59 protein-coding genes and 2 tRNA genes (2 of these 61 cut by a window edge) are annotated in these 57,671 nt (G+C 43.6%); 30 read left to right on the top strand and 31 right to left on the bottom strand.

Annotation, left to right across the window (positions count from 1 at the left end):
- The 5 genes in view from BGP76_RS17765 to rpmH are tightly spaced (at most 33 nt apart) and all read right to left on the bottom strand, a layout consistent with a single transcriptional unit that may run on beyond the window.
- Nucleotides 1–420 carry the 5' portion of a DUF2480 family protein gene (locus BGP76_RS17765; RefSeq protein ID WP_073125087.1) on the bottom strand. It extends 99 nt beyond the left edge of the window, so only the first 420 of its 519 coding nucleotides appear in the window; the start codon lies at nt 418–420; the stop codon falls past the left edge of the window.
- Entirely contained in the window at nt 420–1,106 is a 687-nt protein-coding gene (gene tsaB / locus BGP76_RS17760; protein ID WP_119845678.1) for a tRNA (adenosine(37)-N6)-threonylcarbamoyltransferase complex dimerization subunit type 1 TsaB, read from the bottom strand. The genes BGP76_RS17765 and tsaB overlap by 1 nt, the downstream gene beginning before the upstream one ends.
- A 12-nt stretch (nt 1,107–1,118) precedes the next feature.
- Nucleotides 1,119–2,762, bottom strand: coding sequence for a S41 family peptidase (locus tag BGP76_RS17755; protein ID WP_119845677.1), 1,644 nt, complete (start codon nt 2,760–2,762; stop codon nt 1,119–1,121).
- Complete coding sequence (rnpA, locus tag BGP76_RS17750; RefSeq protein WP_073125092.1) at nt 2,763–3,164, bottom strand: ribonuclease P protein component; 402 nt, start codon at nt 3,162–3,164, stop codon at nt 2,763–2,765.
- Between the two features lie 33 nt (nt 3,165–3,197).
- Nucleotides 3,198–3,356 carry a 50S ribosomal protein L34 gene (rpmH, locus tag BGP76_RS17745; protein ID WP_073125094.1) on the bottom strand — a complete coding sequence of 53 codons (159 nt, stop codon included), beginning with the start codon at nt 3,354–3,356 and terminating at the stop codon, nt 3,198–3,200.
- Nucleotides 3,357–3,607: 251 nt separating this feature from the next.
- Between rpmH and BGP76_RS17740 the strand changes: the two genes are divergently transcribed.
- From BGP76_RS17740 to BGP76_RS17725, 4 genes are all read left to right on the top strand, one after another.
- A complete protein-coding gene (locus BGP76_RS17740; RefSeq protein ID WP_119845676.1) occupies nt 3,608–5,293 on the top strand; it encodes a M61 family metallopeptidase in 1,686 nt (561 codons plus the stop codon).
- A 96-nt stretch (nt 5,294–5,389) separates the two neighbouring features.
- A complete protein-coding gene (locus tag BGP76_RS17735; protein WP_073125097.1) occupies nt 5,390–7,165 on the top strand; it encodes a chloride channel protein in 1,776 nt (591 codons plus the stop codon).
- A 267-nt stretch (nt 7,166–7,432) separates the two neighbouring features.
- Complete coding sequence (locus tag BGP76_RS17730; protein ID WP_119845675.1) at nt 7,433–7,948, top strand: TlpA disulfide reductase family protein; 516 nt, start codon at nt 7,433–7,435, stop codon at nt 7,946–7,948.
- A gap of 12 nt (nt 7,949–7,960) precedes the next feature.
- Nucleotides 7,961–8,596 (top strand): thioredoxin family protein, encoded by a 636-nt coding sequence (locus tag BGP76_RS17725; protein WP_073125100.1) that lies wholly within the window; start codon nt 7,961–7,963, stop codon nt 8,594–8,596.
- On the opposite strand, the gene BGP76_RS17720 is transcribed toward BGP76_RS17725, so the two are convergent.
- Nucleotides 8,593–9,885 (bottom strand): pitrilysin family protein, encoded by a 1,293-nt coding sequence (locus BGP76_RS17720; protein WP_119845674.1) that lies wholly within the window; start codon nt 9,883–9,885, stop codon nt 8,593–8,595. The genes BGP76_RS17725 and BGP76_RS17720 overlap by 4 nt on opposite strands.
- Before the next feature lie 223 nt (nt 9,886–10,108).
- On the opposite strand from BGP76_RS17720, the gene BGP76_RS17715 reads away from it, so the two are divergent.
- The 3 genes from BGP76_RS17715 to ytxJ all read left to right on the top strand — a co-directional run bounded on the left by BGP76_RS17715 (nt 10,109) and on the right by ytxJ (nt 14,088).
- Nucleotides 10,109–12,088, top strand: coding sequence for a thiamine pyrophosphate-dependent enzyme (locus BGP76_RS17715; RefSeq protein WP_119845673.1), 1,980 nt, complete (start codon nt 10,109–10,111; stop codon nt 12,086–12,088).
- Nucleotides 12,089–12,223: 135 nt separating this feature from the next.
- Nucleotides 12,224–13,732 carry a hypothetical protein gene (locus BGP76_RS17710; protein ID WP_158584325.1) on the top strand — a complete coding sequence of 503 codons (1,509 nt, stop codon included), beginning with the start codon at nt 12,224–12,226 and terminating at the stop codon, nt 13,730–13,732.
- A gap of 2 nt (nt 13,733–13,734) precedes the next feature.
- Nucleotides 13,735–14,088, top strand: coding sequence for a bacillithiol system redox-active protein YtxJ (ytxJ, locus tag BGP76_RS17705; RefSeq protein ID WP_119845671.1), 354 nt, complete (start codon nt 13,735–13,737; stop codon nt 14,086–14,088).
- Here the strand turns inward: ytxJ and BGP76_RS17700 are convergent.
- The 3 genes from BGP76_RS17700 to BGP76_RS17690 form a co-directional block, all read right to left on the bottom strand.
- Nucleotides 14,085–14,690, bottom strand: a complete 606-nt coding sequence (locus BGP76_RS17700; RefSeq protein WP_073125109.1) for a hypothetical protein — start codon at nt 14,688–14,690, stop codon at nt 14,085–14,087. The two genes, ytxJ and BGP76_RS17700, sit on opposite strands and share 4 nt — an antisense overlap.
- Nucleotides 14,671–15,156, bottom strand: coding sequence for an RNA polymerase sigma factor (locus BGP76_RS17695; RefSeq protein WP_119845670.1), 486 nt, complete (start codon nt 15,154–15,156; stop codon nt 14,671–14,673). Before BGP76_RS17695 ends, BGP76_RS17700 begins: the two co-directional genes overlap by 20 nt.
- Before the next feature lie 62 nt (nt 15,157–15,218).
- Nucleotides 15,219–16,382: a hypothetical protein gene (locus BGP76_RS17690; protein ID WP_119845669.1), complete on the bottom strand. Its 1,164-nt coding sequence runs from the start codon at nt 16,380–16,382 to the stop codon at nt 15,219–15,221.
- Between the two features lie 117 nt (nt 16,383–16,499).
- On the opposite strand from BGP76_RS17690, the gene BGP76_RS17685 reads away from it, so the two are divergent.
- Together BGP76_RS17685 and BGP76_RS17680 are read left to right on the top strand one after the other, a co-directional pair.
- Nucleotides 16,500–16,571 (top strand) — tRNA-Glu (locus BGP76_RS17685).
- Between the two features lie 42 nt (nt 16,572–16,613).
- A tRNA-Glu gene (locus tag BGP76_RS17680) sits at nt 16,614–16,685 on the top strand.
- A gap of 385 nt (nt 16,686–17,070) precedes the next feature.
- Here the strand turns inward: BGP76_RS17680 and BGP76_RS17675 are convergent.
- Genes BGP76_RS17675 through BGP76_RS17660 form a run of 4 tightly spaced genes read right to left on the bottom strand, consistent with a single transcriptional unit; the run spans nt 17,071 to nt 21,889 of the window.
- Entirely contained in the window at nt 17,071–17,448 is a 378-nt protein-coding gene (locus BGP76_RS17675) for a CoA-binding protein (protein ID WP_119845706.1), read from the bottom strand.
- A 40-nt stretch (nt 17,449–17,488) separates the two neighbouring features.
- Entirely contained in the window at nt 17,489–19,057 is a 1,569-nt protein-coding gene (locus BGP76_RS17670) for an NAD(P)/FAD-dependent oxidoreductase (protein ID WP_119845668.1), read from the bottom strand.
- A gap of 6 nt (nt 19,058–19,063) precedes the next feature.
- Nucleotides 19,064–20,914 carry a toxin-antitoxin system YwqK family antitoxin gene (locus BGP76_RS17665; protein WP_147407512.1) on the bottom strand — a complete coding sequence of 617 codons (1,851 nt, stop codon included), beginning with the start codon at nt 20,912–20,914 and terminating at the stop codon, nt 19,064–19,066.
- 9 nt (nt 20,915–20,923) lie between these two features.
- Nucleotides 20,924–21,889: a tryptophan 2,3-dioxygenase family protein gene (locus BGP76_RS17660; RefSeq protein ID WP_119845666.1), complete on the bottom strand. Its 966-nt coding sequence runs from the start codon at nt 21,887–21,889 to the stop codon at nt 20,924–20,926.
- A 162-nt stretch (nt 21,890–22,051) separates the two neighbouring features.
- On the opposite strand from BGP76_RS17660, the gene BGP76_RS17655 reads away from it, so the two are divergent.
- The 3 genes from BGP76_RS17655 to BGP76_RS17645 all read left to right on the top strand — a co-directional run bounded on the left by BGP76_RS17655 (nt 22,052) and on the right by BGP76_RS17645 (nt 24,608).
- On the top strand, nt 22,052–23,239 hold the full coding sequence (locus BGP76_RS17655) for an acyl-CoA dehydrogenase family protein (RefSeq protein WP_119845705.1): 1,188 nt from the start codon (nt 22,052–22,054) through the stop codon (nt 23,237–23,239).
- A gap of 150 nt (nt 23,240–23,389) precedes the next feature.
- Nucleotides 23,390–24,166 (top strand): DUF3800 domain-containing protein, encoded by a 777-nt coding sequence (locus tag BGP76_RS17650; RefSeq protein WP_119845665.1) that lies wholly within the window; start codon nt 23,390–23,392, stop codon nt 24,164–24,166.
- A gap of 154 nt (nt 24,167–24,320) precedes the next feature.
- Complete coding sequence (locus tag BGP76_RS17645; protein WP_073125118.1) at nt 24,321–24,608, top strand: YciI family protein; 288 nt, start codon at nt 24,321–24,323, stop codon at nt 24,606–24,608.
- Between the two features lie 27 nt (nt 24,609–24,635).
- Here BGP76_RS17645 and BGP76_RS17640 read toward each other — a convergent pair whose 3' ends face one another.
- The 3 genes from BGP76_RS17640 to BGP76_RS17630 all read right to left on the bottom strand — a co-directional run bounded on the left by BGP76_RS17640 (nt 24,636) and on the right by BGP76_RS17630 (nt 26,272).
- Nucleotides 24,636–24,938 carry a type II toxin-antitoxin system RelE/ParE family toxin gene (locus BGP76_RS17640; RefSeq protein WP_073125121.1) on the bottom strand — a complete coding sequence of 101 codons (303 nt, stop codon included), beginning with the start codon at nt 24,936–24,938 and terminating at the stop codon, nt 24,636–24,638.
- Nucleotides 24,932–25,147, bottom strand: coding sequence for a hypothetical protein (locus BGP76_RS17635; protein ID WP_073125122.1), 216 nt, complete (start codon nt 25,145–25,147; stop codon nt 24,932–24,934). The genes BGP76_RS17640 and BGP76_RS17635 overlap by 7 nt, the downstream gene beginning before the upstream one ends.
- Nucleotides 25,148–25,741: 594 nt before the next feature.
- Entirely contained in the window at nt 25,742–26,272 is a 531-nt protein-coding gene (locus BGP76_RS17630; protein WP_073125123.1) for a DUF2911 domain-containing protein, read from the bottom strand.
- A gap of 200 nt (nt 26,273–26,472) precedes the next feature.
- On the opposite strand from BGP76_RS17630, the gene BGP76_RS17625 reads away from it, so the two are divergent.
- Genes BGP76_RS17625 through BGP76_RS17610 form a run of 4 tightly spaced genes read left to right on the top strand, consistent with a single transcriptional unit; the run spans nt 26,473 to nt 30,536 of the window.
- On the top strand, nt 26,473–27,156 hold the full coding sequence (locus BGP76_RS17625; RefSeq protein WP_073125125.1) for a DUF4290 domain-containing protein: 684 nt from the start codon (nt 26,473–26,475) through the stop codon (nt 27,154–27,156).
- A complete protein-coding gene (gene murA / locus BGP76_RS17620; RefSeq protein WP_073125127.1) occupies nt 27,156–28,460 on the top strand; it encodes a UDP-N-acetylglucosamine 1-carboxyvinyltransferase in 1,305 nt (434 codons plus the stop codon). Before BGP76_RS17625 ends, murA begins: the two co-directional genes overlap by 1 nt.
- 11 nt (nt 28,461–28,471) lie before the next feature.
- Nucleotides 28,472–29,365 (top strand): SdiA-regulated domain-containing protein, encoded by an 894-nt coding sequence (locus BGP76_RS17615; RefSeq protein WP_084190668.1) that lies wholly within the window; start codon nt 28,472–28,474, stop codon nt 29,363–29,365.
- Nucleotides 29,366–29,381: 16 nt separating this feature from the next.
- Nucleotides 29,382–30,536: an SAM-dependent methyltransferase gene (locus BGP76_RS17610; protein WP_119845664.1), complete on the top strand. Its 1,155-nt coding sequence runs from the start codon at nt 29,382–29,384 to the stop codon at nt 30,534–30,536.
- Here the strand turns inward: BGP76_RS17610 and BGP76_RS17605 are convergent.
- Together BGP76_RS17605 and BGP76_RS17600 are read right to left on the bottom strand one after the other, a co-directional pair.
- A complete protein-coding gene (locus BGP76_RS17605) occupies nt 30,513–31,097 on the bottom strand; it encodes a DinB family protein (RefSeq protein ID WP_073125132.1) in 585 nt (194 codons plus the stop codon). The two genes, BGP76_RS17610 and BGP76_RS17605, sit on opposite strands and share 24 nt — an antisense overlap.
- A gap of 62 nt (nt 31,098–31,159) precedes the next feature.
- Nucleotides 31,160–31,759, bottom strand: a complete 600-nt coding sequence (locus BGP76_RS17600; RefSeq protein ID WP_073125134.1) for a Crp/Fnr family transcriptional regulator — start codon at nt 31,757–31,759, stop codon at nt 31,160–31,162.
- A gap of 112 nt (nt 31,760–31,871) precedes the next feature.
- On the opposite strand from BGP76_RS17600, the gene BGP76_RS17595 reads away from it, so the two are divergent.
- Nucleotides 31,872–33,548, top strand: a complete 1,677-nt coding sequence (locus BGP76_RS17595; protein ID WP_119845663.1) for a sodium:alanine symporter family protein — start codon at nt 31,872–31,874, stop codon at nt 33,546–33,548.
- A 58-nt stretch (nt 33,549–33,606) separates the two neighbouring features.
- Here the strand turns inward: BGP76_RS17595 and BGP76_RS17590 are convergent, their stop codons facing one another.
- From BGP76_RS17590 to BGP76_RS17580, 3 genes are all read right to left on the bottom strand, one after another.
- A complete protein-coding gene (locus BGP76_RS17590; RefSeq protein ID WP_158584324.1) occupies nt 33,607–34,137 on the bottom strand; it encodes a DUF4251 domain-containing protein in 531 nt (176 codons plus the stop codon).
- 49 nt (nt 34,138–34,186) lie between these two features.
- Nucleotides 34,187–35,887: a SulP family inorganic anion transporter gene (locus tag BGP76_RS17585; RefSeq protein ID WP_119845661.1), complete on the bottom strand. Its 1,701-nt coding sequence runs from the start codon at nt 35,885–35,887 to the stop codon at nt 34,187–34,189.
- A gap of 61 nt (nt 35,888–35,948) precedes the next feature.
- Nucleotides 35,949–36,572 (bottom strand): Crp/Fnr family transcriptional regulator, encoded by a 624-nt coding sequence (locus BGP76_RS17580; protein ID WP_119845704.1) that lies wholly within the window; start codon nt 36,570–36,572, stop codon nt 35,949–35,951.
- Nucleotides 36,573–36,680: 108 nt separating this feature from the next.
- Between BGP76_RS17580 and BGP76_RS17575 the strand changes: the two genes are divergently transcribed.
- The 9 genes from BGP76_RS17575 to BGP76_RS17540 all read left to right on the top strand — a co-directional run bounded on the left by BGP76_RS17575 (nt 36,681) and on the right by BGP76_RS17540 (nt 43,599).
- Nucleotides 36,681–37,232, top strand: coding sequence for a DUF177 domain-containing protein (locus BGP76_RS17575; RefSeq protein ID WP_073125140.1), 552 nt, complete (start codon nt 36,681–36,683; stop codon nt 37,230–37,232).
- A 12-nt stretch (nt 37,233–37,244) separates the two neighbouring features.
- Complete coding sequence (gene rpmF / locus BGP76_RS17570; RefSeq protein ID WP_073125142.1) at nt 37,245–37,436, top strand: 50S ribosomal protein L32; 192 nt, start codon at nt 37,245–37,247, stop codon at nt 37,434–37,436.
- A gap of 206 nt (nt 37,437–37,642) precedes the next feature.
- Nucleotides 37,643–38,641 carry a beta-ketoacyl-ACP synthase III gene (locus BGP76_RS17565; protein ID WP_073125144.1) on the top strand — a complete coding sequence of 333 codons (999 nt, stop codon included), beginning with the start codon at nt 37,643–37,645 and terminating at the stop codon, nt 38,639–38,641.
- 27 nt (nt 38,642–38,668) lie between these two features.
- Nucleotides 38,669–39,235 (top strand): elongation factor P, encoded by a 567-nt coding sequence (gene efp, locus BGP76_RS17560; RefSeq protein ID WP_073125145.1) that lies wholly within the window; start codon nt 38,669–38,671, stop codon nt 39,233–39,235.
- Nucleotides 39,236–39,358: 123 nt separating this feature from the next.
- Nucleotides 39,359–39,838, top strand: coding sequence for an acetyl-CoA carboxylase biotin carboxyl carrier protein (gene accB, locus BGP76_RS17555; protein WP_119845660.1), 480 nt, complete (start codon nt 39,359–39,361; stop codon nt 39,836–39,838).
- A gap of 28 nt (nt 39,839–39,866) precedes the next feature.
- Nucleotides 39,867–41,216: an acetyl-CoA carboxylase biotin carboxylase subunit gene (gene accC / locus BGP76_RS17550; protein WP_073125149.1), complete on the top strand. Its 1,350-nt coding sequence runs from the start codon at nt 39,867–39,869 to the stop codon at nt 41,214–41,216.
- Between the two features lie 46 nt (nt 41,217–41,262).
- Nucleotides 41,263–41,979, top strand: coding sequence for a DUF6089 family protein (locus tag BGP76_RS20355; RefSeq protein ID WP_158584323.1), 717 nt, complete (start codon nt 41,263–41,265; stop codon nt 41,977–41,979).
- Nucleotides 41,966–42,670 carry an outer membrane beta-barrel protein gene (locus BGP76_RS17545; protein ID WP_158584322.1) on the top strand — a complete coding sequence of 235 codons (705 nt, stop codon included), beginning with the start codon at nt 41,966–41,968 and terminating at the stop codon, nt 42,668–42,670. The genes BGP76_RS20355 and BGP76_RS17545 overlap by 14 nt, the downstream gene beginning before the upstream one ends.
- Nucleotides 42,667–43,599: a hypothetical protein gene (locus BGP76_RS17540; RefSeq protein WP_119845658.1), complete on the top strand. Its 933-nt coding sequence runs from the start codon at nt 42,667–42,669 to the stop codon at nt 43,597–43,599. The genes BGP76_RS17545 and BGP76_RS17540 overlap by 4 nt, the downstream gene beginning before the upstream one ends.
- A gap of 7 nt (nt 43,600–43,606) precedes the next feature.
- Here the strand turns inward: BGP76_RS17540 and BGP76_RS17535 are convergent, their stop codons facing one another.
- Complete coding sequence (locus BGP76_RS17535; protein ID WP_119845657.1) at nt 43,607–44,590, bottom strand: aldo/keto reductase; 984 nt, start codon at nt 44,588–44,590, stop codon at nt 43,607–43,609.
- A gap of 129 nt (nt 44,591–44,719) precedes the next feature.
- Between BGP76_RS17535 and BGP76_RS17530 the strand changes: the two genes are divergently transcribed.
- A complete protein-coding gene (locus tag BGP76_RS17530) occupies nt 44,720–45,037 on the top strand; it encodes a VF530 family protein (protein WP_353935905.1) in 318 nt (105 codons plus the stop codon).
- A 23-nt stretch (nt 45,038–45,060) separates the two neighbouring features.
- Here BGP76_RS17530 and BGP76_RS17525 read toward each other — a convergent pair whose 3' ends face one another.
- The 6 genes from BGP76_RS17525 to BGP76_RS17500 form a co-directional block, all read right to left on the bottom strand.
- On the bottom strand, nt 45,061–45,813 hold the full coding sequence (locus tag BGP76_RS17525) for an MBL fold metallo-hydrolase (RefSeq protein ID WP_119845656.1): 753 nt from the start codon (nt 45,811–45,813) through the stop codon (nt 45,061–45,063).
- A gap of 37 nt (nt 45,814–45,850) precedes the next feature.
- Nucleotides 45,851–46,915, bottom strand: coding sequence for a PA0069 family radical SAM protein (locus BGP76_RS17520; RefSeq protein ID WP_073125160.1), 1,065 nt, complete (start codon nt 46,913–46,915; stop codon nt 45,851–45,853).
- Nucleotides 46,916–46,978: 63 nt separating this feature from the next.
- Nucleotides 46,979–48,313 (bottom strand): DNA recombination protein RmuC, encoded by a 1,335-nt coding sequence (locus BGP76_RS17515; protein ID WP_119845655.1) that lies wholly within the window; start codon nt 48,311–48,313, stop codon nt 46,979–46,981.
- Between the two features lie 83 nt (nt 48,314–48,396).
- Nucleotides 48,397–48,729: a hypothetical protein gene (locus BGP76_RS17510; protein WP_073125164.1), complete on the bottom strand. Its 333-nt coding sequence runs from the start codon at nt 48,727–48,729 to the stop codon at nt 48,397–48,399.
- Between the two features lie 202 nt (nt 48,730–48,931).
- Complete coding sequence (locus BGP76_RS17505) at nt 48,932–49,885, bottom strand: CPBP family intramembrane metalloprotease (protein WP_119845654.1); 954 nt, start codon at nt 49,883–49,885, stop codon at nt 48,932–48,934.
- A gap of 63 nt (nt 49,886–49,948) precedes the next feature.
- A complete protein-coding gene (locus BGP76_RS17500; RefSeq protein ID WP_119845653.1) occupies nt 49,949–50,437 on the bottom strand; it encodes a hypothetical protein in 489 nt (162 codons plus the stop codon).
- A 108-nt stretch (nt 50,438–50,545) separates the two neighbouring features.
- Here BGP76_RS17500 and BGP76_RS17495 point away from each other — a divergent pair, with 108 nt between their 5' ends.
- The 3 genes from BGP76_RS17495 (at nt 50,546) to BGP76_RS17485 (ending at nt 54,222) form a co-directional block, all read left to right on the top strand.
- Nucleotides 50,546–53,032 (top strand): hybrid sensor histidine kinase/response regulator, encoded by a 2,487-nt coding sequence (locus tag BGP76_RS17495; protein WP_119845652.1) that lies wholly within the window; start codon nt 50,546–50,548, stop codon nt 53,030–53,032.
- 76 nt (nt 53,033–53,108) lie between these two features.
- Nucleotides 53,109–53,993, top strand: coding sequence for an aldose 1-epimerase family protein (locus BGP76_RS17490; RefSeq protein WP_073125172.1), 885 nt, complete (start codon nt 53,109–53,111; stop codon nt 53,991–53,993).
- Between the two features lie 7 nt (nt 53,994–54,000).
- The gene (locus BGP76_RS17485) at nt 54,001–54,222 is read left to right on the top strand and encodes a hypothetical protein (protein ID WP_073125174.1); all 222 of its coding nucleotides are present in this window, start codon (nt 54,001–54,003) and stop codon (nt 54,220–54,222) included.
- Between the two features lie 9 nt (nt 54,223–54,231).
- Here BGP76_RS17485 and BGP76_RS17480 read toward each other — a convergent pair whose 3' ends face one another.
- The 3 genes in view from BGP76_RS17480 to BGP76_RS17470 are tightly spaced (at most 22 nt apart) and all read right to left on the bottom strand, a layout consistent with a single transcriptional unit that may run on beyond the window.
- Nucleotides 54,232–54,738, bottom strand: a complete 507-nt coding sequence (locus BGP76_RS17480) for a metallophosphoesterase (RefSeq protein ID WP_073125176.1) — start codon at nt 54,736–54,738, stop codon at nt 54,232–54,234.
- Between the two features lie 22 nt (nt 54,739–54,760).
- Nucleotides 54,761–56,983 carry an amino acid permease gene (locus BGP76_RS17475; protein ID WP_119845651.1) on the bottom strand — a complete coding sequence of 741 codons (2,223 nt, stop codon included), beginning with the start codon at nt 56,981–56,983 and terminating at the stop codon, nt 54,761–54,763.
- A 2-nt stretch (nt 56,984–56,985) separates the two neighbouring features.
- Nucleotides 56,986–57,671: the 3' portion of a hypothetical protein gene (locus BGP76_RS17470; RefSeq protein ID WP_147407511.1), read on the bottom strand. 2,047 nt of this gene lie beyond the right edge of the window; only the last 686 of its 2,733 coding nucleotides appear in the window; its start codon lies off the right edge, out of view; its stop codon occupies nt 56,986–56,988.

Raw genomic sequence — 57,671 nt, 5'->3', positions numbered from 1 at the left:
CACGTATGCAAACTCTGGCACAGGGTATCGCCCACAGCCTTTGATGATCACCTTTTGATCTCTAAACTCCTCCAAATCCACCTGTCCCAATGCTGTTTGAAACAGTGAATTCTCCAAATGACTCAAATCACCGAAAACGACACTCTTGGCGACAGGCTCGATGACAGACGTCAAAAGCATATACGCCCATGTCGGTACGATCGCATCCACACTACAATATATCGCGACATGCTTACTATCATACTGCGCCCAATCGTGACTAGAAACAAACGCACGAAACTCCTTCTCACGAAGCACTAGCCCGTTGTACAGATTATCCTTGATATCAAACTGAACACGCGGCGCATGATCATAGTAGCTTTCTAAATCAAAAGTAATCAAACTACTCTCTGCGACCTTATTTACTATTTCTCCTTGCATTATTTTTTGGATGTCTTCGCTGTGGCTAATCTAAACTCTTTTAGATAGAACGGTTCAAAATCAATTACGTTTTCGAACTGACCCAATTCATACTTTTTAGCTCCTAGCAGTCCAACCTCTACAGCTGATGGATACACTTCTGAGACGAAAGAAGCATTAGGATGCTGGATTACCTCTTGGCACTTGGCTGCTCCATCACCAAAGAATACCACCTGATGATCTGCGAGTTCCGTAACAAAGCTCTCTTCGTCCACAATCACAGGTTCTGTCTCTTGTACCGTCTCAAAACTGCCATTTTTCACCATTGCATAGACTTCCATCCGTCTAGCATCTATCATAGGACATAAATAATCTACCTGAGAGGAGTATCGATATACCTGATACGCCATTGCTTCCAGCGTATTGACCGCTATCAATGGTAGCTCCAGCGCATAGCAGAGTCCCTTGGCTGCCGACACGCCAATACGAAGACCAGTATAAGACCCTGGCCCTTCTGATATAGCAATAGCATCAAGTTCTTCTAGCGTCGTTCCAGTATTTTTCATCAGTTCATCGATCATCACATGCAGCAATGACGAATGAGATTTATCAATATTATAGTGCTGAGCTCCTACTACTAATCCTGCGCAAATCAGCGCAACTGAACCGCTCTTCGTAGAGGTATCTATACTGAGTATTGTGGACAATCTAATACGTGATTAATTGGACAAAATTTGCTTATACTGTGCAGGGCTATTGAGTAACTCCTGTGCTCTGAGGATCGTGGGATCATGATCTAAAGCAGCCTCTATCAGCCCATCCTGAAAATAGTATCGACTGACAATCTCCTCTTCGAGCATATATTTAACCTCGTCTTGATAATCGACCAGATAGCTCGACTTGATCTTCGATACTTTTTCTTTAAGCGCCTCTATGCTTGGCTGTAGTCCTTCATAGTATTTTTCCTCCTTAGACAGATCCACCAATCGATTGATCGCTTCGTCTATCTGAGACGAAAAACTCAAATCTTTTGCTTCCAGCCAAGTCACAAATTCGGCATACTCCGCATCCGACAACTCAAAGCTTCTCGACGAACTGATTTCCGCATTTTCCGCATGATAAATCGTCGCATAGTCGAACAGAAAATCGTTGCTAATGATATTAAACAAAAGATGAGAGTACTTCTGCGCATCGACTTGCACATCTGGATTGATTCCTCCACCATCATAGACGGTTCGTCCCCTACTGGTTTTGAATGCTACTTTCAAAGAATCTGGAATTTTAGCCACACTACCATCTTCATTTTTGTGTGAATAATCTATAGCCTGAATACATCTACCGCTTGGTATATAATATTTCGCAGTGGTAATTTTGAGCTGGGCATTGTAAGGTAGTGGTCTAGTAGCCTGCACCAGCCCCTTTCCATACGTCCGTTTACCTACTAAAACACCTCTATCATAGTCTTGTATCACCCCAGATACGATCTCCGCTGCTGAAGCAGTACCACTACTCGTCAGTACCACGAGCGGAATCTCTTCATCCGTACTCAGGTTAGGCGCATTATAGGTTTTATTCCATGATTCCTTTTTCCCCTTTGTGTTCACCACTTCTTTTCCTTTCGGAATAAAAACATTGGCAACCTTGATGGCTTCATCCAAAAGTCCTCCTGGGTTATCCCTTAAGTCTAATACTACTTTCTTTGCCCCCCTAGCTTTCAAGTCTAACAGCGCATTCTTGGTCTCCTCACTCGCGTGAGTCGTAAAGTCACTCAACAAAATATACCCTGTATCCTCTTGCAACATTCCGTAATAAGCAACATTACTAATCGTGATTTTTTCTCTCACGATTGTGATGAGCATGGGTTCTGACACGCCATACCTATCCACAATTAGACTCAGCTCTGTACCCGGCTGTCCTTTGAGTAATTCACTGATCGCCGGAGATGACAACCCCTTTAGGGATTTTCCATCGATGTGAGTAATCTGATCACCTATAAGCAAACCAGCATCATGCGCAGGGTATCCGATGTATGGCATCAGGACAGTATTAACTCCATCACGCTTTCCTACGATAGCCCCTATGCCGCCATACTCCCCTGTGGTAATGGTCCGATAGCTCTCCAGTTCGCTCTCAGGGATGTAATCCGTGTAAGGGTCCAGCGAACTGAGCATTGCATCGATACCTGTCGTAACGATCTCTTCGTTAGGCAACTGATCTACGTAATGCGTATTAAGTTCGCGATACAAGGTCGCAAAAATGTTGAGATTGCGAGAAATCTCAAAGTAGTTATCACTATAGAATGTAAACGAAAACATCCCTACCAACACTGCTACTCCTACTGTTCCTATGATAATTCTTTTCATTTACACTTCTTTTTCAAACTTGGCTAATAAACGGTTTAGCGAAGCGATTAGTTTTTTCTGAATGAAGGCAAAAGACTGCACCTCTTTTGCTGTGTAAATATAGGCAATTGACAAATATGGATCTAAATCCGAGATCAAATGCTTATTGAGTCGATATGCCTCTCGAATGAGCCGCTTGATGTGATTTCTGTCCACTGCCTTTTTGAACCTCCGTTTGGAGACGGATATCAAAATCTGATGCACAGACGCATCGGCTTTTTCTTGGGGAAGAAATTTTAATGAGAATGGGTACAAATGAAAAGATGCTCCTTTCGTAAAAAGAGCATCAATTTCTTTTTTGCTACTGAGTCTTTCTTGTTTAGAAAAACCCTGTTTGCCAACTATGTCGTTTGCTTCCTTCATATTATGAGCGAAGGAATAGAAATAAGCTCAAACTTATTTCTTGCTACCTCTTTCGTCAGATACTGTCAATTTTTTTCTGCCTTTAGCTCTTCTTCTAGCGATGACAGATCTACCATTTACACTTTCCATTCTAGATCTGAAACCGTGCTTATTTTTTCTTTTTCTCTGCGAAGGTTGAAACGTTCTTTTCATCTTATTTATCTTTTTATCTTAATCGGAACGAGAATTATATCACTGTCCCTTCTTTATCAATCACATTGTTTTTCAAAAAACTCTGAACCAGAGCCCGTTTGAAAAATGGAGTGCAAAAATAAGTAGCTTTTATATAATTACAAATTAGTTACCCATTCTTTATTAGTCCAAGTTATTAAAAATGAAGGAATAACTCCTAAATCGCTTTAAATTCTATCTCTGCTTATGATATTTGCAAAAATATATATTTTATGATCTCTTGTCGCATCTCTATTCCTAATCCACTTTCACATCTTTTACACCTTTCTGCCACCTTTGACTTAGTTCCTAAAGGAACTCAAGATTTCTCCCTCGCCAAATGGAGACCTGGCCGATACGAACTTGCATCTTTTGCCGACAATATTTTAGACTTCAGGGTTACCAACGAAAAGGGGCTCCCCTTACCTTGGCAAAAAACAGCCTCCAATACATGGTCTGTCAACAACCCCGCTGACCAAACAATCACCCTGCACTACACCTACTATGCATATAAAATGGACGCTGGCAATTCGTGGGTAGACGAAACGCAGGTCTATATCAACTTTATCAATTGCATATTCTTCCAAAAACAAACGAACGAGCAGCCCTACCACATTGACCTTGACCTCCCAAAAGATTACAAAATCGCCTGTTCACTTGGGACAAATATTTCATTAGAAGCAGAAAGCTTCTACCAACTAGCAGACTCTCCTTTGATCGCTAGCAAGAGCCTCAACATCCTAACCTACACGGTAGCAGAACACCTTTTCTATATCTGTTTCATGGGAGACCATCCACTAGACGAGCAACAAGTGCTAGCAGATTTCGAAAGCTTCACACGTCGACAAATTGAAGCGATGGGCGACTATCCAGCTCCCGAATACTACTTTCTCATCCAATCGCTGAATTACAAACACTACCATGGGGTAGAGCATCAAAACTCTACCGTACTAGTATTAGGCCCCAACGATGACACCAACAAAGAAACCTATAAAGAAAATCTACTGGGAGTAGCTTCTCACGAGCTCTTCCATATCTGGAATATCTGCCGCATCCGCCCTAAAGAGATGTCGCCTTATAACCTAACAAAAGAAACGATTTTTGAAACAGGCTTTGTCGCTGAGGGCTTCACTACTTACTACGGAGACTTGTTCTTGAAGCAGTCTGGGGTCTTCTCTACGACTGATTACTACAAAGAAATCAACACGCTCCTACAGCGACATTTCCAAAACTACGGCAGATTCGAAAGTAGCCTAATCGAGTCATCAAGAAACCTATGGGTAGATGGATACAAAAAAAGCATACCTGCAAAAGAAGTTTCTATCTATGTAAAAGGTGCACTGGTAGCGCTCATATTGGATATTCAGATCCTACATTTCACGACGCAAAAAGCAAGCTTGCTAGACGTAATTCATCAGTTGTATGACAGATACACCTACGATCAGGGTGGCTATAGCAAAGCAGATGTCTACCAAGTCCTAGCAATGACTGGAGGAGAAACACTCCTTTCGCTCGCAAAAACGCTACTTGAAACAACCACTCCACTAGAGTCTATCCTATCCGAGACGCTAGAACTAGTCGGTTGTAACATCACCCCTCAACAACACAAAATAGACTTCACGGCCAAAACTGGAGTAGCATTGGAGGAAAAGCAGATCATACAAATCACCAAAGACAGCCCCGCCTACTCCCTACTATCCATAGGTGACACTGTACTCCAAATCAACGGTGAGGATTTCAATTCCGAGACAGTGCTCCAAGAAGGGGTTGTTCAATTGGAGATTAAACGAAATTCGATCCGTCAAACCATCTCCATCCCTATCAACAACTCCCGATACTTTGACTTCTACCACATCGAAGACCAAGAATCTCCGAGCGACACACAAATAAGCATGAAAAAAAGCTGGCTAAAAACGTAATTAATCACATATAAGTTTCGGGCTAAACATCTTAACTGTAGCTTTGCATCACACTTCCCTCCCGAACCCCAATGTTTAAGAAAATAAATAGGTCAAATGAATTTTAGGGACTTGTTGGTAAAGTTTCTGGTCTGGAGACTAAAGCACATCAGTAATAACAATTTCATCCTTATCCTTAGTGGAATTGTAGGTTTGGTCTCAGGTTTTGCAGCGGTGACTTTAAAGAGTGCAGTGCATCTACTCCAACATGTACTCCACGACATACGAGTCAACAACGACCTCAATATTCTCTACATGGTCTATCCGGTCATAGGGATTTTCTTAACTGTACTAGTATCTAAATATATTCTAAAGGACAAGATGGGGCATGGGATTACCAAAATCCTCTACTACATCTCTAAAAGGTCTAGTGTGGTCAAACGCACCATGACCTACACCCGAATGATCACGAGTACGATCACAGTAGGTTTTGGAGGATCAGTGGGACTAGAGGCGCCTATCGTCGTGACAGGATCTGCCATAGGCTCCAACCTGGGTAGACTCACACACATGAACTACAAGAAACGTACTTTGCTCATCGCTTGCGGTGCTTCTGGTGCGATTGCAGCTATATTCAACTCTCCTATTGCGGGAGTTATTTTTGCTATCGAGGTTATTTTGACAGATGTCACCATTAACAAGTTCATCCCTATACTAATATCTTCTGTGGTAGGGTCTATGGTCTCTTACACCTTACTCGGTAGAGAGTTACTATTCAGTTTCAAACTACAGGACGCGTTCAAACCCGAACACATCCACTTTTATATACTTCTAGGAATTGCATGCGGTATCATCTCCGTACATTTCACTCGTCTTACTTATCTGGTAGAAAATGCCGTAGAAAAAATAAAAAATGATCTCAATCGAGCCTTACTAGGAGGGCTCGGCTTGGCGCTGATCATATTTGCTTTCCCTCCGATATACGGTGAAGGCTATAACGTTATTTTGAACCTCCTCAACGGAAACGACGCTGTTATTTTTGACGAAAGTCTTATCTACGGCGAATCAGACAAGACTCTGATCGTCATCGCCCTACTTTTTGCAATCTTAGTTATCAAACCAGTCGCTTCTGCACTCACTATCGGTGCTGGCGGTAGTGGAGGAATATTCGCCCCTTCTTTGTTCATGGGAGGAATCGGCGGCTACCTTTTTGCACGCACGATCAACTATATATTCCCCGTACAGATAGACCAAAGTCACTTCACTTTGGTAGGCATGTGCGGCGTTATGAGTGGCGTACTCCACGCACCCTTGACTGCTATATTCTTGATTGCCGAGATTACAGGGGGATATGAATTATTCGTACCTCTGATGCTCGTGTCGGCCATTTCATTTACCACGATCAATTATTTTGAACCTTACTCCCTCTACACTAAACCACTGATCGAGAAAGGGGATTTAATACAACATGACAAGGACAGGCAGGTACTGAGTCAAATGAATATGCGCAAACTAATCGAGTCTGACCTACTCAGCATCAAGTACGACGCATCACTAGACGACCTCATCAAACTCGTCAAAAAGTCCAAACGCAACATCTTCCCTGTGTTGAATTATGAACAAGGTCTAGAGGGAATAGTAACGCTAGATGACATCAGGGATCGTATGTTTGATGAAGAGAAACGAAAATCGATCATTGTCAAACAAGTCATGCAACTCCCTCCAGCAGAGGTCAACCCCGACGACTCTATGGAAGAGGTCATGAACAAGTTCGAAATCACACAAGCGTGGAACCTCCCCGTCATAGAAAATGGAAAATATCTAGGTTTCCTATCCAAATCAAGGATATTCAATGCCTACAGAACTAGACTAATCTCAAACGACAAAGAATAGTACAAAATATAAATATTCAAATATCTAAAACAGTCGTATTTAAAAATATTTATTTTTATCCACACTACTCTATTTTTAAAAGAGATAAAACAGGCTAAAACAATACGTATACTAACATTTACCACATCAATGTGGATAACTCCTTAAATTGTGGATAAAAATCAAAATATACGATTTTATCACAAAACACATATTACACCCAAAAAGTAATCTCCTTTACTTTTCATCAAGAAAAAGATGCCGTAATAATTCCCTAACTTTATAGTTATGCTAAAAGTATCAAAACATAAACCTAAGACAATCACGGGATTAGTACTTCTCACACTACTATTAACCAGTTCTCGACTGTTACCCGCTCAAGAAATACAAGTCATCAAATTTGATCAACTCCATCAAATCATCACTGACAAAAACGCACCCGTACGGGTCATTAATTTTTGGGCCACTTGGTGCGCTCCATGTGTCAAAGAACTACCACAGTTTGAAGATTTATTAGATAAGTACAAAAACTCTCCTACAGAGGTCATTCTCGTCAGTATGGATTTCGTTCAAAATCTAGACTCCAAAGTGAAAAAATTCGCAGAGAAAAAAAATCTAAAATCTAAGCTCTACCTGCTCGACGAAACAGACTACAATTCGTTTATAGATCGAATCGATCCGTCATGGAGTGGCGCAATCCCCGCAACATTGATTGTGGATGCGCGTAATGAGAAAAGGACATTCCTCGAAAAAGAATTCAAAGAAGGAGAGCTAGAAAAGGCTTACCTTGATTTTATCCAATAAACCATACATCTCATGAAAAAATCCATCTTCATCCGCTCAGCAGCTACAGCTTTTCTTTGCTTCGTATTATTCAATTACACCTTAGCCAACACACCAAAAGCAGAAGGCTATAAAGTAGGAGATCAAGCTATTTCGTTTCAACTCAAGAACGTTGATGGAAAAATGGTATCTCCAGCAGATTACCAATCAGCTAAAGGCTTCATCGTAGTATTCACCTGCAATACATGTCCATATTCAAAACTATACGAAAGCCGTATCGAAGCACTCAACCAAAAATATGCAAGCAAAGGCTACCCAGTACTCGCCATCAACTCTAACGACATGACCAAACAGCCTGGAGATTCTTTTGAAGAAATGGTCAAGACATCAAATGCAGGCGAATACTCTTTCCCATATCTATATGACGAATCACAGGAGATTGCGACTGCCTATGGCGCAACCAAAACCCCGCATGTATACGTGCTAGAAAAAAACAAGAAAAATCTCCAAGTAAAGTATATCGGCGCTATTGATAACAATGCCAGAGATGAAAAATCAGCAACCGACAAATATGTAGAAAATGCCGTAGATGCACTACTAGCTAACAAACCAGTCAGTACAACCTCTACCAAAGCCATAGGCTGCACCATCAAATGGAAAGAAGCTTAAGCTTTTGGTTTGGAATGATAATACAGTGTTGAGCAATTTGTTTTGTTCAACACTTTTTTTGCTTCAGCCACCACGCTTTCTTCAGTCACCGCATTAATTTTATCTACTTCTTCGTCTATTAGGCTTGTGTTTCCTAACATCGTATAGTAAGCCAAATTAATGGCACGGTTTAGCACTTCGACTTCTGAAAAAACATGTGACGACTCTGCGTGCATTTTGACACGATCTAGCTCTCCTGGTTCTAGCCCTTCACTGATCAAAAGCTCAACCTCTTCCTCCACCAACTCATCCACTTCCTCGAAAGTCACTCCTTCTTTGAGTTTTCCAGAGACTACCAGCAATCCTGCGTCTGTAGAATCAGTAATATAGGCCGAGACAGCACTGAGTACCGCCTTCCCTTTGACGAGCGCATTGTAAAGCCTCGACGACTTCCCTCTACCCAGTACGTCACTCAGTAAATCGTGTGTATGATAGTTCGCCCCGAACTTTGCATCCATATGATACACCTTATAGAAAACATCTAAAGGCACGTCAGCTTCTGTATGAATACTCCTAGCCTCTGTCTGCTTCGGTTCAACAGGCAAGTCACGATGATATGGTTTCCCAGCTGGGATGGGGCCAAACCACTTCTCAGTGAGTGACTTTACTTGATCGAACGTCACGTCACCAGCCACCACTAAGACTGCATTATTAGGGATGTAGTATTTATGAAAAAATGCCTTCACATCTTCCATCGTTGCGTTTTCGATATGAGAAATCTCCTTCCCAATGGTCGCCCATCTGTAGGGATGCTTCTGATAGGCCAACGGTCTCAGTTTCAACCAAGCATCACCATAGGGCTGATTCAAATAGCGCTGATTAAACTCCTCGATCACGACCTTGCGCTGCACCTCGAGCACTTCTGGATCAAACGAGAGAGAATTCATCCGGTCTGACTCCAACCAAAATGCCGTCTCGAGATTATTAGATGGAATGGTAATATAGTAATTAGTCATATCCGCACTCGTAAAGGCATTATTATTACCTCCTACCTTCTGAAGCGGCTCATCGAAGGAATCTATATTTTCCGATCCGCCAAACATGAGATGCTCAAACAAATGGGCAAACCCCGTCTGCTCAGGATCTTCGTCACGCGACCCTACGTCGTACATCAGGTTAAGTACTGCTACTTTCGTCGTATGATCCTCGTGCACAATCACCTTTAATCCATTCTCTAATTCAAACCGCTGATACTCCATAGTTTCCTTTCGTTCGCTGCAAAAATAGAATCCATTTCGACTTAACCGCATACTTCTAAATTTTATGACAAAAACTCTTGGAAAAGGACAGGTATAGCCACCTATAATTAAATTTGCTTATGATTTAAGTGAAGCACTTACCATATTAACGCATAAAGTTAAAGGAGAAGATATCACACAAAGTGATTGGAAAGGGATGACCAAACAAGAAATCCCTCGTCCCAGACGCATTACTTAGACCAATGAAGCCCCAACCCGTTTGAAGCAGGTTCTGATGAAATTTGACATAAAAAAACTAAACCCGTCCGAATTACTTTCTATGTACAGGTCGCTATTGCTGCCCAGGCTCATAGAAGACAAAATGCTAATCCTACTTCGTCAGGGCAAAATCTCCAAGTGGTTTTCGGGCTATGGGCAAGAAGCCATCTCTGTCGGTGCAACACTGGCGATGACAGAGGACGAGTACATCCTGCCGATGCACCGCAACTTAGGCATATTCACAACACGCCAAGTTCCACTTCACAGGCTTTTTGCACAGTTCCAAGGTAAGGTCAGCGGATTCACCAAAGGCAGAGACCGCTCCTTTCATTTTGGATCAAAAGAACACCACCTCGTCGGCATGATCTCTCATCTCGGCGCACAACTCGGTGTAGCAGATGGTATAGCACTCGCACACCAGCTCAAAGGACAGCAAAAAGCCACACTGGTCATTTCAGGAGACGGAGGAGCAAGTGAAGGAGATTTTCATGAGGCACTCAATCTGGCAGCGGTATGGCAGTTACCCGTTATATTCCTCATCGAAAACAACCACTGGGGACTCTCCACACCGAGCAGCGAACAGTTCAACATGAAGACCTTTACACAGAAAGGACCAGGGTACGGTATACAAACCCGCCAAGCCGATGGCAACAACCTTCTAGAAGTCTATCACACTGTCCAAGAAGCAGCAGAGACCATACGTCAGCAACCCCAGCCCATCCTCATCGAATGTATGACTTTTAGAATCCGCGGACATGAAGAGGCTAGTGGGACAAAATACTACCCCGAGGGGCTAATAGAAGAATGGAGCAAAAAAGATCCTATTAGTAATTTCGAATCTTTTCTAAAGGATAAGAAAATTCTCTCTGAGGAGAAAAGCGAAGCGATCAAATCTGAGCTTAATCAACAGATCAGCGAAGCAATCAATCTCGCCAACGAAGAAGAACTGGTCAAAGCAGAAACCAACAAAGAGGTAAATGACCTGTTTGCGTCTTACCAACCTAAAATCACGATTCCTAAATCCAGACGAAAAAACACCCTACGGTTCGTAGATGCCATATCTGAGGGATTAAAACAAAGCCTAATACGCTATCCCGAACTCGTAGTAATGGGACAGGACATTGCTGAATACGGCGGAGTGTTCAAGGTCACGGAAGGGCTCGTGGAGACATTCGGCAAGAACAGAATCCGAAATACGCCTATTTGCGAATCAGCTGTATTAGGAGCAGCGTTAGGCCTCTCTATTCAAGGCATGAAAGCTGTGGTAGAGATGCAGTTCGCGGATTTCGTAACTTGCGGATTCAATCAAATCGTAAACAACATCGCCATGAGCCACTACCGCTGGGGACAACTCGCAGATGTAGTCGTGAGAATGCCTACAGGTGCGGGCGTAGGTGCAGGCCCCTATCACTCTCAGTCCACAGAGGCATGGTTTTTTCACACGCCTGGGCTTAAAATCGTCTACCCTTCCAATCCCTATGACGCCAAAGGTCTCTTGAATGCAGCCATAGAGGAAACTAATCCATTCCTATACTTCGAACACAAAGCACTCTATCGCTCGAAAACGCAAAATGTACCGCAAGACTACTACACCGTAGAAGTAGGCAAGGCAAAGTATATCTCAAAAGGAGAAGACCTCACAATCATCACCTATGGCATGGGTGTACATTGGGCGATGGACATCCTAGAGGAGCTAGATGACATAGAAGCCGATCTGGTTGACCTGAGAACGCTAGTTCCCTGGGACAAAACAACGGTAGAGCAATCCATCAAGAAAACAGGCAAGGCCATCATCTTACATGAAGACAACCTAACGGGTGGAATCGGTGCAGAAATCGCTGCTTGGATAGGAGAGTACTGCTTTCTATCCCTAGATGCACCTGTGATGAGGGAGGGCAGTCTGGACACACCTGTCCCCTTTGCAAAGCGCTTGGAAGACAACTTCCTACCTAAAAATCGCTTCAAAGAAAAGCTCATCGAGCTGCATCAGTTTTGATCATTAGTTACATACCCAGTCATTCGTCATGCTAGATAGATGTTTTACAACCACAGGCTTAAATTTATTTACTAACTTTCCGTTGTGTTAGTGGGTGTAGTTGAATAATTAATGAACAAACGAAATCTTCTCATTTTGATCATAGGAATAGTTGTCATGTTACTGGCAACAGAGAACTCCTATGCACAGCTATTAGAAGACCGTAACAAGCTGAAGACCCACTCAAAGAAAAGGGAAGGTTTCTCTCCTTTTAAAAAACGTATAAAAAAATCAAAGGCACAAGGCAAACCCTCTGTAGTCAAAGCAGATAAACCTAAGTTTTCAAAAAACGTGGCAGGTGATCACAAAGCCAGAAAGATCAACCCTAAGTTCAGCAAACCACAAAAATCTAAATCAAGATACGCGGTTCAGCCTCGCTACTCTAGAGAGAATGCGGGACAATCTGGACGTGGCATCAAAGTCAATCCGCGGTACAGCCAAAACAATGCGGGACAATCCAAAAGAAAATTCAAAGTAAGTCCACGCTACTCACAAGAAAACGCTGGACAGGTCGGTCACAAGTGGAAAATCAGTCCACGATTTACTCAAGAGCATGCGGGTAACTACGGTCGAAGCAAAAAAATACAGCCCCGGTTTAGCCAACAAAATGCAGGTCAAATCAGCCACAAAATGTCCGTCAATCCACGATTTACACAAGAGCATGCGGGCAACTATGGACGAAGTAAAAAAATACAGCCCCGATTTAGCCAGCAGAATGCAGGTCAAATCAGTCACAAAATGTCCGTCAATCCACGATTTACACAAGAGCATGCAGGCAACTATGGACGTCAAAAGAAGATTCAACCAAGATTTAGCCAGCAGAATTCTGGCCAGATTAGTCACAAGATGAAAGTGAGTCCTAGATTTACGCAAGAAAATGCAGGTGAAGTAGGACACAAAATCGTGATTAATCCACGGTTCACGCAAGAGAATGCAGGACAAGTCGGACATAAAATAGTTGTCAATCCAAGATTCACACAGAATAACGCAGGTGAATACAAGAAAAAGAACGTTAAACCGAGGTTTTCGAAAGAGAATGCGGGAGAGTTTGGTCACGGCACACGTGTACGCCCACGCTACACGAGAAACAATGCCGGTGATGTCCCCTACCGAAAAGTATCCCCACGGTATTCTATCCCGCCAGACTATGCCAAAGCAACTGCTAACAACCAAAAAAGTGGATTTTTGACGAATGTCAACCTGATCATTGACAGAGCGAAATACAAAAAGCAACCCGCCCAAAAATCACTAGGACCAAAAACAGTCAAACCAACATACAGTCAACCAAATACAGCAGGACAACACAACGAAAGCATCAAGAGCTATAAAAAACAAACGGATAAATCCGTACGCAACTCACCCAATTATCAGCTGGCCACTTACACAGGTAAGGTTCGAAAACTCCGAAAAACAAGTGACATGCACCCAAGTGCTAGACACCTCTCTGCCAAAGGGGACGACAGCAGAGTCATACGTGATACCAAAAGAAAACTAAATGTATCGTGGGTACGCATGTTCGGGAACCAAACGCAACCTGATGCGGTTAAGGATAAAGTTGGCAAAGCCAAATTTGACAAAGACGAAAAAGACATTTGGAACAATTAATTATGAACTGGGAAACACTATCATCTACAGCACAACTGACGGATCTTATTAATGCATCACACGAAAGCCCCGTCTTGATATTCAAACACAGTACACGCTGTAGCATTAGTAGCATGGCTCTCAATAGATTAGAGCGCTCATGGAATCTAGAAGAAGCACAGCCTTTGACACCATACTATCTAGACCTAATCGCTCACCGAGATGTATCGAGTGCCATCGCAGCACAACTGGGCGTAGAACACCAGTCTCCACAAGTAGTAGTCATCTCAGACGGCAAAGCCATCTACGACAACTCTCACATGGGCATCTCCTACAACGATATCATCAAAATAGCCAAAGATTTAAGCCCAGCTTAAATCTCGGTTTCTTCGTTGTTTAGAGACTCCACCATCTTTTTGATCTGCTGAGCCTTCTTGCCATACATATAGTAGAACATATAATAGGCAAAAACCAAACTCCCGGCAATCACAACACCTGCCCATATCCATTTCCACATAGACACGGTATCCAACATCGCTTCGAAATCATCGTGTTGGATATAGCCCAAATAAAAACCGAGTAAGAATGAGGCAATTCCTATCACCACAAGTGTGATCTTAAAATGCGTAATAAACCTACAAATACTCTGGTGCACCTCGTTGAGGTACTGAACAACATTATTATCTATAAATTTCCGATCTAGCTTTTGAATCAAAATATGATAATAGTAGAAAAAACCGAAATTGATCAGAAGTAATACACCAGCAGCCACCCAGTATTGCACATAGCTCAAGTACACTCCTATGAGTGACAGCACTATCAGATTAGCCCATCGCTCTATGCGCAGGGTTTTCACGAATTTAGACACGATGTTTTGGGGCTGCTGTTTGATGATCGCATCAATCGCCTCCTCAGAATAGCTAAACCGCTCCTGATTCCCTCCTTGCTTCCATATCTGCTTAATATCCAGTTCTTCCATCGATTATTTTCTTTAACTGGTTTTTCACTCGATTGACTTTTGCGCCCACGTTGGTCACGGTGATACCCAGTATTTCTGCCATTTCTTTATAACTTTTCTCCTCCAGATAGAGCAGTATCACCGCTCGATCCGACTCTTTGAGTAGCTTGATTGCCTTGTACAGCATACTCAACTGCTCCTCCTCTACGACATCCTTTTCTTCAGCGATATCGGGCAACTGCTCCCGAGCCACTGACACGACTTTTTTCTTATTTCTGAGTTGCGAAAGACAGACATTAAGACAGACTCTATAGACCCACGTCGAGAGCTTAGAAGCGCCACGAAACGAATCAAAAGACCTCCACAACTGAATAACACACTCCTGATAATAGTCATTAAAATCTTCCGCCGTATCGGTATAGATTCTGCACACCTTCGCTATGATGCGGTGATGTTCTTCTAAGAAAGGCTGGAAATCAGATTTCATTCAACTATTTAAGTTCACTTCATTAGTAGCAACTATTGCTGCGGTATTACAACGATCGGCAATTACTTGATAGGCATTCTCGCAAAAGGTTTTTCTCGATCAAAAAGATAGCGATAGGTATGGTGTGTTTTGCCGATATCACCACCGATCTGTTTGACAACTAAAATCATTTTTCGATTAAAGTCTCCAATCCAATTCATCTCTAAAATTGGATAGCGCTTGTAATCTTGCTGCACCATTTTGGCAGTGGCCATAACCAGCGCTCCGTCGAGCCCTTTGCCTTGATGCGCCGGCACTACGCCAAACACCAACCCTAACATTTTCTTGTTAGTTTTAAACAGTTTATGAAGTACAAATTTGATTTTACCGACCCAGTTCAGCTTGCCATTCACATGCTTGAAAATCTGATTGACCTCAGGTAAATTGACATAAAAAGCCACCGGTTCTCCCTTATAATAAGCGAACCAGATGATTTTCTCATCCAAGATTGGTTTCATTTGCTTCATGATGGCCGCTGATTCGTCTTTCGTCATCTCTACCACTCCGTCATGATTCGCCCAAGCTTGATTATATACGACCCTAAAATCCTCCGCATACTTATCCAGTTGCTTGATACGCATATGCTCAAACGAATAATCAGGGTCTTTGCTCAATAGATTAGCCTTATGCTGTACACGTGGGTGAAATGGATCAAAAGTCTTTCGAATGAACGTGAATTGCTTGAAGTACACCTCAAACCCATAGTTCTCAAACAACTCTCTGTAATATGGAAAATGATAGTTGCACTGGTAGTTTGGCTCGATAGTATAACCATCTACGAGCAGCCCCCACCACTTATCTCTATCGCCAAAATTGACTGGTCCATCCATGGCTTCCATCCCGATCTCAGCCAGCCAATCCCTAGCCGCATCAAACAGCATATTGGCTGCCTGCTGATCATCTATACATTCGAAGAACCCACAGCCGCCTGTAGGTTGGTCATTATCCTTGACTGCCTTCTTGTTATTGACAAACGCCGCGATTCTACCTATCGTTTGCCCCTCTCGCTGTAGCAACCATCTCACACACGCTCCATGATTAAAAGTAGGATTTTTCTTCCGATCAAAAACCAGCTTCACGTCCTTGTCCAACGGTCGAATCCAAAACGGACAGTCCTGATAAAGTTTTACGGGAAACAAAACGAACTCTTTTTCCAATTCGGGGGTAGTGACTTCAATCAAATTCATGGTTTAAACTTAACTCAGAGATGTGAATTGAAAAATAATTACATAATATTTAAAAAAGTTAAAACCCAAATTTGCAAAATAGAAAAGGAAATCTATCTTTGCAGTCCATTACAAAATGGTCCGTTCGTCTAGGGGTTAGGACGCCAGGTTTTCATCCTGGTAACAGGGGTTCGATTCCCCTACGGACTACAAAAAGCGGCTTTCAAACGTCGCTCTTTTTATGCAAGTAATGGTCCGTTCGTCTAGGGGTTAGGACGCCAGGTTTTCATCCTGGTAACAGGGGTTCGATTCCCCTACGGACTACAAAAAACCACTCAATTGAGTGGTTTTTTTTTGTTTTAACATAATTAGAAACAAACGAGGATCAGGGATCACCCTGTATTTCTGGGAGAGAGGTAGTAGATCACTTCGTTATTCAATATTCATTGTTCAATATTCATTATTGTTTTTTTATAAAATAACCGCCTATTATCAGTTTTGAGGTAGTATTTAAATAATTGGAATAATGAATGCTCAATGTCGAATGTTGATTTTCATCCCCAAGTTTACACACTGATCCAGGATCAGGGATCAGTCTGTATTTCGGATCACTCCGTATTTCTGGGGGAGAGATCGAGGATTACTTCGTGATTCAAGATTCATTGTTCGAAATTCGTTATTGTTTTTACCCCAGAAATAGCAACTGACCCTAAAATTGTCCCGTCCCCAACATCACCAGCGTGCAAGCCTCGACCGTTTCTATACCTTGCGCTTGTGCTGCCTTGGACAACTCCACATTCTCGGTACCAGGATTAAAGATAATGCGATTAGGACGGAGGCTGAGGATGTAATCGTGCCACTCGGGCAGGTTGTCACTCCCGATGTAGAGCGTCACTGTATCTACCCCTTCCAACTCTGGTCTTTGACGCAAGTCCTGAAACGGCTCACCAAACAACTCGCCTTTCTTGATAGATACCAGTTTGATCGGGTGCCCATGCTGGTGCAATCGCTCAGCTGCCAAATATGCATAGCGCGTGGGATTGGTGCTTGCACCCAGTACCGCCGTTAGTTTCTTCTGTTCTGTCATCATTCTTTCATCTTGGTTCTTGACTCTTGGGTCTAAACATCTATTCTCTAGTATCCAAATACGCTTCGATCAGTTTCTCCGCACACTTCTCTCCATCGATAGCTGCCGACATAATACCACCCGCATAGCCAGCACCTTCACCACATGGAAACAAACGTTTGACCTCTATATGTTCCAATGTCTCGCGATTTCTCGGCACATGTACAGGAGACGACGTTCTACTCTCCACACCGAGCACTTGTGCTTCATTGGTGTAGTAGCCTTTTGACTTTCGTCCAAAACTCTTGAACCCATCACGGAGACGCATATAGATCGATTCTGGCAAAAACTCCCGCATATTGACGGCCGTCAACCCTGGTTGATACGAACAGTCCGGCAGGTTGGTTGACGTTTTTCCCTTGACGAAATCCACCAAACGCTGTGCGGGTGCGGATTGCGTCCCTCCAGCAATAGCACAGGCATTTTGCTCTACTTCGGTTTGGAACGCCAAGGCTTTGAAATCTCCCTCCGACTCGTAGGCCTTGAGGTCTTCGTTCTCTACCGCCACGACGATACCTGAGTTGGCGAACTTCGAGTCTCGCTTGGATGGGCTCATGCCGTTGACGACTATCTCCCCGTCCGCTGTAGCTGCTGGCACGATGAACCCTCCCGGACACATACAAAACGAAAATACTCCACGCTGCACCTGATCAAACTGCGTCTGAGTTGCCAAACTATAGCTCGCAGCAGGCAAATACTCCCCTCTCGTATCGCAGTGATACTGAATCTGATCGATGATTACCTGCGGATGCTCCACCCGCAATCCAAGCGCAAAGGGCTTAGATTCGATCTTGACCCCAGAAGTCTGGAGCAATCGAAAAATATCTCTTGCAGAATGTCCCGTGGCGAGGATCACGCCTATTCCTTCAATGATACTACCATCCTGTGTTTTCACACCTTTCATCTCTCCCTCACGGATCACGAAATCCTCCACACGCGTATCAAAACGAATCTCTCCTCCACGGGATAGAATCGTCTCTCGGATGTCTTCTATTACTTTGGGTAGCTTATTGGTACCGATGTGCGGATGCGTGTCTACTAGGATATCCTCCTGAGAGCCATGCGCCACCAGTATCTCTAGGATACGCGTGACATCTCCTCGTTTTTTGGATCGGGTATAGAGTTTTCCATCTGAGTAAGTCCCAGCCCCTCCTTCACCAAAACAGTAGTTAGAGTCTGGATTCACCTTATGCTCCTTGTTGATGGCAGCTAGATCTCTACGGCGAGCTTGGACATCCTTGCCACGTTCTAGCACGATAGGTTTCGCGCCCAGTTCGATACAGCGCATCGCTGCAAACAATCCAGCCGGCCCTGCACCAACGATGATCACCTCTGATTTGTCTGCCACATTGTTTTGTGGCTTTTGATACGCAAAAGGCCTTGGATCTTCACCTGCTTCGGATAGTGCTATCTCTACATTGACCTGTACACGACGACTCCTCGCATCGATGGAGCGCTTGAGCAATTTCCAGTGAGCCTCTGCACCTAGTTTATTGGTCACAAAAGCAGCAAAATTCGCCTCGTCCAGCGCGATTTCTGGCTTGAGTCTATAGTTTAGAATCTTCGTCATGTTTCCTTATCTAACTGGCCCGTTGGTTTGGTATTTTTTGAATCCTAAGTATCCGATATTAATCCCAAAAAAAATTGGCACGTACACTCCCTCTTTCCCCTGATTAGAAAAGACATCGTCAAAACTAGGGTCTGTGTATTTTTTATCAATATTTCGATAGCCTATTCCGAGCCCAAAATACGCATCAATGGTAAAGCCAGCGTTACCAGGATTTACCATCCAGCGATCTCCCACTTGCAGACCATAGTAGTATTTTTCTTCATTCAAAACCGTAGTTTCCCGCCCTCCGCTCGTAGGATTGGCGGACTGGGTACTGTGTCTATCCCATTCGAATCCTATCAAATGACCAAAATAAATCATCCCGTGTTTTTGATCCAAACGGTAAAACTTTTGTTTGAACTGAATACGATGACCAGAAGTAAATACGTCTTCGTTTTCCACGCCATCAAAAGAGGAATAAAAAGGGCTGCGATGATAGGCGTAGAGCAGTTCGTACCCCAGTCGCTCCTGTATGTAGTACTCCACCGAAAACGGCGCATACCCCACAAAAGTCAGCAATGGATTGGTCGCTAAGATCACACCTTTGTACTCATTGACCACTGGGGTAAAATTCCTCGGTGCTTTCTTTTTGTGTCGGTATTCTGGTTTATCATAGTCCTCATCATTGCGACCATCATTTAGTTTTTCTTCGGTAAGGAAAACCGGATTATCCTCCTGATAGACTGGATGGTACTTCCCCGCTATCTCTCCATTTTTCTTGTACAAGGTCCACTCTCCGACTCTGCGTCCCCCTGCAATCTTACCCGTCATCTTCAAATTTCCATCCAGATAATACCCCTGATAATCCCCAAGACCATCCAAGAACTGCGCTTCACCTTCTATATTCCCTTCTTCATCAAAATAGGTCCAACGCCCATCGTTTACACCATCCCTAAAATGCCCATTGACTTTGAGTTTTCCGCTTAGATAGTACTCATTATACTCACCTGTCCCCTCATCGAACTCCCCGATCCCCTTCATCTCACCAGACTCATAGAACATCTTCCAGTATCCATCCTTCTGACTATTCTTTTGCAATCCCTCAGCACTCTTTTCACCATTTTCATAGTAGTAGATCCAGTTCCCGATTGTTTTTCCTCCCTCATACCCGCCTTGCGCAGAGATTTCTCCATTCTTGAAATAGTACTTCCATGGACCTGTTTTCATCCCTTGCTTGTAATACCCCTCGGCCATCATCTCACCCGATTCGAAGTAATACACCCATAGACTGTCGCTCTTCCCCTCACGATTGAGCCCCTCCATTCTCAGGTTTCCCGAGACGTAAAACTCTTTGTACTGTCCTCTGCCGTTTTTGAATATGGCCTGAGCCTTCAGCGAACCACCCTCGTAGTAGAAGTTCCAAATTCCATCTTTCTTGCCATTGATGTACCCCCCTTCGCTTTTGAGTCCTCCATCTTCGTAGTAGAACGTCCATGAACCCGCGCGCTGATTGTCTTCAAGAATCCCCTCTGACCGCTTGTTGCCATTTTCAAAGTAATAAGTCCAAATCCCTACAGACTTGCCTAGATAAAAAGACCCCGTATTTCGGATATTGCCATTCTCAAAGTAATACACCCAGTCCCCCGTCGCGAGGTTATAAAGATACTCGCCTTCTGATTTGACTTTACCAGAGAGGTAGTAGGACTGATAGGGTCCTTTGAGTTTATTTTCTATCGTATCGTTGACGAAGAACACCTCCTTGACAGCCGTCTTGGATTGGTCATAGTAGGTCTTTCGCTCGACCTCCTGGCCCAAACCTCGGAGCGCCAGCAGCAGCCCAACGCCCATCAATACCTGATATTTCCACTTTTCGCTCACTCGTATAATTTACTTGGATTTGAAAACCGTCTCCTCTACCCAGCTCTTGCCCCAGTCTTCTATTTCGTCTTCAGACCAAAGCTCTGGATAAAAGATAACTTTCTGAAATCTCGGTGGCAAATACTGCTGCCAGTTGGTACCACCCGTCGCAGCGATGATGTCTGGGTCACGCTGTAGATAGCGCACCGCAGATTTATAGTGCGCCAAGCGCCAGTTGACATTGGCCAGTAAGTCAAGCTGCTTCAGCAAGCCCTTAATCTCTTCACTCGTTGTACATCCTTCATAGTCCGACTTGTATTTTGACCATATATTCTTGAATTGATAGTTGGAGGCGTGTTTCACGAACTGCTCGGCATATTTCTCCTCGAACTGGCGTAGCGTCAGGGTCTTTTTGCCCGTAGCGAGTTCGGTCGCTCCCTTCTTCCAGTACAGATGCGGGTACATCGCTTCTATGTTATTGGGATCCAAAGTGGCTCTTTGGGTTTGCTCCACCAAGTGGATCATAGAGGTACACGACAACTCGATCAAGCGCAATTGCCCCGACTGAAAACCACTCGCAGGCAGGAGCGACATCCTAAACTGCAAAAATTGCTGCTGATCCATCCCGTCGATCATCACATCAAAAGAATCCACCAAATGCAGCAGATAACGATTGATACGTTTGAGTCGCATGGCAAACCACTTTTCGTCTGGCGTGTCCAATTCTGCTATCTGCTCGATCTCGTTGAGGATCAACTGGAAATACAACTCTGTGATCTGGTGATAGATGATAAAAATCTTTTCGTCAGGAAAATGCGTCTTCGGGTTTTGAAGGCTCAACAGCGTATCCAGATGAATGTAATCCCAGTAAGTCAAGTAATCCGCATGTAGCAGACCGTCCAAATAGGACGATAGATCCTGTCCCATGGCATCATACTTTTGCTCCAGTTTTTTGACTTGTGCTAAGATTTTAGGGTCTATAGGTTCTGCACTCATTTTGGGTAGTTATTTAATGTTGCGGCTGTAAATTTGATAAGAATACGTGGAAACCATCAGATAATTACACAAATTAGTCCTACATCGCCACAAGCGGTAAGACTAGCGCTCATATCACTTTTTAACGCCAAAGAAACTCCACCCCGACAAAACAACAGCCTCATGAAAAGCAACAAAACCGATTCTTTTGAATCCCCCGACTTCTACCAACTCGACGACCTACTGACCGAAGAGCACCGCATGATCCGCCAGAGTATCCGAGACTTTGTCAAAAAAGAAATTAGTCCCTACATAGAGGATTGGGCTGAGCGAAACCACTTTCCCTACGAGATCGTCAAAAAGTTCGGAGAAATCGGGGCTTTCGGCCCACAACTCCCTGCGGAGTATGGAGGTGGCGGATTGGACTACATCGCCTATGGTCTGATCATGCAGGAGGTCGAACGCGGTGACTCGGGCATGCGCTCCACGGCATCCGTGCAGGGTTCTCTCGTCATGTATCCGATCTATACCTTTGGCTCAGAGGAGCAAAAACAAAAGTACCTCCCCAAACTAGGTTCGGGAGAGATGCTGGGCTGCTTTGGACTGACCGAGCCTGATCATGGCTCCAACCCTAGTGGTATGGTCTCGCACTACAAGGATATGGGTGACCACTACCTGCTCAATGGTGCCAAGATGTGGATATCCAATGCCCCCAAGGCGGACATAGCTGTCGTCTGGGCCAAAAACGAAGAAGGCCGCATCCATGGCCTGATCGTAGAGCGCGGCATGGAGGGTTTCAGCACACCAGAGACGCACGGCAAGTGGTCACTACGTGCCAGCTGCACAGGCGAACTCGTATTTGACAATGTCAAAATCCCGAAAGAGAACCTACTCCCCGGCAAGTCAGGTCTCGGCGCACCGATGATGTGTCTCGACTCAGCCCGATTTGGGATCGCCTGGGGCGCTATCGGTGCTGCGATGGACTGCTATGACTCGGCGCGACGTTATGCGCTGGAGCGTCATCAGTTTGGCAAACCGATTGGCTCCTTCCAACTGATCCAAAAAAAGCTCGCAGAGATGCTCACCGAGATCACCAAAGCCCAACTCCTCAACTGGCGCTTAGGCTCCCTGATGAACGAAGGCAAAGCGACCACCGCACAAATCTCTCTGGCCAAAAGAAACGCTGTAGCCACGGCGCTAGACATAGCACGAGAGGCCCGACAAATCCACGGCGGCATGGGCATCACCGGCGAATACCCCATGATGCGCCACATGATGAACCTAGAATCAGTCGTGACCTACGAAGGCACCCACGACATTCATCTGCTGATCTTGGGGCATGAGATTACGGGAATCTCGGCGGTGAAATGATGGACACAAAGACCCACCGTAGTTCTCACTTTGAGCGAAGACTACGGTCAACCACGACCATTAGACACCCTAAAAACACCTCCTCATTATATTTGGAATATTGGTTATCTTTAGTGTATTGTATGTTATTATAGATCAAACTTGAGTAGTATGAAATACCTTTTTATAGATGATAGTATTCACGATGAATATAGAGGAAACTTCATACTAAGTGCATTTGTTTTCATCAATTCAAATCCTGAAAATTGGATTTCTTCATCTTTAATCCGTCACGGTTACAACCCTTTATTAGATGAATTTAAAAGTGGTGTCAATTTCCGAAAACATCCTAATATGACATATGTTAGAAATGATCTAAAATCAATAATCCAATCAAACTGCAAGATTGGATTGGCAGTATTGCCACGTAATCGTAGAGAGGACATAGGAATAGAATCGCTTAAAGCTTTTAAACAATTCCTGAACTTTAACCATTTTAAAGAAGGAATAGAAGTATTTATAGACAGTTCATACTTTAAAGATCCAAAATCTGCTCAAAATATTGTAGAAGAACTAGGAATTCAAAATCACACATATCATTTCGAACAAGACTCAATCCATGTTAAAGGAATCCAACTTGCAGATTTAGTTGCCCATACAGCATCAACTATGCTATTAGAGACTATGGGGCATATAAACAAACAAGTGAAAGCAGGTGAGAACTCTGGGTATGATCCAGATATGGATATTGAGCTTGGATTTGAGCTTTGGGCGACTATTAGGTATAGCTTAATCAGTAAACCAAAAGAAAAAATCAATCACCCTATAGATGAATCTACATATGATGTGTTTCCCTATGGATTATATGTTTCAGAATATTGTGATCTAGACTTAGTAACTCAGATTAAAAACAGATTTGGAGGTGTCTATTTGGGTTGTATCCATTAAAATGGCATCTAGCATCACTGAAATGATCATTTGCAGAGTCAAGTAAGGAGATTTTCCCAAACACACCTTTAATACGTTCCTTAGCTAATTCAATAGATTTTCAACTCTAACAGGGTTATAGAGTAATCAGTCAATCATTATTATTTTCAAACCAATGCACATCATTTCTCTGACTTACAAAGTGCCGCTGGAGCAAGTAGACCAACATCTCAACGAGCACATCGACTACCTCAGCGAGCAGTATAGATTGGGACATTTTCATGCGTCTGGCAGGAAAGTCCCAAGGACAGGTGGCATCATCCTATCCATGCTGTCTGACAAAGCCCAGTTGCTCCGCATCATCGAGCAAGACCCGTTCAAGATTCACGGTCTAGCCGATTATGAGCTTACCGAATTTGTAGCCAGCAAAACCTGCAAAGAATTGAGATTCTTGGTGGAGTAGTCATTAATTGATGCTAAGTGTTCAGCATCAATAAATTTTTGGCTCTTGTTTTACATGCCGAACCCGCAGGATTCTGATTTGCTTTTCTGTAACTCTATAAGCCACACGACAGGAGTGTTTCTCAAAAGCTCTATGATCGCCTTGATTTTGCTCCTTAAACTTATCTAAAGCATACTTCTCGGGATGATCAGCGAGTTGACGAGCGATGGCAAAAATCTCATCTCTTACTTTTTCCGCACTTTGGGGAGAATCTTCTTTGATATACTGATATATTCTTTTGAGGGATGACTCTGCGGATTTGTTCCATACCACAGCTGGTTTATTTACCATGATTTGGATCTACTTTCTACTTCTTGCTGAGTATAGTATTCCCCTTTATCAATGGCAGCATCCGCCTCGTCCAGTTCCTTGTTGTATTGTTGGATACTGACACGCTGATGTTCCTCTTTCCACTTAGCTAGTTCTTTGATTATTTCTTGATCATGAACAGTAGCCAGCCACTCCAATAATTCCAGTTTTAAAGCTTGTGCAGTACTCATTTCAAAAATGTTTTTCTACAAAGTAACGATTTTTTTAGTGTATTTAAAGAGGAGAGCAGAGCATTCGCATATAAACTTGTCATCTCCTGAATTAGCTTACATCAAATGCATGACAGACTCTATAAAAGCCAGCAAAACCTGCAAAGAATTGAGGTTCTTGGTGGAGTAAGAGGTATAACCTTCCCCCTGAAGCCTTTTGATTATATAAAACAGAATATTATTCTGCTACGAAAGCATTTCAACCTTCCTGACAAATTTTATTTCGTACCGGAAGACTTTTGTACGTCCCGGCACTGTCGAGGGTCTTCCCGGGAGACTTTGCCCCCTTCCCGGAGGACTTGTGACCCTTCCCGGGAGAGCTTGACCCCTTCCCGGAGGACCTTTACCCCATCCTGCATCGATTTTCGGCAGTTTTTGTAGTATCCTAAAACACAAAAACCCTGATTCCAAACATATAAGAAATCAGGGTTTTACGTTTCGACCTTAGCGTCAGGTTTGATTTATGAGGATTCTACATTCATGTAAATAAACCTTTCATCTCTATGATGCTGTTTATCCATGAATAGTTGCATTCGCTCAAATATTTTTTCTCTATCAACTCGTGATGGGCACTTTGACTTGGACGTCATCCCATATCAAAACCATCTCCGTCCCCTGCTCTGTCTGAGGAAACTGAATCACAAACTGCTCCTGACAGCAGGGGTAGGCTTCACTAGGCACTTCGACACGCAGCACGTCCAGCGCAGGATCAGGCTCCCAGTAGCCCCATTTTTCCAATTCCGAATTGAGAACGACTGTCCACATCTCTTGACCCGGCACAGTATAGAGTCTATAGCTCCCCGCCTTCACCATCTCTCCTCCGAACACTACATCCTGACCAAAAGAAATGATCGTCGGTTCGTTGGCACCTGTTCGCCAGTAAGTATCGTAGGGCAAAAGATCACCAAACACGTCGCGTCCTTTTTTGAAAGGTCGGCAATAGTCTACTTTGATGTTCAAGTCGTTTTGTGTGAAAGTCGCCAAACCTGGAGGGCTATGCTGCTTGGTAGTCAGGATTCCATACATCACGAAGGTTCCAAATAAGATCACAACAGACCCCAGCACCCATAGAATTTTCTTTAGCATAATCAGATATTAATCGTTAAGTCTCAACACAAACTAGGTTAATGTCGCAAAGGTTGCAATTCCATCAAAGATTGCTAGGATTAATTCCAAATGCACTTCTACTCCGAGTTTGTTTGTCCTCAAAATGCATATTAATTTGATTCTCCTATATTATTTGGGTTAAAAGATTAATTTTGGCTCTTTGATATATCATAACACACATGCACGAGTATAACACAGTCCAGGAGCACCTTACGCTCAAAGAATACGGAAGAAACGTACAAAAATTGGTCGATCACCTACTGACCATAGAGGACAAAGAGGAGCGCAACAAAAAAGCACTCACTATGGTGGATCTCATGAAGCAGATCAACCCTACCGCTAAAGAAACAACAGAATCCAATCAGAAATTTTGGGATGACCTACACATCATCTCTGGATTCAAACTAGACATAGAGGGACCTTTCCCTACGCCAGAGAAGGAGACTTTGGAGAAAAAACCAGATCGTGTCCCTTACTCTGCCAACGACATCACCTTCAAGCATTTCGGTAAAAACATCGAGCTACTCGTAGACAAAGCCATCACACTAGAAGACCCCGAAGAACAAGAAGCTGCAATTATTCACATTGGCAAATTGATGAAGACCTTCTTCTACTCGTACAACCAAGATGTGATGGAAGACAATGTCGTCTATACCAACATCAGACGTCTATCCAAAAACCAATTGGATATCGACATGGACAAAGTCAAAGAAGGTGATCTCTTCGAACCACAGAAAAAAGAAAGACGCAACAACCGACTACAACAGGGAGCGAACAACAACAGCGGCGGCAATAACAACAGAAGATCTAATAACAACAGAAGATCTAACAACAATAACAACAACCGAAGAAGAAGAAATTAATGGCGTCTTTTCATGTGACTGGTGGCACGCAGCTCAAGGGAGAATTAGTCCCTCAAGGTGCCAAAAATGAAGCTCTTCAAATCCTATCGGCCGTACTCCTCACAGAGGAAGAAATGGTCATCAACAATGTCCCGAACATCAGAGATGTCAACAAGCTGATCGATCTACTGAATGAAATGGGCGTACGGGTCACCAAAAACAATCCTGAATCCTATACATTCAAAGCTGATCAGATAGATATTGACTTCTTAGAATCTGACCGATACAAACAAATGGCCTCTTCGCTCAGAGGGTCCATCATGCTACTCGGTCCGCTACTCGCTAGATTCAAGAAAGGAAGAATACCTCAGCCAGGAGGAGACAAAATCGGTAGAAGAAGACTTGACACACACTTCACAGGTTTTCAAAAACTAGGTGCTAAATTTCAGTACGACAAAAAAACAGGCTACTACAACATAGACGCCTCGCACCTCACAGGTACCTACATGCTACTCGACGAAGCGTCCGTAACCGGTACCGCTAACATCGTGATGGCTGCAGTCCTTGCCAAAGGCAAAACCACGATCTATAATGCGGCCTGTGAACCGTACCTGCAGCAGCTATGCAGCATGCTCAACCGCATGGGGGCTAAGATCACAGGCATAGGTTCCAACCTACTGAACATCGAAGGAGTAGAGTCGCTAGGAGGTACAGAGCATGCCATGCTACCGGACATGATAGAGATTGGCAGTTTCATAGGCATGGCTGCCATGACTCAGTCAGAGATCACCATCAAAAACGCTGGTATTCCGCACTTGGGCATCATCCCAGACATCTTTCAGAGACTGGGAATCAAAATGGAATTTCGAGGAGATGACATCTTCATCCCAGAACAGGATCGCTATGAGATCGAGACATTCATCGATGGCTCTATCATGACGATTGCTGATGCGATCTGGCCGGGTTTCACACCTGACCTACTAAGCATCGCACTAGTAGTCGCCACACAAGCCAAAGGAACCATACTCATTCATCAGAAGATGTTCGAAAGCAGACTATTCTTCGTGGACAAACTGATCGAAATGGGGGCACAAGTGATCCTATGTGACCCACACCGTGCGACCGTCATCGGGCTGGACAAACAGGTAGCACTGAAAGGAATCACCATGACCTCTCCTGATATCAGAGCTGGAGTATCGTTACTCATCGCTGCTATGTCTGCCGAGGGTGACAGCATCATCCACAACGTAGAGCAGATCGATCGGGGCTACCAAAACATCGACGGCCGACTCAACGCCATCGGTGCTAAAATCGAACGAATCTAGAAACCCAAGCCATGAGGACAGTACTTCTCACACTATTGGCTTTCACACTATCTAATCTCAGCATGGCGCAGCAGCGCTATGCACCGTTGGATTTGATTGGTATTCATCAGTTGCAGACGAGCGATTCCTTACAGTTTGACCTCAGTGGGATCGTAGCTACCGGCGGCAACTACTACGTCATTGGAGACAAACACTGGAACAATTCTCTCTATCAGGTCACTTTTGCTGACAGTCTATTCTCGATCAGTAAAACACCTGCATTTTCTATCCCCAGTAACCCAGACTTAGAAGCAATTGACTACTACGAGGGTTTATTCTATTTGGCTAGTGAAAAAGATGGTAAAGTCTACACCCTTGATCGACAAGTACTCACTCACTCCACCAATGCAAAGGAGATGCTAATCGATTTTGAATCCGCTGGCCTCACCCCGAGCAAATGGGGCAACGCTGGATGGGAAGGTCTAGCATTAGATTCAGAAAACCAAACGCTATATCTCTGCAAAGAACGCCAACCCAGATGGATAGTGGCTATCAATTTAAACTCTGGAGCGATCAATCAATTCAATATCCCAGAGACCGAAAGCAATGATTTTTCTGACGCCAAATTCGAAAACGGTTTCCTCTACGTTCTGGAGCGAAACGGGAATTACATCACTAAAATAGACCCAGTCAGTCAGCAGGTCACCGACAAGGTCAGCTACCACCACATAGCCAGCCACCCCGACGGAAAACTCTACGGTCCAGAGAAGTACGGCATGGCCGAAGCACTCTTACTCACTGAAGATGAAATCTGGATAGGACTAGACAATAATGGGAAATCCGTCACTGAACATGCCAAAAACACCCACAAGCTCTCTGGCAAGACACCAGTCATCCTCAAATTCAGGAGACCCAAAGGATTTTAATCGATAACTTTGCGCCATGAGTACAAAGGAAGATTTTTTGGAGCAAATCAAAGCGAGTCTAGAACTGCATTCGCTAGTCAAACTAACACTGAGCAAGCCGACCGACAAAGACAGCACACTTCACAATATCTTCGTGAGACCTGTAGAAATCAAGTCTGAAAGACACTACTCGTTCACCTACCGCTACAAAACCAACGACGAAACCAAAAACCATAAGGTAGAAGCAGCATACCAAGAAATCATGATGCAGGTCGAGGAGCATTTCAAAAATGCTACACTCTGTACACCCGATGAAGATATCGCACTCCTGACCAGCAAAAAAGGAAAAATTACAGTACAGAAAAGTAAAGCCAACCGGTCAACTGCCACAGTAGCACATGACAAAATCAAAACCAAACGAGCACAGCCAGACGCCAACTACCTCACCCTACTAGGTGTCACCGATCATGCGGGCAACATCATCCCCAAGATGGCAGACAAGTACCGCCAGATCAATAAATTTCTGGAAATCATGGAGAGCCTCATCGCTACCGCGCAGCTACCCAAAAACCCTAAAATTGTAGACATGGGCTCAGGCAAAGGCTACCTGACTTTTGCACTATATGAATACATGAGACAGAAAGGATATGAAGTGAGTGTGACAGGTATAGAGCTCCGAAAAGAGCTCGTAGACTTCTGCAACGAAACGGCAAAGCAGTTGAGTTTTGAAGGTCTTCAGTTCGTAGATCAACCCATCGAGGAGTACGAAAACAAGGATATTGATATCTTGATCGCACTACATGCCTGTGATACAGCCACCGATGATGCACTAGCCAAAGGACTCGCTTCAGATGCTGCACTGATCGTCACCGCTCCTTGCTGTCACAAACAAGTCCGCCAGCAACTCAAAGGAAAAGCAGTCTCCAGCCCTATCCTCAAATATGGCATCTTCAAAGAACGCCAGTATGAAATGGTCACTGATACCATCCGTGCCCTAATCCTAGAGCGTGAAGGCTATGAGTCCAAGATATTTGAGTTCGTCTCTAACGAACATACGCGTAAAAACGTGATGCTCGTCGGAATCAACCACCACCGCACCAAAAACGAACAGGGAGCCAACGACAAGATTTCGGCCATCAAATCAGAATTTGGACTGGACTATCAGCAACTAGAGCGACTGATTGACGGGTAGGTCTGTCTCCACACCTAACTCCTTCAGCACATTATTCGCCTGAATGATATGGCGTTGGTTGTGCCCAATCAAAAAGCGCAGTGCGTCCCCCAGTCTGAAAGTCACTATCGCTCCGATAGCAGAGGGAATTTTAATCTTCTGTAAATCGAGTGTTTTGCATAGGCTCAAGTAGCCCAGTATTTCCTCCTGGTCTTCCAAAAACTTCGAGATCGTATCACGCTGCACTTTCACCTCAGGATCAAACTTCCGCATCGTTTTCATCGGAGAAGGAATACCACCGTCAGCCTTTGGTTTGATCATTTTGACAAAGTAGTTTCCTAACCATCCCGGCTTGTAAGATTCACGGTCACAAGGCTTAGCCGATGACAGCTTCCTATCAAACTGAATCAAATAGTGTGCATCAGCGATATTGAGATGCTCTAAGCACTCTATGGCACTCCATCGATCGGGATTAGATCTACGAGCAATCAACTCCTCCTCTAGTGAGGCGATGTGTTTTACCTCTTCGATAATTCTATACGTGTCTGCCATTAGGCTTTCGATTAGTTCTGACCGCTTCATAAGTTCTTGGTTATTTGATGCTCAAAATTACACTTTGTCAGGGAAAGCAATCTTGATCTATATCAAGTTCGCATTGACTTTGATTTTTCTAAACTGACTTTACGCAGACGGCTAAAAGTCTCTGGACTCATCCCCAGATAGGACGCTAGATACTTCTGCGGCACTTTCTGCAAGATATGCGGGCTATCCTTCATCAGACGTTCAAATCGATCTTCTGCCGAAAAATTCCTCACCTCCACCTGTCGTCTACCTATTCCTATCAAGATTTTGGCATTGAATACACGCCCCCATCGCTCCATAGACTTGTAGGCATCATACATCGCCATGAGGTTCTCATAGCTGATCTTCAACCCACGAACCGACGACAAAGCATCTATACTCCATTCGGATGGAGCCTGATCCAAAAACGAATCATAGGCTCCAGAAAAATCTCCCTCATAAGAAAAACCCAAAACAGACTCCTGCCCACCGTTTCTAACAAAAGCACGTAACACGCCTTCATGAACAAAATAAAAGTAGCGTTCTGTTTTCCCTTCGCGAATTAAAAACTCTCCCTTGGACAACTCAAAGCTTGACCAACGCGGCACAAAATCCTCCCACGCCTCCTCTCCTAAAGGAGAAAAACTATCCATTCGCTGTCTGAGATGTGTAAACTCATTCATTCAAAAACCTGTTTTTTAGCTTGATGACTGAGATAAATATAATGTAGCCCTACCGAAAGTGATCGGTTTGTATAGATTTGTTGTTACTGAATTCATAAAACAACAATCCATTATGCAAGAGTTAAACGACATCTTGATTCTAATCGATAGCTACATTGGCAGCTCCTTTTGGTTTCCTTATGTACTAATCGGAACCGGTCTATTCTTTACTATTTACCTCAAGTTTCCACAAATTAGATATTTCCGTTTCGCGCTCAGTGTCGTCAAAGGAAAGTTTGACAAAAGTGATGACGAAGGAGACACCTCACATTTTCAAGCTTTGGCAACTGCCCTATCCGGAACTGTGGGTACTGGCAACATAGCAGGCGTAGCATTAGCGATCCATATCGGCGGACCAGCAGCATTATTTTGGATGCTCGTCACTGCAGCAGTAGGCATGTGTACCAAATTCGTCGAAGTAACTCTCTCTCATAAATACCGTGAAAAAACCACTGACGGTACCATGGCAGGTGGTCCAATGTATTTCATGAAGAACAAAATGAACATGAAGTGGCTCGCCGCAGCTTTTGCTGTAGCGACGGTTTTATCGTCTTTTGGTACGGGGAGTTTGCCTCAGATCAACAGTATCTCCAACACACTGAATGCGACATTCGGGATCAATCACATGCTAACAGGCGGCGTATTGGCTGTACTATTAGGCTTTGTGATCATCGGAGGGATCAAAAGAATCGCTGCGGTGACCGAAAAACTCGTTCCTTCTATGGCGGTCATCTACTTTATCGGCGCTTTTGGCGTGATATTTTACAACTACGACCAGATTCTCCCGTCATTTGCCTCCATCTTTTCTGACCTATTCACTGGCTCTTCAGCGACTGGAGGCTTCCTAGGTGCATCCATCGCATTTGCCTTCAACAAGGGCGTAGGTCGTGGACTATTCTCTAACGAAGCAGGCCAAGGTAGTGCCCCCATCGCTCATGCCTCTGCCAAGGGACATGAACCTGTCTCAGAAGGCATGGTAGCGATCTTAGAGCCATTCATTGATACTATCGTAATATGTACCATTACGGGTCTGGTGCTTTTGTCATCTGGCGTATGGAGTGAAAAACATGAAAACGAATTTCAGGTTTCTGACTTGAGCATTTTAGAGCAAATCGACATCTCGGACGAGACAAAAGAAGGTTCAGCCGCACTTTATGGTCACGTATCAGGCAAAGCACCACTCCCTGTCTTCTCAGGAGAACTAGCTGCTACAGATGGAAAAATCACCACACCAGTAACCTTCATCCACGCCAGGTCACTGGCAGAGGACGTTACGCTTTACAAGAACGGCTCGCCCTATACGGGAAGTACCCAAATCCTAGACGGAAATCCTATTGATCCTGAAGTCACATTTATAGGCAAGTCTCTGGTTCATAGTGCTCCGCTGACGGCTCTTGCTTTTAGCAGAGGATTCTTTGGGGCTTATGGATCTTACATCGTCTCTATCGGTATCTTGTTATTTGCCTTTAGCACAGCGATTTCATGGTCATACTACGGAGACCGAGCGATGACTTTCCTTTTTGGTAGCGGTTCGGTGATTTACTTTAGGATCGTATATGTGATTGGTTTCTTTGTAGCGTCATTCACTGACACGACCATCATTTGGTCACTGGCTGGGATAGCTATTGCTGTGATGACCTTGCCTAACCTATTTGGCTTACTCTATCTACGCAAGGATATGAAACAGACGGTAGATGACTTTTGGAAGGGGTTCAAAAAAGAATATCCTGAGGAGAAAACACCAGAATAGACAAAAAACAAGAGGCTGCCCATACGGACAGCCTCTTTTGTAATAGGTGTATATATTTTTATTTCTTTTTTTCATCAGGCAGCGGAGCAATTGTGCCGTCATAGCTGATCTGGTTCCTAGCACTGCTCCTCACACTGAGCGCGGCACTGCTATTCGAATTGATAGTAAACTGACATTGATAGACTTCATTCCCTGTGGACGACTTCACTTCGAAACTAACCATAGACCTCATCTTTTTATCCTTGTGCTCTATCTTCAAGTCTTGTGCTGTACCTTCAAAATTAATTCCTCCTTCACCACTCATATCGTACATCTGCACCACCCCAAAATACGGCAAATAAGCAGATGTCAAAGTATCTTCTAGTGTCAACTGATTACTATTTCCAATCAAATTGATTCGACGACCTTTCTGAGTAGTCGCCCATGTAGCAGTGAAACTAAAAGCTCCAGAATCCAAGAGCATTTTAGTCTCCATGTATTCTTGACGCTGCTTTTCCTTTTTGGCTTCCTTTCTGGATTTTTTATCCTGACCAAACACAACCGCCACGGTCAGGAGCAAAAACGCGAGTATTAACAATAAGCTCTTCATCTGTATCATTCTTTAGTTATTTAGAATTTAACCAATACTGTGCCAAAACTTATTTGAGAGAGTTGGACTGAAACGGAAGATCAGATTCTTGCCCGCTATTGATCGCTGCTGCGATCGATTCATGGATATTCTCCAAACCAATCTGATCCGCCAAACCACAGCGATACAACTTATCACGCACTGGACCTATAATCGAAGTTAACTTCAAGGTGATTCCTCGATTTTGCATATCCACATGAATGTCTCGCAAAGCACTAATCGCTGTAGAATCAATATCACTAATACTCTGCGCGTCGATCACAAACAACTTCATCTCTGGTTTCTTCGCCAAAATCGTCCTTATAGTCTCTTGCAGTGCACTCACATTGGCAAAAAACAAACGCGCATCGAATCGAATAATCCCAACATCTGGGCGATCATAAGCTTGATCAAATCGCTTGATATTGCGAAAAAAACGCGTCCCCTCTATCTGTCCCAGTTCAGCAATATGAGGAATGGATGCTTTATAGATCAAAACCACTAACGATAGCAATACACCGAACAAAATCCCCCACTCGATCCCAAACATAATCGTCCCTACGAAAGACACCATCAGCATCGCAAAATCATACTTATCGGTATGCCACAAGGTTTTAACCTCCTCTATATCTATCAACCCCAAGACACTCACAATAATAATAGATGCCAAAATCGCACTAGGTAGATAATAAAAAAGTGGCGTCAAGAATAACAAAACCAATAACACGACTAGTGCACTAAAAAAAAGTGCCACAGTAGTTTTTGCTCCGGCAGCATCATTGACCGCTGAACGACTAAAACTACCTGTAGTAGGAAAACTACTAAATAGAGACCCTATCATATTGCCCAGTCCAAGTGCTATTAGCTCCTTATTGGCTTTGACTTCATATTCATTTTTATGTTTGTACTGGAGCGTCCTACCAATAGAATACGCCTCTATGAACCCTATAAATGCCAAAGTCAACGCCATCGGTGCAAGCGCTCGCACCTGCTCTAAATCCCAAGTTGGAATAGCTACAGATGGCAATCCCTCAGGCACATAGCCTACGATTGCTACACCTAGCGTGTCTAGACGAAACCCATAAACCACGCCAGCACTAACAACCACCAGAATCAAGCCTGTAGGTAATTTGGGACTCCACCGTTTCAATACCACGATCAACACCATCCCCGTCAAACCAATCAGTAATGTCCAGCCATTGATCTCATCAAGCCTAAACATCAAATCAATCACTATGTCATGTAGATACTTTCCGCTTATAAGTTCGACTCCCGTCAAATGCTTGAGATGGTTGATTGCGATGACAAACACCGCTGCACTGGTAAACCCAGCAATCACAGGGCGTGACAAAAAATTGGTCAAGAAGCCCAAACGAAATACACCCATAGCCAGCTGAAGCAAACCAATCATCAAAGCCAAGAGTATAGCCAGACCGATGTAATCAGACGTCCCCGCCACCGCTAATGCGGAAATCCCCGTCGCAACGAGCAAAGAATCCATGGCGACTGGCCCTACTGAAAGCTGACGTGAAGTGCCGAACCATGCATAGACTACCTGAGGAAATATCGCAGCATAAAGTCCATACACAGGAGGCAGGCCTGCTATCATCGCATAAGCCATCCCCTGCGGCACCATCATGACACCAGCCGTCACCCCTGCCACAGCGTCTCCTTTGAGGCCAGACACGTCGTAGTTGCGTAACACATCAATAATGGGTAAAATTTTGCGCATGGCTTAATTTAATCAGAGTGGTAAAATTACCTGCTGATCTCAAAGGATATTGTAACAATAGTTACAATATCTCAATCTTGTTGCGGTGCAGCTCGATCTGATCCTCGTCCGCCAATCTTTTTAGCAAGCGAGAAATCACCACACGAGACGTCCCTAAGTCATTGGCGATCTCTTGGTGGGTGCGTTTAATCTCGAAACTACCGGTATTGGCTTTGATATCGAGTAGGTAGTTGAGCAAGCGTTCGTCCAACTTCATAAAAGCTACAGCATCCAGTGCACTGAGCATCTCATCGAAACGAGCATTGTACGAAGCAAATACAAACTGCCGCCAGCTCGAAAAACGCATCCACTCATCCATATACTGTAGTGGAACCATGACTATCACAGCATCTGACTCTACGATAGCTTTAATTTCACTTTTCTTCTGACTCGTACAGCAAGTAAGTGACATGACACAGGTATCTCCTCCCTGCAGATAATATAGGAACAATTCATTCCCTTTGTCGTCTTCTCGGACAATCTTAATCGTTCCTGTCATGACTAGTGGGATAGACTTGATATATTTGCCGTAATCTATCAGAGCAGTTCCTGCCTCTAGCGTCTTTAATACGCCTTTGGCTTCAATCTCGTCGACAAGTTCTTTTTGAAAAATACGACCAAACTGGGCCTGCAGTAACTCTCTCATAGTCATGGTTTAATAGTAGAACTATAATAAGTAGCCAAAATTCAGAAATTGTTTTTAAATATTAAATTATAATCTCTAAATTTGCGCACTTATTTTCTGACAAGAAAGATGAAAGGGAATAAACACTTCAAGATTGATATTTTCGGACTCAAACTGGGTTCGCATGATTTTAGTTTTGAGTTTGATAAGTCGCTCTTTGAGAAAAATGAAGATAGTGTAATCGAAGCAGGCCAAGGTCGCTGCGATATCCAACTGATCAAAAAGGAAAGATTGATAGAGGTCAATTTTGACATTAGTGGTACAATCGTACTGCTATGCGATCGAAGTTTAGAGTCGTTTGACTACCCTATTGACATACAAGAGCAGCTCATCCTCAAGTATGGTGAAGAGTTTGACGATAGTCAAGATGACATATGGACGATCCCAGATGGTCAGCAAAGCATCAATGTTGAAAAAAACATTTTTGATTACCTGACTTTGGCAGTCCCAATGAAAAAGATTCACCCAAAATTCGAAGAGGAAGGGGACGAAGATGATGAGTACGAGTTGGAGTTGGTTTACTCGTCTGACGTAGAGGAAGAAGAAACCGAATCGACTCCTGAAGAAGAAATAGACCCCAGATGGGCTCTATTGAAAAATATTAAGAATAAGGAAAATTAAAAGAATAAGAAAATGGCGCATCCAAAACGCAAAATCTCGAAAACAAGAAGAGACAAAAGAAGAACTCACTACAAGTCAGAGGCAAAAAACTATGTAGTTTGTGCGACGACTGGAGAGGCACATTTACCTCACAGAGCTTACTGGCACGAAGGTAACCTTTACTACAAAGGGAAAGTAGTTATTGAAAAAGAAGCAGTAGCATAAGCTATTGACACATTCTGGTAAAATATTAGGAGTCTGCTTACAGAGCAGACTTTCTGTGTTTATATGAATTATGCATGTATACCTTTCATTCTTTTTAGCAAAGTAGTATCTGCTTTCAAAACTGAAATAATTGCGTAAATTGCCGATTCATATTGACCTAGACCTTCTAATCTTTCAACCAGATTTACCAAATAGAACATCTGCAAATGAGTAAGATAACAGCTGCAATAACGGGCGTACAGGGCTATGTGCCAGATTACGTATTGACCAATGCAGAACTAGAAACGATCGTAGAGACCAGCGATGAGTGGATCACTACGCGTACCGGTATCAAAGAGAGAAGGATACTGAAAGGAGAAGGTCAAGGCACCTCTGTGATAGGTATAGAAGCCTGCAAAGGGCTCCTAGAAAAAACGGGGACTGACCCGAAAGACATTGATTTAATCATCTGCGCGACGGTCACACCTGACATGCCTTTCCCTGCCACTGCGAATATTGTAGCAGACAAAATCGGTGCTACTAATTCGTTTAGCTACGACATGTCAGCAGCTTGCTCTGGCTTTTTGTTTGCCCTCTCTACTGGAGCCCAATTCATCGAGGCAGGCACATACAAGAAAGTCATCGTGATCGGAGCAGACAAGATGTCCTCTATCATCAATTACAAAGACCGTACAACTTGCATCATATTTGGTGACGGAGGTGGAGCCGTTCTCTTAGAACCCAACGAAGAAGGAAATGGCATACAAGATGCTATCCTAAAAACTGACGGGTCTGGAGCTGAGTATCTGGGTATGAAAGGAGGCGGTAGCCGCATGCCTGCGACACTAGAAAGCGTAGCAGCCGACCAACACTACGCCTTTCAAGAAGGAGCTACAGTATTCAAATTCGCGGTAACCAATATGGCAGATGTCTCTGCCGAAATCATGGAAAGAAACAACCTGACAGGCGAAGACATATCATGGCTCGTGCCGCATCAGGCCAATAAACGCATCATCGATGCGACTGCAAACCGAATGGGAATTGATGACAGCAAAGTCATGATCAATATCCAGAAGTACGGAAACACCACGGCAGGAACACTACCACTATGCCTCTGGGACTATGAAAATCAGCTCAAAAAAGGTGATAACATCATCTTAGCTGCATTTGGTGGAGGCTTCACGTGGGGTTCTCTATATTTAAAATGGGCTTACGACCCGAAGTAACTTGAAATATTAAAATTCGAATTCAGAATGGCTAGTACCGCAGATTTTAAAAACGGAATGTGTATCGAGTACAATCATGGATTGTACTTCATCATCGATTTCCAGCACGTAAAACCTGGAAAAGGACCTGCTTTTGTTAGAACAAAGCTTAAAAATGTCAAGACAGGAAAAGTACTCGACAATACTTTCACCGCTGGACACAAAGTCAACACTGCACGAATAGAGCGTAGAGACTTTCAGTATTTATATAAGGACGACATGGGGTACAACTTCATGAACACCGAAACCTACGATCAGATTTCTCTCGAAGAGACACTGATCGATGCTCCTCAATTTTTAAAAGATGGTGATCCTGCTACGATCATCTTCCATGCTGAAGAAGAATTGATCCTAGGATGTGAACTACCTCAGCATGTTGAGTTAGAGGTCACTTATACTGAACCAGGGCTAAAAGGTGATACCGCTACCAATGCAAGTAAACCAGCTACCCTCGAAACAGGCGCAGAGATTCAGGTACCTTTGTTTGTCAATGAAGGAGACTTGCTAAAAATAGAAAGTAAGACAGGTTCTTACGTAGAAAGAGTAAAGAAGTAATTCCTTACTCTTTTTTATGCCTAGATTTTCCAATTTTATAATTGTAAGATTCTAGTAAATTTGTACAAAACTTCCCCGGAAGGCAGCAGCTCACGGGAAACCAAATAATTAAACATCTATCAAATGAAGGTTAAAGAAATTAGAGATTTGATTGACTTCCTGTCTAACTCCGGTTTGGAAGAAGTAAACATCGAAACGGAAGAGTTCAAGATAAAAGTGAAACGAAGCAACGAAACACAGATCATTGAGAAATCTGTTGCTTCTATGCCAGCAGCCGTCGCTGCACCAGTACCTGTAGCTGCTGCTCCTGCTCCTGCCGCAGCACCAGCAGCCGCTCCTGCACCAGCACCTGCTGCCAACAACTACATCGAAATCAAATCACCTATGATCGGTACATTCTACAGATCAGCTAACCCTGAATCACCAGAGTTCGTCAGCGTGGGTGACAAAGTAGACGTAGGAAATCCTGTGTGTATCATAGAAGCCATGAAACTATTCAACGAAATCGAATCTGAAGTATCAGGCACGATCGTGAAAGTTTTGGTAGAAAATGCACAACCAGTAGAGTATGATCAGCCATTATTCTTGGTAGATCCATCTTAATTTTTCCTTTAAATTAAATACCTCAATAGTGTTTAAGAAAATATTAATTGCAAACAGGGGAGAAATTGCTCTGAGAGTCATCAGGACTTGTAAAGAAATGGGAATCAAAACTGTCGCAGTTTACTCGACAGCTGATGCAGAAAGCTTGCACGTCAGATTTGCTGACGAAGCGGTATGTATAGGCCCGCCTCCGAGCAACCAATCTTACCTCGATATCAAAAAAATCGTATCTGCTGCGGAAATCACCAATGCAGATGCCATACACCCAGGATACGGATTCTTATCTGAAAATGCAGAATTCTCTCGTGTGTGTGAAGAATACAACATCAAATTCATCGGCGCAAGTTCGGAAATGATCAACCGCATGGGAGACAAAGCCACTGCGAAAGAAACGATGAAAAAAGCAGGTGTCCCTACTATCCCTGGGTCTGAAGGACTCCTAGAGTCTGTCGCACAAGGAAAAGAGATCGCTAAACAAATCAAATACCCTGTCATCATCAAAGCAACAGCTGGTGGTGGTGGACGTGGTATGCGTATCATCAAAGACGAAAGCGGATTCCAAAAAGCATGGGATGATGCTAGAACCGAGTCTAAGGCTGCCTTCGGTAACGACGGCATGTACCTAGAAAAATTCGTCGAAGAGCCGCGTCACGTTGAAATTCAAATCATCGGTGATAGCAATGGCAAAGCATGCCACCTATCCGAAAGAGATTGTTCGGTACAGCGTAGACACCAGAAACTAACAGAGGAAACGCCGTGCCCAGCATCGGTAATGACCCAAGAACTCCGAGAAAAAATGGGAGCTGCAGCCATCGCAGGTGCAGAAGCCATCAAGTACGAAGGAGCAGGTACAGTAGAATTCCTGTTGGACAAACACGGTGAATTCTTCTTCATGGAAATGAATACCCGTATCCAAGTGGAGCACCCGATCACAGAAGAAGTAACTGATTTCGATTTAATCAAAGAACAGATCAAAGTAGCCGCAGGGATTCCAATCTCTGGCAAAAATTACTTCCCGCAGCTACATGCTATCGAGTGTAGAATCAATGCTGAGGATCCTACGAAGGACTTTAGACCTTCTCCAGGTAAGATCACCAACCTTCACCTACCTGGTGGACACGGTGTTCGTGTAGATAGCCACGTATATGCAGGCTATACGATCCCTCCTAACTACGATTCGATGATTGCCAAACTCATCATTTCTGCTCAGTCAAGAGAAGAAGCCTTGGTAAGAATGAAACGTGCATTGGAAGAGTTCGTGATCGAAGGTGTCAAAACGACGATCCCATTCCATATTAAATTGATGGAAGACGAGATTTTCAAGTCTGGACAATTCACAACTGCCTTCATGGAATCATTTGACACGTCTGATTTATAATTGGATTTCTGGATTTACAATATTTAATTCGTAACCGAGTATCTTGATGCTCGGTTATTTTTTTGCTTTGAAACAACGACAACTCTATATCATCCTTTTGCTTTTCCTACTCGGAAAACAAGTCACCGCACAAGACATTACAGCAGTGGTGAAAGCAAAAGAAATAGTCATAGGGCTAGGCTCGTCTCACTACAGTGGCGATCTAGGATCAGGATATGGCAGTGGGCAAATAATGGGATCAATTGGCCTTGCAATCAACGAAAACAAGCGACTCAATAGCCACATTATCCTCCAAGCGGGTGCTATACGAGCCAATGAACTCGACTATAGCTACGATGATGGAACTGGCACGAACACTACGCCAAACGAAAGTTTTAACACAGCCTACTTCTCACTCAATTTCGCACTACATCTAAACCTGATAGACAGAGATAAGTTCAAGTTATACCTATCACAAGGCATAGGTTTCATTCGCTACACGCCAAAAGATGAAAATGGGAAAGCACTCTCTGATCAATCCACAACGCGTGCGCTAGGTGAAACATATCGTAACATGAGTATTATGATCCCCTCCCAGTTGGGTTTCAAATACTATCTCCCCAATGGTTATGCTGTCGGCGTACAAACCGGTTTTGCAAATAGCCTCACAGACTACCTTGACAACATTTCACAGTGGGGTAAAAAAGATGGAAACGATAATATTTTCATCACACAGATTCAACTCAATATACCTATCCAGTTTGACGCTCATGAAAACAACTAAAACGCGGGCCACTATCTGTATCGTCACACTTGTGCTAACGGTGATAGGGTCTGCTGCTGGCCAGAACCGGTCCAACTGGGGTATATCCGTAGGTAGTGTTAGCAACAAATTCACTGGAGACGACCCGTCTTCCCTTTCAGAATACCGTTTCAGCATTTATACATCCTATCAAGTGGGTGCTCTTTATGAATACGCGATTAGTTCGGATGTCTACCTGACTAGCACCCCTTCTTACAAGCAAACTGGCGGCACACTATGGCGTGAAAATGATGCTTTCGATCCAAATGATGAAGACAGTGAAAAGCTCATCAAAACTACCAAGTTGAAACTTCATTATCTCTCTATACCTGTATATTTCAAAGTCATAAGTGACAATACCAAATGGCAATACTCCGTAGGTTTGGTGTATGAATACCTAATTCACCATCATGGCAAAAATATTCAGACACAACAGGACATCCAGCTGTCCAACTACATCCATAGCTACAATTTGTCTGCATCCGTGAGTCTTGGGTACAGATTTCACATCAAGCAGCAGCATTTCACCATTGACCTCATCTATGCACAAGGTCTCGTCAACATCACACAGGATTTATCTCAAAACAATAACAACGAACTGCCCCGTTTAAAGACTACTTCCGCAGAAACTAGGTTCACATGGCTATTGCCTCACAAAAACTTGCAACCATGAAATGGCTAACGACCCTTAACCTACTCTTATGCTTGAATTGCAGTCTGTTCGCTCAGGAAGTAGAGACTAAAAAAGTCCCCTATCTCAACGGTCATGTCGTCAATACACTAGAGAGTATGCGTTCTCCGTTTATTCGCACCAATTTCAACTTCAATATGGGACTGGCTAATTCATCCGTTTTCGTGACCGAATCGGTAGCTGTCGGAGATAGCACACTCGTCAATCTCGACAATTCCCTGCTCTACGTAGGGTTAAATATGAACTACGCACAACGAGTCAAAGACTGGGCAAGTTTTTTCGTGCGCCTGGACTACTCCGCGAGACTAGGCACAGGAGTAGAATCTATTTTGACACAGGGAATCAACTCTATTACCACTACAGAGATGGGAGTCAAATTCAGGTTATCAAGTGGCCCAAAACACCGCCTATCGATGTACTACTCCCTCACCAATACTATCGCAAGTTACGTCAACGTAGCAGACTACATCAACGACATCATCAATGACAACCCAACCCCCAGTGTTACTAGCAAAATTCCTTCACTCGTAAGTGGTGGTGGATTGTCATTTTCCTATGCTCCCAATAACTGGTTTGCTTTCAATACGGATGGAAAATTAGCATATGGTGAAACCCTAGAACGGTCACACCCTAAACTACAATATTTCACAGGCGGCAATGTAGACTTCTATTTTGGCGAGCTCATTCATCTCCCAGTATCTCTAGTATTAGGAGGTACAGTCAATACCCTCGTGAACACCTTTTCGACACAGGGAGATGTCACCACTAACCTCTATTTCAAACTAGCCTACTCAGGATCAGATGCCTTTTTCATTTCCCTATCGACCTACTATGGTCGCACGCCGATAGAAAACCGCAACCGCCACGTCGGTGTACGTGGAGTGCAGTTTACTACCTCACTATTCTTTTGATTCTTGTTTACCAGGCCTGGTGAACGAAAGCTTTAATTTGCTCATCATAGACACGAGTAATAGTCTCTAGCTGCTTTGGGGTAAGCTCTGGAGCCGACACTGCAGCCAAATTAGATAACAACTGATCTCGTCTAGAAGCGCCTGGAATGACACAGCTCACCTCTGATCTTCTCAATATCCATTTCAAAGCAGCATGTGTCAGACTAGCGTCTCCAAACTCTGCTTTCAAATCCTCCACTGCATCGAGTCCCTTGTCGTAAGGAATCCCTGCAAAAGTCTCCCCTTTGTCGAACATTGCTCCATCTCGATTGAACTGGCGATGATCGTCCGCCGCAAACTGACTATCTCGACCAAACTTTCCTGTCAATAGTCCACTAGCCAAAGGGACTCGTACGATTACTCCTACATTTCTTTTAGCAGCCTGCTCAAAAAACAACTCCTGTGGACGTTGACGAAACATGTTATAGATGATCTGCACAGTGGTGACATTGTCAAATTCGATGGCTTTCATCGCTTCCTCGACCTTCTCAACACTCACCCCTAGGTTTAGAATTTTACCCTCCTGCTTGAGTTTATCAAATTCTTCAAAAATTTCTGATCGATAAAACACCTGAGTCGGGGGACAGTGCAGTTGGATCAAATCTATACAGTCCAGCTGAAGGCGTTTTAGCGAATCCTCCACATATGTGCGGAGTACCTTAGGCGTATAGCCTTCATTGACATGTGGACTCACCTGACGACCACATTTGGTGGCGACAAATATTCGTTTATTGGCATTTTTGATCGCACGACCTACAGCGATTTCACTTTCACCATCCTCATACACATCTGCTGTATCGATGAAATTGACTCCCTGATCTATGGCCTCCGCCAAAATATTTTGTGCCAATTTATGATCAAAACCAGAACCCCATTTCCCTCCGACTTGCCATGTTCCTAGAGACACTTCTGATATTTCAAACCCCGTTTTACCTAACTTTCTATAATTCATTTTCTCTCTTTTTGAAATTTTAGACGCTGCAATTTAATATTTTCATTCCCTGATGACAGTCGACAATTGAACCATCTTTACTCCTGATATTTCACATTTGACGACAAACAGCAGCCACAAGGCACTATCTTGCGAAGAGTTAAAACCAAGGAAGGAACAATCATGGAAGACGGACAAAAAAAAGGAATACCTGGTGATCAAATCAACAACCCGCTACATGGTGTCAAACTGGCTGAGATACTCGAATTTCTAGTCGATTTGTACGGCTGGGACATGTTGAGCAAACATATTAGCATTAACTGTTTCAAAAACAACCAGACGATCAAATCAAGTCTTAAATTTCTCCGACGCACGCTATGGGCTCGTGAGCAAGTGGAACAACTCTACCTCCGATCACTCAAGAAAAAAGTACCGCACGTCAGTGATCGCCTTTCCAAAAATAAATAAGACGGACTGACACACTTCATCAATCAAGGGTACCAATTGAGCAACATGACTCTCACATTCGTACCAGACTCTTCTACTATTGTTTTAAAGCGCTTGATGGCGCTCAAACCATTTTTGCCGCGGTAGTGGTAAGGAACAACCATCCTAGGCCGAAACGCAATGACCGCATCTGCTGCTCCATCCACATCCATCGTATAGGGTAGGTTCATACAGACAAACGCCAAATCTATCTTTTTTAGCTCCCGCATTTCGTTGATATCTTCAGTATCTCCTGAGATATAAATCCGCTTCTTATCCATCGTCAGTATGTATCCGTTGCCTCGCCCCTTAGGGTGTCTTGAAGTCTCATCATCTGGTAGATTGTACATAGGAATAGCCTCTAAGTTCACACCTTGGACTTCCAGCGCATCACCAATAGCCATCACAGTCACTTCCTTAAAATCCCCTCCAAGTTTCTTCGCTACGGCATCCGGTGCTATGATCGCTATATTCTCTGCGCCGATAGCGCGAAGTGTCTCTATGTTGAAGTGGTCTCCATGAATATCCGTGATCAAAATTAAGCTTGGCTTAGGTAGTCCCTCGAAAGCACCAGCCCCTCCATTAGGATCTGTAAAGATGACCTTGTCTCCATGCTGCAGCATCATCGTGGCATGTTGGATAGGCGTTATGGTGATCTTTCCATTAGCAGACAAAAGATCCAGTGTATTGTCCTGAGCGACTATGATAGTCGAAAAACTCATTAGGCACCAAAAGAAAATGACAGGTAGAGATTTCATGTTTTTTTAGAAAGTTAATCAGATCGGAGCTTTCCTGCTAGAACAAACTCAACTGACTATCTCCTGCACGACGAAACAATGAGCTATCTAACTCTGTACGCTCACGTATCAATCCATACTTTTTCCTTGCTAGAACAAACATCTTGGCAATATGATCAGCATACTCCCCTTCCCCTCGCATTCGTGTTTTGAAGCGACTATCATTTAATTCTCCACCATGGAGATCCTTGATTTGATTAAGCACCTTTTCCTTACGATCAGGATAATGCTCCTCTAGCCACTCTTCGAAAAGTTGGCCAATCACGCCATTGAGGCGAACGATGGTGTGGTTGAGACTCTGCGCACCATTTTCCGCTGCCTTTTCTGCGATCTTCATAATCTCGGCACTATTGATGGCAGGAATCACTGGCGCCATCATTACTGAGACAGGTACACCGCATTCGGACAACCGCCGGACAGCATTGAACCGTAAACCAGACGTAGAGGTACGAGGTTCGAGCTTCTCTCGCAGCTTTTCGTTGAGCGAGGTAATGGAGAGCACCACATGCACCAGATTCATCTCAGCCATCTCTTTTAGGATATCAAGATCACGCAAAATCATGGCATTTTTGGTAATAATCCCGACTGGATTACGGTATTCCAAACAGACTTGTAGTATGCTTCGGGTAATTTCTAGTTTTCGTTCGACTGGCTGATAGCAGTCCGTATTGCCAGACAACAGAATAGGATGTCCTGTCCAACCCTTACTATCAAACTTTTTTCTCAGGAGTGTCGCTGCATTATTTTTAACTAGGATTTTGCTCTCAAAATCACTCCCAGCACTATACCCCCAATACTCGTGAGAATTGCGCGCATAGCAATAGATGCAACCATGCTCACATCCTTGATAAGGGTTCATCGAATAACCAAAAGGCAGGTCTGGACTCGATACTTTATTGACAATGGTTTTGGGCGACACCTTCTGGAAGGTGGTTTTCTTCTTGAGTGTCTCACCACTCAAGTGCAGATGCTCATAGAACTCCACATCGCTTTCTACCTGCTGAGCAGTATATTGATTAGTAGGATTGCTTTGTGCGCCTCTTCCGTGATTTTGATCTAGCATAGCATTTTTGAATCTGGAATTCAAAAATGCTAATTATTTTAGTTTAATCTAAATATTATAGTGTCAATCTTCAGATCTTTCAATTAATTTCTGATCCATCGTCTTGGCTGTCTTTGCTCCTAGCTTTTTCATTTTCTCTGCTCGGCTCACTAGGTTCCCCGTCCCTTCATAGAGTTTCTTAGCAGATTCTTGGTAAACCTTTTGCGTCAGATCTATCTGACGACCGATTCCTTTGATATCCTCCACAAAAGCCACGAATTTATCATAGAGTGCTCCACCCTGACGAGCGATCTCTATAGCGTTTCGGTTCTGGTATTCCTGCTTCCAGATACTAGCGATCGTCCGCAGCGTAGCAATCAACGTCGCTGGACTTACGATCACGATATTCTTGGCATATGCATCGTTGAACAACTCCAGATCATGCTGCACTGCGATCGAAAATGCAGGTTCCACAGGGATGAACATCAGTACAAAATCCAAGCCCTCCACACCATAGAGGTTTTGATAGTTCTTCTCACTCAGGCCTTTGATATGAGCGCGTAGAGAGAGTAAATGCGCTTTGATGTACGACTCGCGCTCTGCTTTGTCATCAGTGTTGGTAAATCGCTCATAGGCAATCAGCGACACCTTAGAGTCTACGATCACACTCTTGGCATCTGGTAAATTGACCACCACATCTGGCTGGTAACGGTTCCCTTCTTCGTCTTTTAGGGAGAGTTGAATAAAATACTCTCGCCCTTTTTCCAACCCTGACTTTTCGAGGATACTTTCGAGGATAAACTCGCCCCAGTTACCTTGCGCTTTGGTATCTCCCTTTAGTGCTTTAACTAGGTTTTCGGCTTCTTTGGTGATCTTCTGGTTCAGCTCTTTGAATCCAGCGATCTGCTCTTTAAGTGCCGAATTGCGTTCGATACTTTCTTTGTTGGTCTGCTCAACCTTACGTTCGAACTCCACGATCTTGTCACCTAGCGGTTTGAGCAATTCACCCACCTGCAGTTTGTTCTGATCGGTAAACTTCTTGCTCTTTTCTTCAAAGATTTCATTGGCCAGGTTTTTAAACTCTGCGGAGAACTTCTCACGAATTTGGTTCAACTCGTCTTTTTGTGTCTTGAGGGTTTCTTGCAAGTTTTTATAATCTGCCCCCAGTCGAGCATACTGATTGTTGAGATGCATGGCCTTGTCTCGTTCGCTACGTAGCTCAGTATTGATGGATATGATGTCTTTGCCCAAGGATACAGAACGCTCTTTCTCAGCAGTGAGCTGATATTCTAGTTCTTTTAACCTGAACTGATCCTTATTATTCTCTTCGGATTGAAACTTGGATTTGGCAAAAAGCCAAGTAATCACACTGCCCAAAAACAAGCCCGTCAATAGATAAATAAAATGATATGCTTCCATGAAACAAATCTAGATCAAGCCATGCACTTTGGTCAAGAGCCCCCAGAGTTTCTTTTGAACGAAATCAACCTACTAAGCCAAAATCAGGCATCATAGTTATCATTCTCGGATAGGTAGTCAACATCTGAATACTTGTCCTCATAGTCATCTCTAATGTCCTCTTTGAGATAGCCATCTTCATCATAGTCACTGTCATCGGCTATGATCTGCTCAGCCTCATGGGCAGACATACGGATGAGGTAGATTTTAGTATCTGTCTCAAAGCGGATCGCACTGGTACGTGCGCCGTCCTTGTTGGTATATTGAAACAAAAACTGGCTGTACCCCTCTGGATATACAAGTTTCATCTGCTCCTTTATCTCCTCACTTAACTTGCTGTAATCTTGCGATACTCTTACTTTTTCGTTGTTTTCCATGGTACCTTCTTTCTATTCCAAGCCCAAATTGAAGTCTGTTTTTCTATTCGAATAAAGATCGAAAAAATCACTTTTTTACCAAGTAATATGAAAAATAATTTCACGCAGAAAAAGAAAAAATATTGAAAGCTACCAGCTAAAATATAGATCGAACTGGAATATGATTTTATCATACCAAATCAAGACCAAAATCTAGACAGTGCTAGTTATTATAAATCTTCTGTAATCCCGCAAAGAGTTCCATGAACCAAGCCAACGCAACATGCAATACGACTCCTCCCCAAATATGGCGTGAATAATAAGCCAATATTCCAATCAAATAGCCTCCGAATGCTGAGCTGACACACTCAGATATAGGCTTACCAAAATGCAAGAACACATACGGCCCGACCATCGCTAATACTGCATAGCCTCCCAAAACACGTGCAAAACCAATAACCAAAAAACCACGAAAGAAAAACTCAACGCCCAAAAAGCTCAATCCATAAACACTCTCATAGATCAGAACTGCTACCCACTCAGCCAGTCTATGGTGTGAGGCAAAATGATCACCTCCTGTCCTAGCATAGCGTGGGTAATAATTCGTCAGATCCCCCATGAAAGAAGCTACCGCAATCCCGACAAAGACGACCAGAATCAGCACCGCATAGGGTCGGAAATCAAAGGGCTTAAAATTCAACCCATACCAACTCCTTTGATCATCCCGGTGACGCTCATACAAATAGTAGAATAGCAGTATTGGCAGGACCGTCAATACAATGGGACGCAGCTTGACCAGTACTCGTCGGATATATTTAGCATCCACATACTGTAAATCCTCGGTCAAATAATCCTGAAGTGTAAAAGAACGCTGACACGAAATCACCAAAAAACCAAAGACAAAAAGCAACCAAAATTCTCCAGAGTACAACCAACTGCGCTGCAACCCAAAAAAGTAGAGCATCGTACACGTCACCAAAAATGGAAAGCCCATCAGCGCAAAGTACATCGGCCAGCGCCAAAACAAACCATAATAGCTATCCACAATCCCATTCTCAAAATTGTAACTATAGTTGACCACAATACAAACCGCTAAAAAAACCGCTATACTCAGATAGACTCTGAGATGAAAATACGCTGCGAGATAACTACGGATATAAAACTGGAGCTGCTTCATAAATACAGGGGCATAAAAAAATCAGCCTCTGTGGGCTGATTCGATTACATAGGAATGAACCTTTTATTCGCTCTTCGAGAAACTAGAAAAAAGCTCAATCGCATCTTCGATCACACCTGCTTTGTCTTCCTCAAATGCCACAAATGCATAAAAATTATTGTCAGAATTGGGGTCGATGAGACCCAATACGATATACATCAATCCATCCTTTTCGCCTGTAATGAAACCACCACTCATTTCTTCAAACTCAATCAACTCCAACTCATCAATCTCACTGAGGTTCAAATCCGTCTCTGCCATCTTCACTACGAACCCCGCTAGGTCGTTAGCCTCCAACTGCTCGTCCTGATACGGATACAGCGCAAAGCGAATCCCCTCACCAGTGGCCTCCAAAGCATCCGAAGTATTGGTCGTCACTTCAAAATCCGAAGGCAACTCAAAATCCAAATTATAATAGGGCCAACTATACTGAACCCATCCTTCTTGGGCTGTAGCAGTCTGATAAAACGCTGATAAAATGAGAGTCAATGACAGCAGTGCAAACCGTTTCATACGATGTAGTTTTGTTTTTTAGCTAATATATGTACAATCCGACCTAGGCGCAATTTTCAATATGATTTAAAATACCTATCTTATCTTCCTAATAATCCGACATTCCCTGTGAGTAGACTTTTAATTAAATGGTTGCTAATTGTGCTCCTGCTACTGGGCTGCTATGCCGCTCCAGCACAGCGCCCTGCTGAATTAGGCCAAATTTTAGACGGTAATCAGTCAATACATACCTACCTAACAGTCTACTCGGACAGCAGCAAAGCTCTCGGTATAGATGACATACTACAGCCTCTCTATCAACAGCAGTTTTCCGTACCGACTCACCTAGCTTATGAGCAAGCCCACTGGGGCAAGATCAGTATCAGAAATGAACACAAAAAGGTAAAATTCTACTTCCTCTATATAGGGCAGAATGATTACATAGACGCCTACTATGTCCGCAATGGAGAAGTTGTAAATCACGTCAAAAGTGGATACCTCTATGCTGGCAATGAGAAATATCTAGAAAAAGGCTCCTATTACATCCCCATAGAGATCGGACCTGAAACCACCCAAGACCTCTACATCAGAATCGAGGAGTCGCTACACCACGACCCTGATTTTGATCTACAGCTATACTCCAGTGATGGGTGGACCAAAAAAATCATCAACAAACAAGTCTCCGACCTTATCTTTCAGGCCATCTTTTGGGTCATGTTACTCTACAACTTGTTTTTGTACTTCAATACACGCATTAGATCCTACCTAGACTACTCCCTTTATTTGTTTACTGTCTCTACTTCCTACCTTTTTTTATCAGGACTGCTTAGAGAGATCGTACTACAAAACACCCCTGAGATGACGCCATATTTCATGCCCATCATCAGCCTGACACTTTTTATGTATTGGCGATTTGTACTTCATTTTCTGGATTTCAAACACAAATTCCCCAACTTCCTAAAGTACCTACAGCCATTCATGAATCTCAACGGTGTACTGGCAATCCTGCTACTGATTTACCTTGCTGTCACCATGGAGCTCAAACTCCCAGTACTGATCATGCGCTATCAGATCATACTGAATGTCATAACAATTTTCGCACTCATCTATCTACTACGAGGTTCCAAGTTCCCACTCAATAAATACTTTATTGTCGGAACTTTTCTACTTATGACTTTTTCTTTAGTAGAAGCCATCACATGGGATCCCAATATCTCCACAGCTATCCTCGTCAAATATGGCATACTCTTCGAGATGATCGTGTTTTCTGTGGGACTATCCCAAAAGAAAAAAATCATAGACGAAGAACGAGCCATCAAACTAAAACAAGAGATACAGCAGTTCAAAAACAACGAAACCCTCGCTCAGTGGCAAAAGGAAGAATTAGAAAAAATCATAGATAGCCGTACCGAAAAACTCAACCAAAAAAACGAAGTACTCAAAGAAGCATTTCGCAGAGCAGAAGAGGCCGCCAATGCCAAATCTGAATTTCTCTCCATCATGAGTCATGAGATTCGCACGCCGATGAATGCCGTAATCGGCACGATTCACCTACTGCTCTCCGAAAATCCAAAAAAATCACAAATGGACAACCTGAAAACGCTCAAGTTCTCCGCCGAAAACCTCCTTATTTTGATCAACGACATATTAGACTATAGCAAAGTTGAAGCTGGAAAAATCAAATTGGAAAGCATACCTTTTGACATCCGTGAACTCACCAAAGGAATAGGCAATGCCCATGAAATCAAAGCTGCGGACAATGGCATCACCTTTAGTATCCTCATCGATCACAAAATCCCATCGTCTCTCCAAGGCGATCCCGCTCGCATCTCCCAAATCCTCAACAACCTGATCGGCAATGCCATCAAATTCACTCCAAAAGGAGAAGTAAGACTCCTAATCAATCTAAAAGAAAGGAAGAGAAACAAAGTCAAACTACAATTTGCCGTAGAAGATACAGGCATCGGAATATCCAAAGACAAGCTAGAGATTATCTTCGAACGATTCACGCAGGCACATGCTGACACAGCTCGTAAATTTGGAGGAACAGGACTAGGCCTAGCGATCACCAAGCGTCTACTCGCTCTATTCGAGAGTCAAATCTATGTCGAAAGCGAGCAGGGACAAGGAACCAAATTCTTCTTCACGCTAGAGCTAGCAGAAGCGACCAGCCCTACAACCATCGTCGACATAGATCCAAAAGACCTCACGCCTTACGTCAAAGACAAACGAGTCCTCATCGTCGACGACAATGAAATCAACCTGCTCATGGCAGAAAAATTCGTCACCAAATGGGGTATGCTATGCACTTCCGTCAGATCTGGTCAGGCAGCTATCGCTGCGTTATTCGACCAAGACTTTGATCTAATCCTACTTGATCTACAGATGCCCGAGATGGATGGCTATGAAACTGCTCGCACCATCCGTGCACTAGAGAATGAAGCGCTCAGCAGCATCCCTATCATCGCTATATCTGCAGACACGATAGACAATGTCCAACAAAGCGTTTTTCAGTCTGGAATAAATGACTTTATATCCAAGCCCTTTAACCCTCCAGACCTACTCTCACGCATCCATCAACACACCTCAGAGATAAAAAAAACTAACAAGGCCTAATTGCACCTATATTCTTCAAATGCCTTTGAAGCTATTTCGAATTAGTTAATTTTATCCATCGACTAAAGTAGCAACCGTGAAGCACAGTATTGAGAACGAAAAATTCAGAGTGGAGGTAAAAGAAGCAGGTGCAGAACTCTGTAGTATCAAGTCGCTGACCAGCGACAAAGAATATATATGGCAAGCAGATCCAGAGATATGGGGCAGTTCGGCTCCCGTACTATTCCCCAATATCGGCGCGCTCAAAGAGGGCTGTTACAAGTTCGAAGGAGAGACCTATCAGCTCCCAAAACATGGCATCATCCGTAACAATCCAAAGGTAAAACTCGCCAACCATACGCCTAGCAGAATGTCTTTTATGCTGACTCATGACGAAGACACTCTGAAACAATATCCATTTGAATTTGAATTCAAAATCAACTTTCTTCTGATGGATAATAAACTACAGGTGTTTCACGAAATCACGAACATAGGCAGGAACCCGATGTACTTTTCCCTAGGAGGACACCCAGCTTTCAACTGTATTTGGGAAGAAGAGGAGACGCTGGCAGACTACTATATAGAGTTCGAAAAGAAAGAAACTGCTGGTATATCGGTTCTCTCCGATCGAGGGTTGTTATTGAAAGAAGAGATTCCATTTTTGGTCAATACCAACAAGATTCCATTGACCAAAAACCTATTTGATAACGACGCTCTTATTTTCACTGATTTGCACTCCTCAGAGGTCAGTCTCAAGTCTAAAAAGAACAAGACGCAGATCAAGATGAACTATCAAGATTTTCCATTTTTAGGAATCTGGTCTAAGCCCAACGCTCCCTATGTGTGCCTAGAGCCATGGAACGGACTGGCAGATTATGAAGACTCTAATCAGGAGTGGCTAGCCAAAATTGGAAATCACAAGCTTATGCCTGGTAACACCTACTATGCGTCATATCAAATTCAAGTTATAGAGCCTAAATAACATCATCATGGGTAAGAATATTCTATTAGCTACACTACTGCTTGTATCTGTGTTTTTTGGTTTTATCTCCAACAGCCGATCCAAAGAAGCCAAACGCCAAGCCGAAACCGCACAAGCCAATCTGGAACTGGCCGAAGCAATGACAAAAAAAGCTCTCGAAGAGGCTAGAACTGCAACTGAAAAGGCGGAGAAAACACTCCTTCTTCTCAAGGAGTGCCAAAACAAATAGTCCAAAAAATCAAGCCAATTGAGCTCTACTACCCAATTTCACAACTTCCAAATTACTGATTTTTCCCTGACTGAGTGTGAACCGCAGGAGGGTTCGTTCCTTGTGAAAGCCATGTCTACCCGCCGCTCCGGGGTTCATAAATAGCACGCCTTTGTGTTTCGGATCGTGCATGACCGTGAGTATGTGTGAGTGACCACAAATAAACAGATCTGGCTTCCATTTCTCAATCAATGGTCGCACACGGGGATTATAGCGAGGTGCTTTGCCTCCGATGTGCGTCATCCAGACCTTCACGCCCTCGCATTCGAATTTTTGATCCTCAGGAAACAACTGACGAACATCCTGACCATCGATATTGCCATATACGCCAAGTATCGGCTTGAAAGCCCCGAGTTCCTCTATCAACGAAGCAGTACCTACATCTCCTGCATGCCAGATCTGATCCACTTCTTTGAAGTAATCAAAGACTTTGGGATCCAAAAAACCATGTGTATCAGATATCAGGCCTATGCGCATATAGTGAAATAGTATTGTGTATTTACTTAATTTCTTTGGAATGGGTCGAGTTGACGAACAACACATCTCCTACGTCCTCAAACCCCATAAATAGCTCCTCACCACGTTGCTTGACAGCCTCGGACCGGAAACCAACTATCGTCAAATCCGCATCTCTCGAATACTCATTGATGGACTCTTTGATACTACGACCTTCTTCGCGCTCGATGATATTGATATTATTGGCAGAGATAGGTAGTCGACCTGACTTGATCAACTCTAGCAATTCGTCTTTTTCCTCCTCCATATCTGACTTGTTCACTATCGTAGAAATTTTAATCTCTGCTTTCTTCCACTGAGGATGCCCCAAAATCACATAACCCAACAAAATCATCAGGTTAGAATTGTTAAAATCCGAAGGCGTAATCCAAATGTGAATTTCAGTTTTCACCTCCAATCCTCTATCACTGCTCGCCAAAATACAAGTATCAAAACCAGAAGTCCGAACCATCGAATAATTCTCCATGATCAAACCCAAGTTGACAGGGTTGGCTTTGGAAAACTCGAATAGAATCATATTATTTTCCTTTCCTGAGACACTAGGCAGCTGTAGACATTGGGCAATCGCCGAGGTGTAAGAGGGCGATACCATCGTATCGACATAGACATTGCTATCAGATATATCCGCTACTCGAATCAGTCGCTCCAGCTCACTCCTAGACTGCTCGGAAGTCTCCTTCGAAAAGTAGCCCTTGATGAAATGCAAATAAGTACCAAACCCGTAACGGTGTGATATCCAGCGCATCAGTTCGAATGCTGCCGGCCGCTCAAAAGCATCTCCTGAGATACAGATCACAGAAGGTCTCCACGTCTGATCGTCCTTGTCAGCCTTCTGGATGAAAACCTGAATCTGACGGATCAACTGAAAAATAACACCTTGAAAAATATTGGCCATCCCCGCCTTCTCTTTGTTGAACCGAGACAATCCCAAATAAATCAGCACCATGATCGCCAGCGAGAAGAACGCATAAGCTGCATCCATTTTGAAGACTAGAAACAAACACATCACTGCCCCGAGCAAAGAGATAAACCATTTAGATCGAAAAGCGGGACGATAAGACGGGTCTGCTGCGAAATGTTGAAAAAACGAGATCGTACAGATCGCGCCATAGGTCACCATGAAAAACATCGAGATCACTTTTGCCACCGAGTTGATATCGCCCATCGCGACGAAGAATAGAGCAATGCCTACAGTCACCAATGTCGAATTGACTGGTTCGTTATTTTTCTTTTTCCCTTTGGACAAAAATGCATTCAAGCCTCCACTGGGGAATATTTTATCCATTGCCAAAGCTTGCAAAGTGCGAGGGGCTACCATGATAGAGCCCAGTGCCGATGATATCGTGGCTGCTGCCAAGCCTATCGGAATGATAGGCCCCCAAAGCGCGATCTTAGACATCACGAGCGAGTCACTGACCAAATCCTCAGGACTGGCATTGGTCGCCAATTTGTATGCGATAAAAAGATAAATCACCATACCTATCAATGTCGCAGACACAGTTCCCAGCGGGATGGCTTTCTTCGGATCTTTGAGGTCCCCCGATAGTCCTACACCAGCAGTCATCCCCGTAAATGCTGGAAATATAATCGCGAATACCATGAAAAAATCATCGTTGGTGGTCACATGTGCGAGCATATCAAACGACTCCCCCTGCATCTGGTAATCTGTACTCCCCATGAAAAACATCACCAAAGACACGAATAAGGTAAACACTACGCCATACAAAGCCTTCATCCCTAGGTCTGCTCCCTTTGTCAGCATTAGGATGCTGAGTAGAAGTATTGCAGGAACACTAATCATGCGCTTGTCCGTAATATAAATTCCGTGGGCATCAGCCAACCATGCTAGCACTGGATCAAATGCCTCTGCAAAAGCAATGACATAAAAAGCCACACTGATCGCCTGAGACAGGTAGAGTGCCACGCCAATCGCTGCACCTATATTGATGCCAAACGAACGTGAAATGATGTAATATTCTCCTCCACCTTCGACCTTTTGATTGGTAGCGATCTCAGCAATAGACATGGAAGTAGGTACTGTCACGAGGTGTCCAATAAAAACAATCGCCAACGTACCCAAAAAACCCACGCTACCTACCGCATAGCCAAACCTTAGGAACATCACTGCCCCCAGAATCGTAGAGACAGCCGTAAAAAAAACAGGAAGTGTACCAAACTTCGACTTAGGTTTTTGCAGTTCGCTCATAGTTACCTTTTTAATCTCAGGCGTTGAAATTGCTGATCCCCGCTCACAAACAGCTCATATTCATTTGTACTCTCGTGGTACAATATCGCCAATTCCTGACCCGTACGAAGCGGCGTGTCGTGCAGAATCCTCCCATCCAAGTGATACATAGATGTCCGTTGTGTATCTGGGTCGATCACGATCACAACGCGGTTGTCTTCACTAAATGTGTAATATTGAAACTGGAGATTTTCGCCTGTAGAGTTAATCTGAAATAGCTTTTCTAATTGCTCATCAAAAAACTCCACACTACCTTGTCGGTTTCGTACGACGATGAAATTTTCTCCATCCATCGAACTCACCAGTTTATAATTCTCCATCGAGTGCTCTTTGCGCAACTGTCCCTTTCGTGTCACTGCTCCTAAAAGATTGAACACGATCAGCTCACCATTGTCAGTCATGGCAACCACCTCGGTGGTTTTAGGACTAGCTCCCTTTTCTATATGTAGCGGGCTAGAGATCGTTCCCTTCAGATCCAACGGAAAACCAGTTTTGGGCTCACCACGTCTGTTCAAACTATAAGCCAAGCCATTGTCCTGCAAGAACATCATATAGTCGTTGACTTTGACACGAAGATGCTCTGCAGGCATTACAGGTTCTCCTGTGAGTTTCAGTGGATTCCAGCCATCTAACTCCTTCCCTGTCTTAT

It is taken from the genome of Reichenbachiella sp. MSK19-1 (assembly GCF_003590315.1).
Lineage (GTDB): Bacteria > Bacteroidota > Bacteroidia > Cytophagales > Cyclobacteriaceae > Reichenbachiella > Reichenbachiella agariperforans.
This window is presented reverse-complemented; position numbering and strand designations above follow the sequence as displayed.

Excerpts from the sequence above, each read along its gene's own strand:
- BGP76_RS17755 (WP_119845677.1), bottom strand. The coding sequence starts at position 2,762 with ATGAAAAGAATTATCATAGGAACAGTAGGAGTAGCAGTGTTGGTAGGG.
- rnpA (WP_073125092.1), bottom strand. The coding sequence starts at position 3,164 with ATGAAGGAAGCAAACGACATAGTTGGCAAACAGGGTTTTTCTAAACAA.
- rpmH (WP_073125094.1), bottom strand. The coding sequence starts at position 3,356 with ATGAAAAGAACGTTTCAACCTTCGCAGAGAAAAAGAAAAAATAAGCAC.
- BGP76_RS17740 (WP_119845676.1), top strand. The coding sequence starts at position 3,608 with ATGATCTCTTGTCGCATCTCTATTCCTAATCCACTTTCACATCTTTTA.
- BGP76_RS17735 (WP_073125097.1), top strand. The coding sequence starts at position 5,390 with ATGAATTTTAGGGACTTGTTGGTAAAGTTTCTGGTCTGGAGACTAAAG.
- BGP76_RS17730 (WP_119845675.1), top strand. The coding sequence starts at position 7,433 with ATGCTAAAAGTATCAAAACATAAACCTAAGACAATCACGGGATTAGTA.
- BGP76_RS17725 (WP_073125100.1), top strand. The coding sequence starts at position 7,961 with ATGAAAAAATCCATCTTCATCCGCTCAGCAGCTACAGCTTTTCTTTGC.
- BGP76_RS17720 (WP_119845674.1), bottom strand. The coding sequence starts at position 9,885 with ATGCGGTTAAGTCGAAATGGATTCTATTTTTGCAGCGAACGAAAGGAA.
- BGP76_RS17715 (WP_119845673.1), top strand. The coding sequence starts at position 10,109 with ATGAAATTTGACATAAAAAAACTAAACCCGTCCGAATTACTTTCTATG.
- ytxJ (WP_119845671.1), top strand. The coding sequence starts at position 13,735 with ATGAACTGGGAAACACTATCATCTACAGCACAACTGACGGATCTTATT.
- BGP76_RS17700 (WP_073125109.1), bottom strand. The coding sequence starts at position 14,690 with ATGGAAGAACTGGATATTAAGCAGATATGGAAGCAAGGAGGGAATCAG.
- BGP76_RS17695 (WP_119845670.1), bottom strand. The coding sequence starts at position 15,156 with ATGAAATCTGATTTCCAGCCTTTCTTAGAAGAACATCACCGCATCATA.
- BGP76_RS17690 (WP_119845669.1), bottom strand. The coding sequence starts at position 16,382 with ATGAATTTGATTGAAGTCACTACCCCCGAATTGGAAAAAGAGTTCGTT.
- BGP76_RS17675 (WP_119845706.1), bottom strand. The coding sequence starts at position 17,448 with ATGACAGAACAGAAGAAACTAACGGCGGTACTGGGTGCAAGCACCAAT.
- BGP76_RS17670 (WP_119845668.1), bottom strand. The coding sequence starts at position 19,057 with ATGACGAAGATTCTAAACTATAGACTCAAGCCAGAAATCGCGCTGGAC.
- BGP76_RS17660 (WP_119845666.1), bottom strand. The coding sequence starts at position 21,889 with ATGAGTGCAGAACCTATAGACCCTAAAATCTTAGCACAAGTCAAAAAA.
- BGP76_RS17655 (WP_119845705.1), top strand. The coding sequence starts at position 22,052 with ATGAAAAGCAACAAAACCGATTCTTTTGAATCCCCCGACTTCTACCAA.
- BGP76_RS17650 (WP_119845665.1), top strand. The coding sequence starts at position 23,390 with ATGAAATACCTTTTTATAGATGATAGTATTCACGATGAATATAGAGGA.
- BGP76_RS17645 (WP_073125118.1), top strand. The coding sequence starts at position 24,321 with ATGCACATCATTTCTCTGACTTACAAAGTGCCGCTGGAGCAAGTAGAC.
- BGP76_RS17640 (WP_073125121.1), bottom strand. The coding sequence starts at position 24,938 with ATGGTAAATAAACCAGCTGTGGTATGGAACAAATCCGCAGAGTCATCC.
- BGP76_RS17635 (WP_073125122.1), bottom strand. The coding sequence starts at position 25,147 with ATGAGTACTGCACAAGCTTTAAAACTGGAATTATTGGAGTGGCTGGCT.
- BGP76_RS17630 (WP_073125123.1), bottom strand. The coding sequence starts at position 26,272 with ATGCTAAAGAAAATTCTATGGGTGCTGGGGTCTGTTGTGATCTTATTT.
- BGP76_RS17625 (WP_073125125.1), top strand. The coding sequence starts at position 26,473 with ATGCACGAGTATAACACAGTCCAGGAGCACCTTACGCTCAAAGAATAC.
- murA (WP_073125127.1), top strand. The coding sequence starts at position 27,156 with ATGGCGTCTTTTCATGTGACTGGTGGCACGCAGCTCAAGGGAGAATTA.
- BGP76_RS17615 (WP_084190668.1), top strand. The coding sequence starts at position 28,472 with ATGAGGACAGTACTTCTCACACTATTGGCTTTCACACTATCTAATCTC.
- BGP76_RS17610 (WP_119845664.1), top strand. The coding sequence starts at position 29,382 with ATGAGTACAAAGGAAGATTTTTTGGAGCAAATCAAAGCGAGTCTAGAA.
- BGP76_RS17605 (WP_073125132.1), bottom strand. The coding sequence starts at position 31,097 with ATGAAGCGGTCAGAACTAATCGAAAGCCTAATGGCAGACACGTATAGA.
- BGP76_RS17600 (WP_073125134.1), bottom strand. The coding sequence starts at position 31,759 with ATGAATGAGTTTACACATCTCAGACAGCGAATGGATAGTTTTTCTCCT.
- BGP76_RS17595 (WP_119845663.1), top strand. The coding sequence starts at position 31,872 with ATGCAAGAGTTAAACGACATCTTGATTCTAATCGATAGCTACATTGGC.
- BGP76_RS17590 (WP_158584324.1), bottom strand. The coding sequence starts at position 34,137 with ATGAAGAGCTTATTGTTAATACTCGCGTTTTTGCTCCTGACCGTGGCG.
- BGP76_RS17585 (WP_119845661.1), bottom strand. The coding sequence starts at position 35,887 with ATGCGCAAAATTTTACCCATTATTGATGTGTTACGCAACTACGACGTG.
- BGP76_RS17580 (WP_119845704.1), bottom strand. The coding sequence starts at position 36,572 with ATGAGAGAGTTACTGCAGGCCCAGTTTGGTCGTATTTTTCAAAAAGAA.
- BGP76_RS17575 (WP_073125140.1), top strand. The coding sequence starts at position 36,681 with ATGAAAGGGAATAAACACTTCAAGATTGATATTTTCGGACTCAAACTG.
- rpmF (WP_073125142.1), top strand. The coding sequence starts at position 37,245 with ATGGCGCATCCAAAACGCAAAATCTCGAAAACAAGAAGAGACAAAAGA.
- BGP76_RS17565 (WP_073125144.1), top strand. The coding sequence starts at position 37,643 with ATGAGTAAGATAACAGCTGCAATAACGGGCGTACAGGGCTATGTGCCA.
- efp (WP_073125145.1), top strand. The coding sequence starts at position 38,669 with ATGGCTAGTACCGCAGATTTTAAAAACGGAATGTGTATCGAGTACAAT.
- accB (WP_119845660.1), top strand. The coding sequence starts at position 39,359 with ATGAAGGTTAAAGAAATTAGAGATTTGATTGACTTCCTGTCTAACTCC.
- BGP76_RS20355 (WP_158584323.1), top strand. The coding sequence starts at position 41,263 with ATGCTCGGTTATTTTTTTGCTTTGAAACAACGACAACTCTATATCATC.
- BGP76_RS17545 (WP_158584322.1), top strand. The coding sequence starts at position 41,966 with ATGAAAACAACTAAAACGCGGGCCACTATCTGTATCGTCACACTTGTG.
- BGP76_RS17540 (WP_119845658.1), top strand. The coding sequence starts at position 42,667 with ATGAAATGGCTAACGACCCTTAACCTACTCTTATGCTTGAATTGCAGT.
- BGP76_RS17535 (WP_119845657.1), bottom strand. The coding sequence starts at position 44,590 with ATGAATTATAGAAAGTTAGGTAAAACGGGGTTTGAAATATCAGAAGTG.
- BGP76_RS17525 (WP_119845656.1), bottom strand. The coding sequence starts at position 45,813 with ATGAAATCTCTACCTGTCATTTTCTTTTGGTGCCTAATGAGTTTTTCG.
- BGP76_RS17520 (WP_073125160.1), bottom strand. The coding sequence starts at position 46,915 with ATGCTAGATCAAAATCACGGAAGAGGCGCACAAAGCAATCCTACTAAT.
- BGP76_RS17515 (WP_119845655.1), bottom strand. The coding sequence starts at position 48,313 with ATGGAAGCATATCATTTTATTTATCTATTGACGGGCTTGTTTTTGGGC.
- BGP76_RS17510 (WP_073125164.1), bottom strand. The coding sequence starts at position 48,729 with ATGGAAAACAACGAAAAAGTAAGAGTATCGCAAGATTACAGCAAGTTA.
- BGP76_RS17505 (WP_119845654.1), bottom strand. The coding sequence starts at position 49,885 with ATGAAGCAGCTCCAGTTTTATATCCGTAGTTATCTCGCAGCGTATTTT.
- BGP76_RS17500 (WP_119845653.1), bottom strand. The coding sequence starts at position 50,437 with ATGAAACGGTTTGCACTGCTGTCATTGACTCTCATTTTATCAGCGTTT.
- BGP76_RS17485 (WP_073125174.1), top strand. The coding sequence starts at position 54,001 with ATGGGTAAGAATATTCTATTAGCTACACTACTGCTTGTATCTGTGTTT.
- BGP76_RS17480 (WP_073125176.1), bottom strand. The coding sequence starts at position 54,738 with ATGCGCATAGGCCTGATATCTGATACACATGGTTTTTTGGATCCCAAA.
- BGP76_RS17475 (WP_119845651.1), bottom strand. The coding sequence starts at position 56,983 with ATGAGCGAACTGCAAAAACCTAAGTCGAAGTTTGGTACACTTCCTGTT.